Annotated in this window: 60 protein-coding genes (1 of these 60 running past the window's edge); 26 read left to right on the top strand and 34 right to left on the bottom strand. The window is 41.3% G+C overall.

Annotation, left to right across the window (positions count from 1 at the left end):
- The 4 genes from V7L29_RS23040 to dtd form a co-directional block, all read right to left on the bottom strand.
- Positions 1-1,560, bottom strand: the 5' portion of a protein-coding gene (locus V7L29_RS23040) for a diguanylate cyclase (protein WP_334736924.1). 192 nt of this gene lie to the left of the window's left edge; only the first 1,560 of its 1,752 coding nucleotides appear in the window; it begins with the start codon at positions 1,558-1,560; the stop codon falls past the left edge of the window.
- Positions 1,561-1,697: 137 nt separating this feature from the next.
- Entirely contained in the window at positions 1,698-2,210 is a 513-nt protein-coding gene (locus V7L29_RS23035) for a MogA/MoaB family molybdenum cofactor biosynthesis protein (protein ID WP_334736923.1), read from the bottom strand.
- A gap of 228 nt (positions 2,211-2,438) precedes the next feature.
- Complete coding sequence (psb28, locus tag V7L29_RS23030) at positions 2,439-2,780, bottom strand: photosystem II reaction center protein Psb28 (RefSeq protein ID WP_334691131.1); 342 nt, start codon at positions 2,778-2,780, stop codon at positions 2,439-2,441.
- A 104-nt stretch (positions 2,781-2,884) separates the two neighbouring features.
- Positions 2,885-3,337 carry a D-aminoacyl-tRNA deacylase gene (gene dtd, locus V7L29_RS23025; RefSeq protein ID WP_334691130.1) on the bottom strand — a complete coding sequence of 151 codons (453 nt, stop codon included), beginning with the start codon at positions 3,335-3,337 and terminating at the stop codon, positions 2,885-2,887.
- 39 nt (positions 3,338-3,376) lie between these two features.
- On the opposite strand from dtd, the gene V7L29_RS23020 reads away from it, so the two are divergent.
- The gene (locus V7L29_RS23020; RefSeq protein ID WP_334736922.1) at positions 3,377-3,988 is read left to right on the top strand and encodes a hypothetical protein; all 612 of its coding nucleotides are present in this window, start codon (positions 3,377-3,379) and stop codon (positions 3,986-3,988) included.
- 113 nt (positions 3,989-4,101) lie between these two features.
- On the opposite strand, the gene V7L29_RS23015 is transcribed toward V7L29_RS23020, so the two are convergent.
- Positions 4,102-5,214, bottom strand: coding sequence for a CobW family GTP-binding protein (locus V7L29_RS23015; RefSeq protein ID WP_334736921.1), 1,113 nt, complete (start codon positions 5,212-5,214; stop codon positions 4,102-4,104).
- A 134-nt stretch (positions 5,215-5,348) separates the two neighbouring features.
- Between V7L29_RS23015 and cysS the strand changes: the two genes are divergently transcribed.
- The 3 genes from cysS (at position 5,349) to V7L29_RS23000 (ending at position 9,758) form a co-directional block, all read left to right on the top strand.
- Positions 5,349-6,863, top strand: coding sequence for a cysteine--tRNA ligase (cysS, locus tag V7L29_RS23010; protein WP_334736920.1), 1,515 nt, complete (start codon positions 5,349-5,351; stop codon positions 6,861-6,863).
- A gap of 13 nt (positions 6,864-6,876) precedes the next feature.
- Positions 6,877-8,316 carry a TldD/PmbA family protein gene (locus tag V7L29_RS23005; protein ID WP_334736919.1) on the top strand — a complete coding sequence of 480 codons (1,440 nt, stop codon included), beginning with the start codon at positions 6,877-6,879 and terminating at the stop codon, positions 8,314-8,316.
- Positions 8,317-8,411: 95 nt separating this feature from the next.
- Entirely contained in the window at positions 8,412-9,758 is a 1,347-nt protein-coding gene (locus V7L29_RS23000) for a TldD/PmbA family protein (RefSeq protein WP_334736918.1), read from the top strand.
- A 140-nt stretch (positions 9,759-9,898) separates the two neighbouring features.
- On the opposite strand, the gene V7L29_RS22995 is transcribed toward V7L29_RS23000, so the two are convergent.
- From V7L29_RS22995 to coaD, 4 genes are all read right to left on the bottom strand, one after another.
- Positions 9,899-10,519, bottom strand: coding sequence for a hypothetical protein (locus V7L29_RS22995; RefSeq protein WP_334736917.1), 621 nt, complete (start codon positions 10,517-10,519; stop codon positions 9,899-9,901).
- 50 nt (positions 10,520-10,569) lie between these two features.
- Positions 10,570-12,102 carry an AAA family ATPase gene (locus tag V7L29_RS22990; RefSeq protein ID WP_334736916.1) on the bottom strand — a complete coding sequence of 511 codons (1,533 nt, stop codon included), beginning with the start codon at positions 12,100-12,102 and terminating at the stop codon, positions 10,570-10,572.
- A gap of 292 nt (positions 12,103-12,394) precedes the next feature.
- Positions 12,395-13,063, bottom strand: coding sequence for a DivIVA domain-containing protein (locus tag V7L29_RS22985; RefSeq protein WP_334736915.1), 669 nt, complete (start codon positions 13,061-13,063; stop codon positions 12,395-12,397).
- A complete protein-coding gene (gene coaD / locus V7L29_RS22980) occupies positions 12,973-13,524 on the bottom strand; it encodes a pantetheine-phosphate adenylyltransferase (protein WP_334691122.1) in 552 nt (183 codons plus the stop codon). The genes V7L29_RS22985 and coaD overlap by 91 nt, the downstream gene beginning before the upstream one ends.
- Before the next feature lie 291 nt (positions 13,525-13,815).
- On the opposite strand from coaD, the gene lgt reads away from it, so the two are divergent.
- The 5 genes from lgt (at position 13,816) to V7L29_RS22955 (ending at position 18,636) form a co-directional block, all read left to right on the top strand.
- Complete coding sequence (gene lgt / locus V7L29_RS22975) at positions 13,816-14,691, top strand: prolipoprotein diacylglyceryl transferase (RefSeq protein WP_334736914.1); 876 nt, start codon at positions 13,816-13,818, stop codon at positions 14,689-14,691.
- A 192-nt stretch (positions 14,692-14,883) separates the two neighbouring features.
- A complete protein-coding gene (gene cobM / locus V7L29_RS22970; RefSeq protein ID WP_334736913.1) occupies positions 14,884-15,708 on the top strand; it encodes a precorrin-4 C(11)-methyltransferase in 825 nt (274 codons plus the stop codon).
- A gap of 437 nt (positions 15,709-16,145) precedes the next feature.
- A complete protein-coding gene (locus tag V7L29_RS22965) occupies positions 16,146-16,499 on the top strand; it encodes a phenylpyruvate tautomerase MIF-related protein (protein ID WP_094349557.1) in 354 nt (117 codons plus the stop codon).
- 78 nt (positions 16,500-16,577) lie between these two features.
- Positions 16,578-17,672 carry a 23S rRNA (adenine(2503)-C(2))-methyltransferase RlmN gene (gene rlmN, locus V7L29_RS22960; RefSeq protein WP_334691119.1) on the top strand — a complete coding sequence of 365 codons (1,095 nt, stop codon included), beginning with the start codon at positions 16,578-16,580 and terminating at the stop codon, positions 17,670-17,672.
- A gap of 493 nt (positions 17,673-18,165) precedes the next feature.
- Positions 18,166-18,636 carry a hypothetical protein gene (locus tag V7L29_RS22955; RefSeq protein ID WP_334691118.1) on the top strand — a complete coding sequence of 157 codons (471 nt, stop codon included), beginning with the start codon at positions 18,166-18,168 and terminating at the stop codon, positions 18,634-18,636.
- Positions 18,637-18,713: 77 nt separating this feature from the next.
- Here the strand turns inward: V7L29_RS22955 and V7L29_RS22950 are convergent, their stop codons facing one another.
- The 5 genes from V7L29_RS22950 to V7L29_RS22930 form a co-directional block, all read right to left on the bottom strand.
- Complete coding sequence (locus V7L29_RS22950) at positions 18,714-18,893, bottom strand: replication restart DNA helicase PriA (RefSeq protein ID WP_334691117.1); 180 nt, start codon at positions 18,891-18,893, stop codon at positions 18,714-18,716.
- Positions 18,894-19,687: 794 nt separating this feature from the next.
- A complete protein-coding gene (locus V7L29_RS22945) occupies positions 19,688-20,140 on the bottom strand; it encodes a hypothetical protein (RefSeq protein ID WP_334736912.1) in 453 nt (150 codons plus the stop codon).
- 61 nt (positions 20,141-20,201) lie between these two features.
- A complete protein-coding gene (locus tag V7L29_RS22940; protein WP_334736911.1) occupies positions 20,202-20,582 on the bottom strand; it encodes a hypothetical protein in 381 nt (126 codons plus the stop codon).
- A gap of 128 nt (positions 20,583-20,710) precedes the next feature.
- Positions 20,711-21,094 carry a hypothetical protein gene (locus tag V7L29_RS22935; RefSeq protein WP_334736910.1) on the bottom strand — a complete coding sequence of 128 codons (384 nt, stop codon included), beginning with the start codon at positions 21,092-21,094 and terminating at the stop codon, positions 20,711-20,713.
- A 20-nt stretch (positions 21,095-21,114) separates the two neighbouring features.
- Complete coding sequence (locus tag V7L29_RS22930; protein WP_334691113.1) at positions 21,115-21,732, bottom strand: hypothetical protein; 618 nt, start codon at positions 21,730-21,732, stop codon at positions 21,115-21,117.
- A 1,129-nt stretch (positions 21,733-22,861) separates the two neighbouring features.
- On the opposite strand from V7L29_RS22930, the gene V7L29_RS22925 reads away from it, so the two are divergent.
- Positions 22,862-23,260, top strand: a complete 399-nt coding sequence (locus V7L29_RS22925) for a hypothetical protein (RefSeq protein WP_334691112.1) — start codon at positions 22,862-22,864, stop codon at positions 23,258-23,260.
- 73 nt (positions 23,261-23,333) lie between these two features.
- Here the strand turns inward: V7L29_RS22925 and uvrC are convergent, their stop codons facing one another.
- Positions 23,334-25,241 carry an excinuclease ABC subunit UvrC gene (gene uvrC / locus V7L29_RS22920; protein ID WP_334736909.1) on the bottom strand — a complete coding sequence of 636 codons (1,908 nt, stop codon included), beginning with the start codon at positions 25,239-25,241 and terminating at the stop codon, positions 23,334-23,336.
- A gap of 715 nt (positions 25,242-25,956) precedes the next feature.
- Here uvrC and V7L29_RS22915 point away from each other — a divergent pair.
- Positions 25,957-26,136, top strand: coding sequence for a hypothetical protein (locus V7L29_RS22915; RefSeq protein ID WP_334736908.1), 180 nt, complete (start codon positions 25,957-25,959; stop codon positions 26,134-26,136).
- A 21-nt stretch (positions 26,137-26,157) separates the two neighbouring features.
- On the opposite strand, the gene V7L29_RS22910 is transcribed toward V7L29_RS22915, so the two are convergent.
- The 7 genes from V7L29_RS22910 to V7L29_RS22880 all read right to left on the bottom strand — a co-directional run bounded on the left by V7L29_RS22910 (position 26,158) and on the right by V7L29_RS22880 (position 34,026).
- The gene (locus V7L29_RS22910; protein WP_334736907.1) at positions 26,158-26,580 is read right to left on the bottom strand and encodes a response regulator; all 423 of its coding nucleotides are present in this window, start codon (positions 26,578-26,580) and stop codon (positions 26,158-26,160) included.
- Positions 26,581-27,143: 563 nt separating this feature from the next.
- The gene (locus V7L29_RS22905; RefSeq protein ID WP_334736906.1) at positions 27,144-28,181 is read right to left on the bottom strand and encodes an NF038130 family PEP-CTERM protein; all 1,038 of its coding nucleotides are present in this window, start codon (positions 28,179-28,181) and stop codon (positions 27,144-27,146) included.
- Positions 28,182-28,798: 617 nt separating this feature from the next.
- A complete protein-coding gene (locus V7L29_RS22900) occupies positions 28,799-30,028 on the bottom strand; it encodes an LL-diaminopimelate aminotransferase (protein ID WP_334736985.1) in 1,230 nt (409 codons plus the stop codon).
- 211 nt (positions 30,029-30,239) lie between these two features.
- Entirely contained in the window at positions 30,240-30,575 is a 336-nt protein-coding gene (locus tag V7L29_RS22895; RefSeq protein ID WP_334691107.1) for a thioredoxin family protein, read from the bottom strand.
- 174 nt (positions 30,576-30,749) lie between these two features.
- The gene (locus V7L29_RS22890) at positions 30,750-31,526 is read right to left on the bottom strand and encodes a PspA/IM30 family protein (RefSeq protein ID WP_334691106.1); all 777 of its coding nucleotides are present in this window, start codon (positions 31,524-31,526) and stop codon (positions 30,750-30,752) included.
- Between the two features lie 161 nt (positions 31,527-31,687).
- Positions 31,688-32,443 (bottom strand): PspA/IM30 family protein, encoded by a 756-nt coding sequence (locus V7L29_RS22885; protein ID WP_334736984.1) that lies wholly within the window; start codon positions 32,441-32,443, stop codon positions 31,688-31,690.
- 233 nt (positions 32,444-32,676) lie between these two features.
- Positions 32,677-34,026: a hypothetical protein gene (locus V7L29_RS22880; protein WP_334736905.1), complete on the bottom strand. Its 1,350-nt coding sequence runs from the start codon at positions 34,024-34,026 to the stop codon at positions 32,677-32,679.
- Positions 34,027-34,162: 136 nt separating this feature from the next.
- Between V7L29_RS22880 and V7L29_RS22875 the strand changes: the two genes are divergently transcribed.
- The 3 genes from V7L29_RS22875 (at position 34,163) to V7L29_RS22865 (ending at position 35,627) form a co-directional block, all read left to right on the top strand.
- Positions 34,163-34,324, top strand: a complete 162-nt coding sequence (locus tag V7L29_RS22875) for a hypothetical protein (protein WP_334736904.1) — start codon at positions 34,163-34,165, stop codon at positions 34,322-34,324.
- Entirely contained in the window at positions 34,305-34,844 is a 540-nt protein-coding gene (locus tag V7L29_RS22870; protein WP_334736903.1) for a DUF721 domain-containing protein, read from the top strand. The genes V7L29_RS22875 and V7L29_RS22870 overlap by 20 nt, the downstream gene beginning before the upstream one ends.
- Before the next feature lie 468 nt (positions 34,845-35,312).
- Positions 35,313-35,627 (top strand): hypothetical protein, encoded by a 315-nt coding sequence (locus tag V7L29_RS22865; protein WP_334691104.1) that lies wholly within the window; start codon positions 35,313-35,315, stop codon positions 35,625-35,627.
- Between the two features lie 127 nt (positions 35,628-35,754).
- On the opposite strand, the gene menB is transcribed toward V7L29_RS22865, so the two are convergent.
- A complete protein-coding gene (gene menB, locus V7L29_RS22860; RefSeq protein ID WP_334736902.1) occupies positions 35,755-36,588 on the bottom strand; it encodes a 1,4-dihydroxy-2-naphthoyl-CoA synthase in 834 nt (277 codons plus the stop codon).
- A gap of 135 nt (positions 36,589-36,723) precedes the next feature.
- Between menB and V7L29_RS22855 the strand changes: the two genes are divergently transcribed.
- The 4 genes from V7L29_RS22855 to V7L29_RS22840 all read left to right on the top strand — a co-directional run bounded on the left by V7L29_RS22855 (position 36,724) and on the right by V7L29_RS22840 (position 38,416).
- The gene (locus V7L29_RS22855) at positions 36,724-37,572 is read left to right on the top strand and encodes an Rpn family recombination-promoting nuclease/putative transposase (protein ID WP_334736901.1); all 849 of its coding nucleotides are present in this window, start codon (positions 36,724-36,726) and stop codon (positions 37,570-37,572) included.
- An 89-nt stretch (positions 37,573-37,661) separates the two neighbouring features.
- A complete protein-coding gene (locus tag V7L29_RS22850) occupies positions 37,662-37,910 on the top strand; it encodes a DUF4351 domain-containing protein (RefSeq protein WP_334736900.1) in 249 nt (82 codons plus the stop codon).
- A complete protein-coding gene (locus V7L29_RS22845; RefSeq protein WP_334736899.1) occupies positions 37,885-38,187 on the top strand; it encodes a BrnT family toxin in 303 nt (100 codons plus the stop codon). The genes V7L29_RS22850 and V7L29_RS22845 overlap by 26 nt, the downstream gene beginning before the upstream one ends.
- On the top strand, positions 38,168-38,416 hold the full coding sequence (locus V7L29_RS22840) for a CopG family antitoxin (protein ID WP_334691100.1): 249 nt from the start codon (positions 38,168-38,170) through the stop codon (positions 38,414-38,416). Before V7L29_RS22845 ends, V7L29_RS22840 begins: the two co-directional genes overlap by 20 nt.
- Positions 38,417-38,521: 105 nt before the next feature.
- Here the strand turns inward: V7L29_RS22840 and V7L29_RS22835 are convergent, their stop codons facing one another.
- Positions 38,522-38,653, bottom strand: a complete 132-nt coding sequence (locus tag V7L29_RS22835) for a hypothetical protein (RefSeq protein WP_334736898.1) — start codon at positions 38,651-38,653, stop codon at positions 38,522-38,524.
- 18 nt (positions 38,654-38,671) lie between these two features.
- On the opposite strand from V7L29_RS22835, the gene V7L29_RS22830 reads away from it, so the two are divergent.
- Entirely contained in the window at positions 38,672-38,791 is a 120-nt protein-coding gene (locus tag V7L29_RS22830; RefSeq protein ID WP_334736897.1) for a DUF4351 domain-containing protein, read from the top strand.
- A gap of 13 nt (positions 38,792-38,804) precedes the next feature.
- On the opposite strand, the gene V7L29_RS22825 is transcribed toward V7L29_RS22830, so the two are convergent.
- A complete protein-coding gene (locus tag V7L29_RS22825) occupies positions 38,805-39,815 on the bottom strand; it encodes a serine/threonine protein kinase (protein ID WP_334736896.1) in 1,011 nt (336 codons plus the stop codon).
- 279 nt (positions 39,816-40,094) lie between these two features.
- On the bottom strand, positions 40,095-41,855 hold the full coding sequence (menD, locus tag V7L29_RS22820) for a 2-succinyl-5-enolpyruvyl-6-hydroxy-3-cyclohexene-1-carboxylic-acid synthase (RefSeq protein WP_334736895.1): 1,761 nt from the start codon (positions 41,853-41,855) through the stop codon (positions 40,095-40,097).
- Between the two features lie 562 nt (positions 41,856-42,417).
- Here menD and folB point away from each other — a divergent pair.
- Together folB and V7L29_RS22810 are read left to right on the top strand one after the other, a co-directional pair.
- Complete coding sequence (folB, locus tag V7L29_RS22815; protein WP_334691095.1) at positions 42,418-42,786, top strand: dihydroneopterin aldolase; 369 nt, start codon at positions 42,418-42,420, stop codon at positions 42,784-42,786.
- A gap of 488 nt (positions 42,787-43,274) precedes the next feature.
- Complete coding sequence (locus V7L29_RS22810) at positions 43,275-44,558, top strand: GGDEF domain-containing response regulator (RefSeq protein WP_334736894.1); 1,284 nt, start codon at positions 43,275-43,277, stop codon at positions 44,556-44,558.
- A 319-nt stretch (positions 44,559-44,877) separates the two neighbouring features.
- Here V7L29_RS22810 and V7L29_RS22805 read toward each other — a convergent pair whose 3' ends face one another.
- The 3 genes from V7L29_RS22805 to V7L29_RS22795 form a co-directional block, all read right to left on the bottom strand.
- Positions 44,878-45,258, bottom strand: a complete 381-nt coding sequence (locus V7L29_RS22805; protein WP_334691093.1) for a calcium-binding protein — start codon at positions 45,256-45,258, stop codon at positions 44,878-44,880.
- A 639-nt stretch (positions 45,259-45,897) separates the two neighbouring features.
- Positions 45,898-46,881, bottom strand: a complete 984-nt coding sequence (locus V7L29_RS22800; protein ID WP_334691092.1) for a DUF1517 domain-containing protein — start codon at positions 46,879-46,881, stop codon at positions 45,898-45,900.
- Positions 46,882-47,372: 491 nt separating this feature from the next.
- Positions 47,373-47,792, bottom strand: a complete 420-nt coding sequence (locus V7L29_RS22795; protein WP_334736893.1) for a hypothetical protein — start codon at positions 47,790-47,792, stop codon at positions 47,373-47,375.
- Positions 47,793-48,116: 324 nt separating this feature from the next.
- Between V7L29_RS22795 and V7L29_RS22790 the strand changes: the two genes are divergently transcribed.
- Together V7L29_RS22790 and blaOXA are read left to right on the top strand one after the other, a co-directional pair.
- The gene (locus tag V7L29_RS22790; RefSeq protein ID WP_334736892.1) at positions 48,117-49,349 is read left to right on the top strand and encodes a glycosyltransferase family 4 protein; all 1,233 of its coding nucleotides are present in this window, start codon (positions 48,117-48,119) and stop codon (positions 49,347-49,349) included.
- Between the two features lie 300 nt (positions 49,350-49,649).
- Positions 49,650-50,558, top strand: coding sequence for a class D beta-lactamase (gene blaOXA / locus V7L29_RS22785; RefSeq protein ID WP_442944241.1), 909 nt, complete (start codon positions 49,650-49,652; stop codon positions 50,556-50,558).
- On the opposite strand, the gene thiS is transcribed toward blaOXA, so the two are convergent.
- Complete coding sequence (gene thiS, locus V7L29_RS22780; RefSeq protein WP_334736890.1) at positions 50,555-50,767, bottom strand: sulfur carrier protein ThiS; 213 nt, start codon at positions 50,765-50,767, stop codon at positions 50,555-50,557. The two genes, blaOXA and thiS, sit on opposite strands and share 4 nt — an antisense overlap.
- Before the next feature lie 92 nt (positions 50,768-50,859).
- Positions 50,860-51,975, bottom strand: coding sequence for a thiamine phosphate synthase (locus V7L29_RS22775; RefSeq protein ID WP_334736889.1), 1,116 nt, complete (start codon positions 51,973-51,975; stop codon positions 50,860-50,862).
- 115 nt (positions 51,976-52,090) lie between these two features.
- On the opposite strand from V7L29_RS22775, the gene V7L29_RS22770 reads away from it, so the two are divergent.
- The 3 genes from V7L29_RS22770 to V7L29_RS22760 all read left to right on the top strand — a co-directional run bounded on the left by V7L29_RS22770 (position 52,091) and on the right by V7L29_RS22760 (position 55,694).
- Complete coding sequence (locus V7L29_RS22770) at positions 52,091-52,264, top strand: hypothetical protein (protein ID WP_334691086.1); 174 nt, start codon at positions 52,091-52,093, stop codon at positions 52,262-52,264.
- 710 nt (positions 52,265-52,974) lie between these two features.
- Complete coding sequence (locus tag V7L29_RS22765; RefSeq protein ID WP_334736888.1) at positions 52,975-54,903, top strand: DUF1565 domain-containing protein; 1,929 nt, start codon at positions 52,975-52,977, stop codon at positions 54,901-54,903.
- Between the two features lie 449 nt (positions 54,904-55,352).
- The gene (locus tag V7L29_RS22760; RefSeq protein WP_334736887.1) at positions 55,353-55,694 is read left to right on the top strand and encodes a DUF433 domain-containing protein; all 342 of its coding nucleotides are present in this window, start codon (positions 55,353-55,355) and stop codon (positions 55,692-55,694) included.
- Here the strand turns inward: V7L29_RS22760 and V7L29_RS22755 are convergent.
- From V7L29_RS22755 to V7L29_RS22745, 3 genes are all read right to left on the bottom strand, one after another.
- Positions 55,651-55,860 carry a hypothetical protein gene (locus V7L29_RS22755; protein ID WP_334736886.1) on the bottom strand — a complete coding sequence of 70 codons (210 nt, stop codon included), beginning with the start codon at positions 55,858-55,860 and terminating at the stop codon, positions 55,651-55,653. The two genes, V7L29_RS22760 and V7L29_RS22755, sit on opposite strands and share 44 nt — an antisense overlap.
- A 245-nt stretch (positions 55,861-56,105) precedes the next feature.
- Entirely contained in the window at positions 56,106-56,660 is a 555-nt protein-coding gene (locus tag V7L29_RS22750; RefSeq protein ID WP_334691084.1) for a hemerythrin HHE cation-binding protein, read from the bottom strand.
- Positions 56,661-57,130: 470 nt separating this feature from the next.
- Positions 57,131-57,320 (bottom strand): hypothetical protein (locus tag V7L29_RS22745; protein ID WP_334736885.1); only part of this gene is annotated, 190 nt, incomplete at its 5' end.

The raw sequence follows: 57,320 nt of genomic DNA, 5'->3' as shown, positions 1-57,320 counted from the left end.
TCTTAGTTGTTCTACTCGCTTCCTGAGCGTTTCCAGGGTCATATTAGGCATCACAATTACAAATTCTTCACCACCCCATCTGCAAGCAATGTCAAAAGAGCGAATAGATTTTAACAGCAGCTTTGCTAATCCCTGGAGAACAATGTTGGCAGTTAGATGCCCATAGCGCGAGTTGTAAGATTTGAAGTTATCGATATCAAGGAAAATAACACTAAGAGATTGTCTCAACCGTTCAGCTTCCGCTAGCCTCTGTTCCGTTATGGTTTGCAGATAGTTTTGATTGAATAGTTGGGTCATCCCATCCCGCAAGTTATCATAGGTTAGACGTTGTTTTATCGATAGATTATTCAGTGCAATGCCTAAGGTTCTAGCAATAATCTCAGTAATTTGTTGATCTTCTAAACTGATTTCTTCAAGCGCATAAATGTGTAAAATTCCAACTACTTCGCCTTGTCCAAACAATGGAACACACAAATGTGCACCGCTAACAGGATGTATTAAATGATTGCATATTAGTCCTGAATTAGGAGACGATGAAAGGTTTAATTTTCCTCTCCGTAATGCCCAACAATCAGATTGGGAAAATATTTCTTTACTGGTTCTTTCATCTCCCCAAAAACTATTCATCTGAACATAATTTTTAGAATTAGCAATTATATAGATACAACCACTCATATTAGGAAACAGCTTGGAACAGGTTAAAGCGACTACTTTATACACCTCATCTTCAGACTCGCAGCAATAAAGCATATCCGCCATATCGGAGAGATATATCAGTTCCTGTTTTTTTGCATCTAATTTCAGTGTTTTTTCTTCTAGCTGCCGATTTAGGTCAGTGAGCGATCGCTGTGCTTCTATGGATTCTGTAATATCGATACTAATTCCACCGATGCGGCAAGCGCCCGTTGCGTAATCGCTAAACGGAAACTTAAATGATAGCCAGTAGCACGGCTGAGCATTACTAGCTATCTTTACCTCTTCAATCAGCTTCAAGGGGCGTAGAGTCTTCAAAACGACTTGATCGTTTTCCATTACCCGCTGCGCCTCTTGTGGATCTGGCAAGAATTCACTATTCGTTTTCCCCAACCATTCTTGTGGATCTACCGAAAATCTAGACTGTAGCTCCTGGTTGTAGTAGAGCATTCTAGATTCCTCATCTTTAATATAGGCTGCAAACGGCCCTTGATCGAGGAATAGCCGTTGTATCTGCTGGCTACGTTGAAGTTCGCACGTGTCTTCTTGATATCTGGCGATCGCTTCTACAATTTGATAAATGGTTGGCATCAAGTAGAGTAAAACAGACAAGGAAAGAAACGCCATTACATCAAGCACACCTAAGTGCAGCAGGGACACTGCCACATGTGGCTCAAAAATCGCCAGAAGGTGATGAAATCCGCAAAATAGTATGAATCCACCTAATAAGAAAAAGGCTAGCCAAAATTTAGAAGGGATAGTTGCTTTAGTTTTGGCCAAGAAAACCCCTATTACTATAGGGATGCCAAAGTATGAAAATGCAGTGATGCCGTGAGCAATGATGCAATTCCAGTAAATAGGCTCCATTACTGACCTGATATTAACATCTCATTCGTTTCACTATAATTCTAGATAGGCTGAAGATGTATGTATATAAGGGATGAGTTCAGTGCGTGATCTGTTAGTTTTACAAAAGTTATCATGGTAACTTTCTCAAAGGCTGCTCATTTCACCCCCTTATAAACCTGACTTACTAAGTGAGCCAGTTCGGGCAAGATCAGTTTTTCCATCGCTAGCCGCACAGCATTACTGGAACCAGGAAGCGAGAAGATTAATTTATTTTGATAAACACCAGCAATAGCGCGAGAAGCGATCGCCCGCGAACCAATTTCTTGATAACTTAAAAAACGAAATAACTCACCAAATCCCGGTAAGGTTTTCTCCAGTAACTTCTCAATTGCATCGTAAGTGGTATCTCTTGGTGCAATACCTGTACCACCATTAAAAATTACAGCATCCAAATTTGAGCTTTTACCCAGATTTTCTATCTGCTCTTGAATTTGTGTTGGTTCATCTTTGATAATTGTGTAGGCTCCTACAGCATGTTTAGCACCAAGGAGTAACTGCTGAATTAGCTGGCCACTTTTGTCTGTTTCGGGGGTGCGTGTATCGCTAACGGTAACCACAGCACAAATTACCGTAATTCCAGGCGAGTCTGGGTGGGGTTGTGACGTCATAGGTCAGTCATTAACTTTTGATCATTGATAATTAGGCATGGGAAATGGCGCATTGGGCATGACAATAATTACCTATGCCCGATGCCCGATGACGCCAGTGGCTCCCCTTCTCCCAAAGGGCTGTAGGGAGAAGAGAAGGCTTTACGCTGCGCTATGCGCGGCATCGTCTCCCCTTGGCAGAAGACTGGACTGCCTCACCAACGCAGTGGCTTCCCAATGCCCGATGCCCTATGCCTCATTTTTGCTCAGTCCCAGACCGTTTTCATCAGCATACCGCTCCATGAAGCGCATAAAGCGATCCCATTCTTGGGCAGATTTCATTACGTAAACTGCTTCTAATGCTTCCGGTTTTCCATTGACAAACTTACCCTTAACTTCACGGGTAATTATCTCTCCTTCTTCGTCAATCAAGTACATCCCGGTAATGTCTTCGGTGCTGCTTTGATCTAAAATCTTCGGATTCGTAAAAATAAACGTCGCTGTACCACTCTCACCACTGCGCGATCGCGTCAAGCGCACCTCTGGAATTACCTCTTCGTCAAGACCTCTAGAAAACTGGATTTTCGTCATGATCAATGAATTTAAACTTTTGTGATGGTTAATTTAATATTCTCTCATCAATTAGAACACCACGGTCTAGAGGCTACTGTTATTCATCTTTTTAGTGTATATACTTAAATTGCTTCTTTTTCAAGTAACAAAGTAACGGGGCCATCGTTTTCAATTGTAACTTGCATCATTGCACCAAATTGACCTGTTTCCACCTGCAAATCGCTAGCTCTTAACTTGGTAACAAAACGATTATACAAATCTTCTGCTGATTGGGGAGCGGCTGAACGATCAAAAGAAGGACGGCGACCTTTGCGACAGTCACCGTAAAGCGTAAACTGACTGACTACTAACAAATCGCCGCCAATTTCTTGCACAGATTTTTGCCAACGGTTGTCTCCTTTATCGTCAGGAAATAGCCGCAATTCCAAGCACTTACGCACCATCCAGTCGATTTCAGCATCAGTATCGGTATTGGCTATACCCACGAGTAAATTTAGCCCCCGTCCAATTTTGCCGACAATTTCACCATTAACTGTAACTTGAGATGAATTAACTCGTTGGATGATAACGCGCATTTTAATCTAAACGTTCATCAACGTTTCAATTTTAAAGCCATGTCTACGACAGGATACGCCTACGCATTCTTAAACCGCAAACTAAAGCAAACTAATCGCCGCTTTAAGAGTAAGCGAATGCGTCAGGTAGTGATTTATCTGCAACAGACAAATTCAGAACTTGTGCAGCAAACCACATTCACTTTGGAAGAAACCTTTCATCAGTTTGAGGTAATTCGTCTTTGGGAGCAACCAACAAATGTATTTTTGGAGCATTCAGGATTATTACCATTTGCGGTGTTAAGTCAGACAAATAACCGCACTGCTACGTTACAACAAGTTGCTCAGGAAATTTCAGAAATTACTGAGCAACGTATCCAGAACAATATTGCAGCCTCAACGTTCATTTTGGCTGGGCTAGTATTAGAGAAAGAGATAATTCAACAATTGCTGCGGAGGGAACTTATGCAGGAATCAGTAACTTATCAAGCTATCCTTGCTGAAGGTTTAGCCGAAGGTTTAGCCGAAGGTCGCGCACAAGAAGTGCGGCGTGTGGCGGTGAATTTGCTCAAAGAGAGAATGTCAGCAAAAATAGTGGCGAGAGTTACAGGGTTATCTGTGGAACAGGTGCAGCAGTTAGCAAGCGAAGAAGCTGGTAATGCAGGAGAGTGAACAAGCGAACCATTAGAACAAATGGCGGAGCCATTGGGAATACATTCCCAGGTTCCACCTGGGAACGATTACGCAATTTTAACTTTTAACTCCTCACTCCTAACTCCTAACTTTTATTTTCCAAAGCCTTTACCGCGAGAGGTTGAAGGTAAACAAATGCAGTTTTCGAGTTGAGTAATTAAAGCCTCACGATCCAAATTTTGACCAATCAGCACTAGCTGGTTTTTCAATTGACCTTGCCATTCATCATCATCTAAGGTAAAGCGTTTACCACAAAGGTGGAAAATATGACGCTTCGGACTTTCATCAAACCACATAATCCCCTTTGCTCGGAAGATATTTGAGGGTAGCTGATTATCTAAGAAATACTGAAACTTCCTAATAGAAAAAGGCTTGTCACTTTGGAAAGATATGGAAGTAAAACCATCATTTTCTAAATGATCAGAATGATGGTGATGATGGTGGCCATGGTCATGGTCATGATGGTCATGACCGCATGTTGAGTGATCATGATCATCATGATCGTGATGGTCATGGTCGTGATGGTTGTGGTCATCCACCACTGTGTCAAAATATTTATCCGACTCAAACAGACCAACACTCAGAATTAAAGGAAGTGGCACTTGCGATCGCGTAGCGCGGATAATTCTTGCTCCTTCCTTAACTTCGTTAATTTTTCTTTCTAACTCATTCAAAGTGGTTTCATCAACCAAATCAGCCTTGTTCAGCACAATGACATCACCATAAGCTATTTGGCTGTATGCTGCCTCAGAGTTAAATAAATCTAGGCTGTAATTCGCCGCGTCTACTACAGTAATAATCGAATCCAAGCGGGTTAAATCCCGCAATTCTGTGCCCAAAAATGTTAGAGCTACTGGTAGCGGATCTGCCAATCCAGTTGTTTCCACTACTAGATAATCTAGATTTTCTTGGCGTTCTAAAACTTTGTAAACTGCATCTACCAAATCATTATTAATAGTGCAGCAGATACAACCATTATTGAGCTCCACCATGTTTTCACCAGTGGAAACAATTAGCTCGTTGTCGATGCCAATTTCGCCAAATTCATTCACGAGAACAGCGGTTTTCAAACCCTGTTGATTGTTGAGGATATGATTAAGTAAAGTCGTCTTGCCACTACCGAGAAAACCCGTAATAATTGTTACTGGCATTCCTTGTTTGGGCGTATCCATTGCCGATGATTCGGGTGTAACTGCTGATTGCATAGCGCTGTTATCAAGTCAAAAAATAGTAATGTAGCGCAGATAGTCCAGAAAACACTAGCATAGGGATGCTGGACTGTCATCCCAGCTGCTTTACCTTATTATTACGTATCTCCCTATTTCAGCATTACTCTGTTATGACCCTAACCCTTTACAATACCCTCACCCGTCGTCAAGAACCGTTTGAAACAGTCGAACCAGGCAAGGTTAAGATGTATTACTGCGGCGTGACGGTGTACGACTACTGCCATTTGGGTCATGCTAGAGCTTGCATCGTTTGGGACGTAGTGCGCCGATACCTCCAGTTTATCGGCTATCAAGTGCGATATATCCAAAATTTTACTGATATTGATGACAAGATTCTCAATCGAGCCTGTGTTGAGCATTCCTCAATGGAAGCTGTAGCCGATCGCTTTATCAAAGCATATTTTGAGGATATGGCGCGGTTGGGGATAAAAGAAGCCGATGAGTATCCCCGTGCTACTCACACGATGAATGGCATTTTGCGGTTAATTCATCAGTTAGAAAATAAGGGTTTTGCTTACCCTGCTGACGGCGATGTGTATTATCCAGTACGAAAGTTTTCTGAGTATGGCAAGCTTTCGGGACAGAAATTAGAAGATTTGCAAGCGGGGAAAAGCGATCGCGTCAACGTAGAAGATCCAGAGTACCAGAAAAAGAAAGACCCCTTCGATTTTGCCTTGTGGAAAGCAGCAAGACCAGGAGAACCTGCTTGGGAATCACCTTGGGGCGCAGGTCGTCCAGGGTGGCATATAGAATGCTCGGCAATGGTGCGCGATCGCTTGGGTGATACCATAGATATTCATGCTGGTGGTACTGACTTAATTTTTCCCCACCATGAAAACGAAATTGCCCAATCTGAGGCCGTGACAGGAAAACCCTTAGCGCGTTACTGGTTGCATAACGGCATGGTGACAGTAGATGGTCAAAAAATGTCCAAATCTTTGGGCAATTTTACCACTATTCGAGACTTGCTGGCTCGAGGAGTTGACCCGATGGCAGTGCGGTTGTTTGTGCTAACCGCTCAATATCGCACACCCATAGATTTTACCGATGAAGCGATCGCCGCAGCAACCAACGGTTGGCACACCATTAAAGAAGGTTTACTGTTCGGCTACCAATACGGCAAAAAACTAGGCTGGGATTTAGGAACTGGGGACTGGGGACTAGCGGCTGAGGAAGAGTTTTCCCAATCCCCATTACCCCTTATCCCCAGAGGGGGCCCCACCTTCCCCAATCCCTATGTTGAACGTTTCCAAGAAACTGTGAATAACGACTTTAATTTTCCTGGTGGATTAACAGTACTGTTTGAATTAGCCAAAGAACTGCGTCGTCAGGGAAATGTTCTTGTGCATGAAGGGAAAACCGAAACATCGCCAGATGAGTTACAGCGTCAATGGCAAACTCTTGTCACATTAGCTGGAATCTTAGGTTTAGAAGCCGAGATAGAAACACAAACTTACACGAGTAATGGTTTAAGCGATGCGGAAATTGAAGCGAAAATTCAGCAAAGGCAAGAAGCACGTATTGCCAAGAATTTTGCCGAAAGCGATCGCATTCGTGACGAACTTCAAGCAGAAGGTATTACCCTAATTGATAGCCGTGATGGCACACGCTGGCACCGAAATTAAATTTTAAATTGTTATGTGGATTACTCTAAAAAAAGCGATCGCTAGTTTCGATATTCCCGCTGATTGGATTGGTATTAGAGCCGTAAAGGAGACTTCTAATATCCGTTCAGTCCGTGATGCCTTACCCCAACTAAACGGCAAATCCTTCACTGTCGGAGCCATGCTGGAAGTTTTGGTCAATGGCTGTCTGGGTTATGCAGCTACTAACTCTCTAGAACTGTCTTCCCTTCAAACCGCTGCCCAAACAGCCTATAAACAGGCACTAGCAGCCAGTGAATGGTGGATACATCCCTTCGGTAAAAGTGAGCGCCCTAAAGTCGTTGGTGAATATAAATCTCCATTTCTTGAGCCATTGGATGCTTTGAGTCCAGGAGAAATCAACGATTTACTGGTTCGTATTTGCCAAACGCTGAAAGTTGACGACAAGATTGTGCAAACCATAGCCAGTGCCAGCACAACCGAGAGAGAGTCTTGGTTTGTTAGTAGCAACGGCTCAGAAGTCTATCAAAAAATACTATCTATAAGCACTAATTACAAAGCTACTGCCCAAGATGGAGCGATTGTACAGCAGCGCAGCAGCAACGGTTTGCAAGCAAACTGTTACCAAGGCGGACTCGAACTCTTAAAACAAGAAAACTTATGGCATCGGGTGCGGCAAATAGGCGAACAAGCAATAGAACTCTTGACAGCAGAAGAATGCCCAAGCACTCGTACCAATTTAGTTTTAGCCCCAGACCAAATGATGCTGCAAATCCATGAAAGTGTCGGGCATCCCCTAGAAATTGACCGAATTTTGGGAGATGAGCGTAATTATGCTGGAGGCAGCTTCGTTGATAAAAGTGATTTTGGCAACCTAATATATGGTTCGCCACTGATGAACATTACTTTTGATCCTACCGTGCCTGGTGAATTTGCCAGCTATGGCTTTGATGATACGGGTGCTGTAGCAACGCGGGAGTATTTGGTTAAAGAAGGTGTACTGCAACGCGGTGTGGGTAGTTTGGAGAGTCAAGTCAGAGCAGGTGTACCAGGAGTTGCCTGTGCCCGTGCTTGCTCATGGAATCGACCAGCGATTGATCGCATGGCAAACTTGAATTTAGAGCCTTTAAACGGCACTTTTGAAGACATTATTGGCGGGATAGAACATGGCGTTTATATGGAATCTAACCGATCTTGGTCAATCGACGATCGCCGCTATAAATTCCAATTTGGTTGCGAGTACGCCAAATTAATTGAAAATGGTAAACTCACCAAAACTCTTCGCAATCCTAACTATCGCGCCACAACACCAGAGTTTTGGCATAGTTTAATCCAAGTAGGCGATGCCACAAACTGGCAAATTTATGGTACTCCTTATTGTGGTAAAGGAGAACCAAATCAGGCCATTTCGGTAGGACATGGTTCACCTGTTTGTGTATTTGCTAATGTCGAAGTTTTTGGTGGAGGAACTTGAAAAAGTGTTAAGTACAAAGTTAGGAGCGGAGCATCTCCGGCTTTGCTCCTAACTTTCATTCCCTCTCTTTATTTCCCTATTAATATTTAATATCCATGAAAATTGAGGAATTATCTGCATTAGAAGTCAGCTTTAATCAACTGATTGAAAGTCTGCTGATCAAAAAAGCAGAAAATGAACAATTCACTGTGAGGTTAAACAGTGAAAGAAGTCAATTTACTCGTTTCAATCATGCGAAAGTGCGACAAACTGGTTGTGTTGCTGATGGTTGGATCGAACTAACTTTGATGGCAGATCAACGCAGCAGTGTTCGACAGTTTCCCTTTACTGGAAATTGGGACGTAGATTGGCAGTTAGCATATGCTGCTTTGCAAGAACTACGTGACGAACTTATTCTATTACCTATCGATCCATATCTAGTTTTACCATCAGGAACTAATACCAGCCGTGAAGTACATTCTGGGAATTTATTGGTGGCGGAAACAGTAGTACCAACTGTGTTAGAACTAGTTGCTGAATTAGATTTTACAGGAATATATGCAGGGGGAATAGTAATTAAAGCTTATGGTGATTCTAGCGGTCAAAAACACTGGTTTGCTACTGATTCTTTTACCTTAGATTATTCTCTATTCTCCCCATCTGGACAAGCAGTTAAGGGGACATTTGCGGGGAGTGATTGGGATGCATCTGCTTATATAGCCAAAATTAACGAAGCCAAAAAGCAACTAGAATTGCTTGCTCGCCCGGCTAAAGAATTACCACGGGGACAGTACAAAACTTATTTTGCACCTGCTGCTGTTGCAGATTTATTAATGATGCTTTCTTGGAGTTCTGTGAGCGAAGCTGACATTCAGCAAGGAAACAGTTCTTTAGCAGCTCTATGTCGTCAAGAAAAACAACTTTCGACTGCATTTAGTTTGAAAGAAAACTTTCAACGCGGATTAGTACCACGATTTAATGAATTGGGAGAAATAGCAGCACCGGAGTTACCTGTAATAGAAAAAGGACATTTGGTAAATACTCTGGTGAATTCTCGCACTGCTAAAGAATATCAAAAAACTGCTAACGGTGCTAATGGTTCAGAGACTCTACGTGCGCCAGAAGTGAGTCCGGGAAATTTGGTAGTTGAGCAGATTCTTCCTAGGTTAAATACAGGATTATATGTATCGAATTTACATTACTTGAATTGGAGCGATCGCCAAACTGGTAGAATCACAGGTATGACCCGTTATGCTTGTTTTTGGGTAGAAAACGGAGAAATTATTGCCCCCATTGAAAACTTACGTTTTGATGAAAGTCTCTATCGTTTCTGGGGAGAAAATTTAGTAGATTTGACCACTTTTCAAGAATTCATTCCGGAAGTAGGTACATATGAAAGTCGTCAACTTGGGGGTAGTTTAGTTCCCGGTATGCTGGTGGAAGATTTCACTTATACTTTGTAAGTACATCGTGCAAAGATGCAGATAAATTATTAGCTTATTTGCACCTTTGCATTAGATTAACTTAATAAATTTGATTTAATTATTTTAATCTTACTATTTTTGAATATGACGCAAATGTTTGAATAATTTAATATTAATTATTATAAGTAATTATCTTCTAACTCAAAACACCAACCTTGTATTTCTATAACTTCTTTAATTTCAGTTTCCAATATTTGAAAAGCAGACAAAGCCCGTAACGCTGAAAAATCATTGATGATTTCTGCTACTCTGTGAACACATCCGTTAACCTTATCCGACGAGAATTGCTTGAGCCGCCGACCTGTTAACCCACTAGCTTTGCATAGAAGTTCATGAAGAATATCTTTAGGAGCAGATAATTGTTCAAGTTTATGAATATTTGGCAATTCTAATGGCTCACGCCCACGAGGATTACCCGTAGCTTTCCGTAGAGCAGCTTCGTCAAATAAAAGCCACGCTTCCTGCATACGTACAGGAATAACACAAACATGAGGTGGTACTGCCAGTGATTGTTTAACTTCTTCTACTGCTTGTCGAATCTCAGCCACACGATTTTCGCGTGGTTCTTTTTCTGCATCTCGATGAATAAATAAAAGATCACAAGGATAGAGTTCTACGCTCTTGATGATACGTGGCAATAACTTTTTAGGTGGTTTAGGTAAGCGTCGCAGATCAGCCCAATTAGATTGAATAGCACACTCAACCTGATTTACCCGTAATAACCAATTGAGAATAGGCATCAATGCTTTGTCTGAGCTACCGTCAGATAGAAAGGTATAGCAAAGTTCTTTCATGTCAATTGAGTAGGGAAACCAGGAATTAGTGGTTGAAGATCATTTCTATCTATAACTCGGCGTTTTGGGGTTGGTATTAGTTTTGATTTTTGGGAGCTTTTTACCTCTCCATTGCTATCAGGCTCTAATTTCTCAATTACTACCGGATTTAGATAAGCAAGAAGTTTCCCTTTAGGGACAACATTTGTTCCTTCTGGCTCTTGCTCTCGCCAAGTATCAGGAAGACAACCAAAAGAAACACGCTTAAACCGTTTCCCTGAATGTACTGTTTCCTTTAATTCAGCAACTAATAAGCTATCATCAGGTACTTGCATCACTACAGATGGTGAGTGAGTGTTAATAATTACTTGGCGGAGTGGGTTATCTATACCAATAGCTTCATTAACATCAGTGGCGATATCTTGAAGCAATTTCAGTATTTTGGGAATACGCTCAGGATGAATGCCGTTTTCTGGTTCCTCTAAACACAAAAGACCTTGTGCTTGTGAATCTAATTCCAAAACTGCCAAAGCCAAAAATCGTAGGGTTCCATCTGATAACGCCCTCGCTGGATGTGAAGTACCATCTCTACCAATCACCATTAATGTGAGGAGTTCCCTACGTTCATCTCGATCAATTCCTACTTCACCCACATCATCAATTAGTTCTGCTAAAAGATTAGCAACTTGGCTGTAAACTTGTGCTTCGGCCTCATCCTCAGAAACTCCATCTAGAGAATAATTTTTATTTAATCTTGCTAGGTGATAGAGTGTTGCAGCCAAGTGAGAACCATCCATGTCTAATTTTGTAGGCGCTGTAAATTCGTCTGGTTGACGTAGTGCTGAAGGTTCTAATTGAAGTAATCGCCAAGATTGCATTTCTCTTCGCGCTAGTAAAGCTGTTGGACTTTCAGCAGCATTAGCAACAGAAAGTACTGTTCGAGGAAGATTTGCAGCTAATCGAGATAGAGGTTTTCCTTTAATACCATCTTGATGTAGCTTAATGACAGTCTTATCTTTATCAGTCTCAGTTGAAATAAATGGTGAAGTTCTTCGTCCCTTAACTGCCGATTTACGCCACTCAACACTGTGAGGAAACAATAAGTTTTTTCTTGCATCACCAAGGTTGATCTGAGCTAACTCTTCTTTGATAATTTCCAATGACCCTAAAGAGCGTAAACTATCATCTGAACGATAAGCTAGAGTTAGAGAGTAGCGAAGAAAAGTAATACTAGCTTTTGCCTGTTGTCCCAAATCATCTACGCCTTCCTCGGGTACGATCATTTCTGCCTCAAAAGACATTTTATCTGTATATTTATGACCAACTCGGTGAAATAGACTACGCACATCCGCTGTTCGACCTTCTTCATCTCGCACAGATAAGGCAGCGTCAATTAGGGTTCGATCGGCAATCGCACTCAAAAACCTAATAGCATCAAATAAGTTAGATTTACCGACACCATTAGCCCCGGCTACACAGGTAAATGGCCCGAAGCGGACATCAACATCGACGAGGTTCTTAAAACCAGAAACTTTCAACCTAGTTAGCATAATATTCCTCTGTTGGCAGAAAATACTGCAAATGTGCCAAGTAGACGTGGCTCACAAACAGAGTAGACCTTCTTGTTCTAGTTTGACTGTACAACCTGAGAAATTTTCGGTCTGGTTGGATAAAACCTGGTTATATCCTGATACTCACAACTAGCTCAATCAGCTGTCGCGCCTTTAGCAAAGTATCTTTTGTACAGACAGAATGTGTACATTGCGTCTCTATGAGAAAAATGCATCAAACCATATTTCTACAACCCCGTCAGCCCAAATTGGTAAATGCTAAGACTACAGTTCATCTTTTCTTGCCAGGAGGTGAATTGCGCTGGGTGAGGTTATCAATTTGCAATTGTTGCCGTCCGTTAGTAATAACTCGTAACATCTGCTTAAGATCCTGCTCAATATTTTCCAGGACACCATCGGCATATGCATCAGCACCATCTTCAATTTCTTGAGCCTGAGCGATCGCAGTTTGTCGTATTTGCTCTAACTCTTGCTGACAAGCATACCGCTTGCGGTCAATCTCGGCGAGGGTTTCTTGCATTATGGCTTCACACTCTTGTTGCACTTGTCGCCGCAGTTGTTCAGCTTCTTGTTCTGCCTGTTGAATAATATCGCTTTCAGCTAAAATTTGCGCTCTTTTTGCTTGCGCGGCCTCAACAATCTGCTGCCCATACTCTTCCGCTTCCAGCAGAATTCCTTCCTTTTGTTCCAGAATCACTGCTGCTTCTTGAAAAAGTGATGGTAAGGCAAGCCGGATGTAATCAAGCTGATCCAGCAGTTTTTCTTCATCTATGAGTGTGCGTCCGGTCAGCGGAATCCTGAGACTAGAGAGAACCATTTCCTCTAGGCGGTTGAGTTCCTGCTGAATATCTACGCTTCCCTCTCCACCGAGATACTCTTGAGGGGGGGGATTGCTTCCGTTGAGATTGGGTTCAACATTGGAGAGTTGTGATTGTAGCATTGGTATATATCTAGAGCAATGTGTGGGGGAACGAGATGATCGATAGAGCCACCAAACCTTGCAATCTCTTTTACCACACTACTACTTAAAAAACTATACTCATTTGAGGTTGCGAGAAAAACTGTTTCTATTTGGGTAGAAAGAGTTTTATTGGTGTGAGCCATTTGCAGTTCCACTTCAAAATCTGACACAGCCCGTAAACCCCGCAGTAAAACTTGTGCTTGTCGCATTTGAGCATAGTTGACGGTCAGACCATCAAAGCTGTCTACTTCTACATTAGGTAGATGTTGTGTAGAATGACGGATTTGATCTAGCCGTTGCTGCACACTAAAAAGTGGCATTTTGTTAGGGTTCCGCAGTACAGCGACAATTACCCGCTCAAACAGCCGACTACCGCGCCCAATGAGGTCAAGGTGTCCCAAGGTGATGGGGTCGAAGCTACCAGGATAAATAGCAATCACAATTTTAGATATATCAAAGTTGTTTAGGTGATTATATCGAAACCGTTTGGTGTAACTTACTCAAATTTACCATCTTGCGCTCTGAGTAAGGATACTAAACTCAATTGTTTTAATGGCATAAGTTATGCTCAACTAGGCGTTAGGAATTAGACTCCTAAATATGAATACTGGATTTTTACCTACGTCACCACAACATTGTGGAGATTCAAGTGTAGTTCCAGTATTCGAGACGTAAGAAACTCCGTACTTAACAAAGTGCGCGGGTAGTTAACGAATTCTAGGTAATTTTTCATGGCACTGGATTTTTCCACCTTGCCCTTGGCGTTTCAATTTACTTCTCCAGGACCGATTCTGGTGAAAATAGGGCCATTAACTATCCGCTGGTATGGCTTATTGATTGCCACAGCAGTGTTAATTGGCGTCATGCTTTCCCAGCATTTGGCAAAGCGCCGTAATGTGAATCCGGAGTTGCTAGGCGATTTGTTTTTTTGGTTGTTGATTGGGGCAATTCCTGGCGCACGGCTATATTACGTTTTCTTTGAGTGGTCAAAATATGCTCCAACTCCAGAAAAAATCTTTGCTATCTGGGAAGGAGGTATTGCCATTCATGGAGCGATTCTTGGTGGCGTTTTGGCTGCCTTAATCTTTGCCAAAATCAAGCAGGTTTCTTTTTGGCAACTGGCAGATTTAGTCGCGCCTTCGCTGATTTTAGGGCAAGCGATTGGGCGTTGGGGCAATTTCTTTAATTCTGAAGCTTTTGGCGACCCTACTGATTTACCTTGGAAGTTGTATATTCCACCAGACCATCGTCCTCTAGAATATGCTAGTTTCGATTACTTTCATCCCACCTTCCTCTACGAATCTCTGTGGGATTTAATGGTGTTTGCGCTATTAATAACGTTGTTTTTCCGGTCTTTATCTGGTAAGCCACGCCTAAAGGTAGGCACACTGTTTCTAGTTTACTGGCCAGCCTATAGCTTAGGACGCTTGTGGATCGAAGGCTTTCGCACTGATAGCTTAATGCTGGGGCCGTTAAAAATGGCACAAGTAGTCAGTAGTCTAGGAATTTTATTGGGATTAATTGGATTAGCTTGGCTTTACTTACTCAAACGCCCTTTACCCGATGTAGTTCCTACTCCTAAGGGAAATGGGGAAAGGGGGGGATGAGGAAGCTGTTCTTGAGCAGGGGGAGAAAGAATAACTAATCCCCAATGCCCAATGCCCAAAAAATAAAAAATGCCCCAGAGTAATTCTCTAGGGCTTAACCAGGGTGCATCTACCATTACTCTCTACTAGGGAAAGAGAGTAAATCCGGAAAGATACTGAGAAAATACTAAAAAAATTTTTTGAGGGATTGCCGTGTGTTCTTCTAAAAGTGAATATACAGAAAACCTGAGTTATAAAAAAACACTATATGCCATAGAACCATCTGTGTACATTGTCGGAGCAGGCCCTGGAGATCCGGATTTATTAACGGTAAAGGCGCAGAAACTACTAGCTGTTGCTGATGTGATTTTATTTGCTGATTCTTTAGTACCCGAACAGATTTTAGAACTTTGCCGAGAAGATGCAGAGATAATTAGAACTGCGAATCAGACTTTAGAAGAAATTTTGCCGATTATGATAGATAGGGTGCGATCGCAACACAAATCTCTAGTCCGTCTCCATTCTGGCGATCCTAGTCTTTACAGCGCCATCCACGAACAAATGCACCTCCTCGCAGAGGCAAATATTCCTTTTGAAGTCATACCAGGTATCAGCGCCTTTCAAGCCGCTGCTGCCAAACTTAAAATAGAACTGACTGTCCCTGGTTTAGTCCAAACCATCATCCTGACACGCATCAGCGGACGTACAGAAGTCCCTGCCGCCGAAGAATTAGCTTCTCTGGCGGCACATCAGGCTAGCCTCTGCCTATATCTGAGTGCGCGTCACGTCGAAAATGCCCAAGCCAAACTACTCGAACATTACCCAGCCGAAACCCCCATTGCGATTTGCTTTCGCATCGGATGGCCCGATGAAAAAATCAGGGTTGTCCCCCTTAATCAAATGGCAGACTGCACTCATAAAGAAAAACTAATTCGCACTACACTTTATATCATCAGTCCAGCACTCTCGACAGCAACAGGGCGATCGCGTTTATATCATCCCGAACATAGTCATCTATTTCGCTCGTCTCACCACTAAATGCTAGGGCATTGGGCATTGGGTATTGGGCATGGGGAACGAATATTTGAGGTGGATGAATGAGTATTAAAGACTCATTAATGAGTATCAAAGGTGGATGAATGAGTATTAAAGACTCATTAATGAGTATCAAAGGTGGATGAATGAGTATCAAAGACTCATTAATGAGTATCAAAGGCGGATGAACGAGTATCAAAGACTCATTAATGAGTATCAAAGGTGGATGAATGAGTATCAAAGACTCATTAATGAGTATTAAAGGTGGATGAATGAGTCTTTGAGCCAATGCTTCAACTTCTAACTCTCCCTTATCCCCTCAAGACGCGATGAATCGCGTCTCTACCCACTCCCCATCTCCTTAATATTTGTACTCTGTGCCTCTGCATTTCGATAAACTTAACAATGTAAATAAAATCCAAAATTCTAATTTCGATGCTATGCCATTAATTAAAGTGCAAACTTCTGCATCTGCTCCTCAAAAAGCTGAAATTGAGTCAATGCTTTTAAACCTATCAGCCAAGTTAGCAAAACATTTGGGAAAACCAGAATCCTATGTAATGACTGCTTTTGAACCGGGAATACCCATGACTTTTGCAGGCAATACAGACCCGGTTTGCTACATTGAAATTAAGAGCGTTGGCACGATGAAGCCAGACCAAACCGCAGCAATGAGTCAGGACTTTTGCCAGCAGATTAACCAAACTCTAGGTGTGCCTAAAAATCGTATTTACATAGAGTTTGCAGACGCCAAGGGTGCAATGTGGGGCTGGAACGGCACAACCTTTGGATAATTACCCAACTTCTTTGGTCAAAACTAAATTAATCTGGCAGGTGTAGGATAGAGATCCTACATCAACTCTTGATTTTTTATGTCTGCTACGCCTCTTGTATCTCAAGTTGAGTTACACAAACCAGAAAAATTAGAACTAATTCCACCCTTACTAGGTGCGACTGTTACCGAGTTAACTGCTTGGGTGCAGCAGCAGGGACAACCTGCTTATAGAGGAAAGCAGCTGCATGAATGGATCTATGACAAGGGAGTGCGATCGCTATCTGATATTTCTGTCTTCCCCAAGCAATGGCGCAAAGAAGTAGCAGAAGTTCCGATTGGGCGCTCAATTTTACATTACCGCTCTGTGGCACCCGATGGTACAGTCAAATATCTTTTACGATTAACAGACGGGCAAATTATTGAAACTGTTGGCATCCCCACCTTCGGAGAAAGGGGAGAAGGCCCAAAATCCCGTCTGACAGTTTGTGTTTCTACTCAGGTGGGTTGCCCAATGGCCTGTGATTTCTGCGCTACTGGTAAGGGAGGCTACAAACGCAACCTAGCACGCCATGAAATTGTTGATCAGGTGTTAACTGTACAAGAAGATTTTCAGCAACGAGTTAGCAATGTTGTGTTCATGGGATTAGGTGAACCGTTGTTGAATACTGAGAATGTCTTAGCAGCCCTGAAATCTCTGAATCAAGATGTTGGTATCGGACAGCGATCGCTTACTGTTTCAACTGTTGGTATTCGCGATCGCATCCGTCAGTTCGCGCAAAACAATTTGCAAATCACTCTTGCTGTAAGTCTCCACGCGCCCAACCAAGCACTGCGCGAAAAACTCATCCCCAGCGCCCGCGCCTATCCTCTTGAAGATTTGCTAGCTGAATGTCGAGAATATGTAGAAATCACCGGACGCCGCGTTACCTTTGAATATGTTCTCCTCGCGGGTGTTAACGATTTACCAGAACATGCATTAGAACTGGCGAAACGCCTGCGAGGATTCCAAAGTCATGTAAATTTGATTCCCTATAACCCTATTCAAGAAGTAGACTACAAACGCCCCAATCGCGATCGCATTCAAGCATTTGTCAACGTCCTCAAGCAGCAAAATATTGCTGTTAGTGTCCGTTATTCCCGTGGTTTAGAAGCCGATGCTGCTTGTGGACAACTGAGGGCAAGTAAGAATTAAACCTCTTGCAGTCAATTTTATAAATGAATATGGAACCGCAGATAAAACCAGATGTATCCTGAGAAATTATCTCTGTTTATCTATGGTGTAAAACCGCCTGAAATCCTTTTTTAACTTACCTGCCGCAGGTAGATGAATTACGGAAATCCGGCCAACCATGTAAAAAATTTGAATGTATAATTTAATTAAGATGAATATCTAAAAAAGGATATTTTTATGCAAAATCAAGATAAGGCACTGGATATAACCTTGATTTAGAAAGCTATTCTTAATGTAGTGATATTTAGAGAAGCTTATTGACTGGAAAATATAAGTGCGTTGGCGTAGCCCGCCGGAGGTATCGCGCAAGCCCATAACGGTGAGTAAAGCATTAGCTTTAGTTAGCTATTTCAGGCCCCTGCTATTTATGTATAGGGTAATTGTGAATTATGTTGACATTTTAAGGGTTTAGCGATCGCTCAACCTAATCTATAACAATTGAGGAAATAATTGCATGTTGAATCGCTCATTGATGCTTAAAGCATGGCTACTAGTGATTGTTCTTGCAAAAGCTTTGCCGATGAATTCTCCTGCCTATGGACAAATAATTCAGACGAATCCTCAGCAACCTGAGTCCTTTCAAGAAAGAATGAGACAACAACAAGAGGAGCGAACTCAGCAAACACAAGAGCAATTGAAGGAAACATGGCTACGGCTAAACCTTCAACAACCACAACTACAACAACAACTCAGAGTACAACAGCAAGAATTCACACAACAACAGCAAGAACTTAGACGTCAGCAACAACTGAGACTACAACAACAAGAATTTACACGACAACGGCAAGAATTTACAGAACAGCAACAATTTAGAATACAACAGCAACAACTCAGACAAGATCAACAAATTAGACAACAGCAACAATTCAGATTACAACAACAAAGACGACAGCAAGAACTCAGACAACAGAAGGACAACCTGTGAAGTGTTCAAAATTTCTGAGAAATAACTTTATGATTAAAAATTAGAGAAAATATTCTCCAATTTTTAATTTTCATTATTTAGCGGTGTGCGTAAATGCCAGGAGCATAAGCCTCAATGACTTTGCCAGTGCGAGTGCAACTAATCATCAAGTAGTCGCAACTTGGGCATTGTGTCCGAGTTAATTGACTATCAAAAATATAATAACGCTCCGCGTGACTGCCACAATTTGGGCAGTAAATCTTTTGTACTGTCTGCATTTTAAAACCCTTGGTTGTAATTATTTTTATTTAGTAAAGCTACAAGTTAAACCAGGAAAAATTCTGGTTCGACCCAACTTAACAAACTGCTGTAATATTGGGTGATTATTTTAAACAAAATATTAGGTTAGAAAACTTTTCGATATTTTCATCTTAATTATCCAATAATTTAGGTGATTTTACCCTCCTACTTTAGATACATAAATGATTTTTTAATAAAATACTGCTTAGAGATTTACTGATCCCTATGCTTAATGCATTGAGAGAGCCTTATTTATAGTCATTTCAGACGACTACAAAAAACCCGTTCTTGTATTCAAAAATTAAAACTCATAAAATACTGTATCTTTAGTAACAAAATCTTTATCTTAAGATTTTGTTAATATTTGTCAATAAGATTTTTGAGATTAAATCTGGTGAAATAATTTAATCCTAAGTGCGAACTTTTAAAGCGACAGCTTTTTTTGCTTGGCTCAGAACTTCAAGAGCCGCTCAAAATTCTCTTAGCATGTGATTCTGCGCTATTGCTAAAAGAGGTTACAAGCGCAACCTCGTAAAGGATGAAATTGTCGATCGAGTTTGACTGTGCAAGAAGATTTTTAGCAACACGGCAGTCGTTACAACGGGGGGAACCCCCCGAAGTTGGAGCGGAGGAAGCCTCCGCTCCAACTTCTCTTTGCAACGCGCTGCCTCGGGTTAGCAATGTAGTGTTTATAAGTCTAGTGAACCGTTGTTGAGTACCATCAATCAGCGATCGCTAAGTGTTTATACAATTGGTATTGGCGATCATCTCTCTAAGGTTGTAGGTTAAAGGATGCTTTATTGATAAGGATATCGTTTTGAAATCTAAGTATGACACTCCAGTATGGATTGATAATATCTGCTCTTGGAGATTCGTAATCAGTCAAATAAACATCTTCATTGTTCCACTGGTAAAACTTCTCATGTATTTGTCCATCAGCGGAATCGATATTGTTTTCATAAATCAAGATACCATCCCAGCCTATAATAGAACGAACTTCATCATAAGACATACCGGGAGATATAGAGTTATATAAATTTTCCCTGATTTCAGATGACAAATTTATCTGTTGAATCTTTATATTATCGTGGGGATTTTGATTAAAGACTTTGGACATAGAGTTCACAAAGAAGATAGACGTATGATTCATAAATATAACTCTAGAAGAATAGTTAAACACAATCCATGCCAATAAAGCAACAGCTAATAATATTGAATATTTCATAAAAAAAAGGGTGGTTATTCCACCCTACAATTTTTTCTAATTATATCAAGCGGGGTCTTGACTAACGAATACCTGCACTGCTTTCGTGGGAGTTGGTGTATGAATTCATAATAGTATTGATTGTCCCCCATACTCTATTTGTCATCTCTTCGTGAAAACTACCATTCAAGTAAGAACCAGCATGATTAGCAGTAAAATTTTTAAAAGGTTTTCTTACATTACCATTGTTGGATTCGGTTTCAACCGTACCATCAATGTACATCTTGTCAGACGAAGAACTGTAATCTTGAGTGCGATTTGAATTGGTTACATTATCGATGTTTACATTAGTCTCTGTTCTGCTGCCCTGAATTGTCCACTGGTTCAAGACAAAAGTTTCACCTGCTAAGGCAGGGCTAGCAAACAAAGTAGTAAGAATAGCTAAACCGAGAACTTTCTTCATTACTTTGCCTTATAATAAATTAGTTGCCTTTGTCAGATAAACTAATCTAGCCAAAGGAACTAAAAAAAGTCTTAGGGTGGATTAAGCACCCTAGAATCTTTTAAAATTACATCAAACACTATTAATAACTAACGAACACCTGCGCTGGTTTCGTGAGCATCAGTATATGTGTTAGTTGTAGTCTCAATACTACCACCAAGGGTAGTCCAATTAGTTTCACTATATTTACCACGCAGCTCACTATCTGCTGAATAAATGGTAAATTTATCAAAGAAAAGTGTTGAACTACCATCTAATTCATCGCTGATATTAATATCACCATCGACATCAACCTTGTCAGCCCAAGAACTATATTTTTCGTCCCGTTGTGAAAAAGTTTTAGAATCAAGCATTAAATTGCTCTTTGTTACGCTGTTACTCCATGAATCTTGGCTACCCACAAATGTTTCACCAGCAAAAGCAGGGGTAGCTAAGAAGGTAGCAAGAATAGCCAAACTAAGAACTTTTTTCATGAGTTTATCCTCGTTGTGAATTAGTTGTCTTTTCCAGCCTCATTTTTAGGTAATTCTTGAGACTGAAACCTGGGAACTTTATTAGGTTCATTTGTATTAGTTCGGTTTATAGCAACCCCTTTACAGACAGCAGAAATAGTAGGAAAGCTGTCGGGGCTTAGTTGGATACCAGCGCTGATTAGTTCAGCACAGGCACGAGCATTGATAATCTCTACATCATATTGAGTCTTACGACCTATAGTTTCAGCCATTTGCTTGCAAGTACTCCCTAAGCTTCCACCCAAAGGGAAAACTATCGCAGCATTCACAGCATAAGAGGCGTTGTTAGAGAAACTAATCCCATCATAGGAACTCAAAGAACTCCCTAATATTAAAGATGGTCGCGGACACACAACATTTATTCCAGCTACTCCTTGAATCTTATAAGTAGCCGATTCACCAAGGTTATAAACTCCTGTTTGATTAATTGCAGCAGAGTTACGTTGTTGGTTATCAAGAGTCTGCTCTTGATTAGGCTGAGATTGGGAATTAACAGAGTTAGTGACAGATTGTGCTTGGGCTTCGAGATTTATGCTAACTACTCCGAGTAGACACAGTAAGGAATGGTTAGTAAATAGTCGTAGAGCTTTTTTAAACATTTGAAGTTTTTTAGATATTGCAAAAGAAGGATGTTAAGAGTCATGGATTAAGTAAGCTGGCAGAATAAAACCAAACTATGTGAAGAAAGATAAATTAAAGAAAAACTGTCTTTCTTCCTGCCTCCTACCTCCTACCTCCTGCCTTATCCTAACGACAAATTTTTACACCGACTTACTTGATTTATTAATTGGGTGTTTTACCTCATTAGAACAATAACGAGTATCATTGCTATCTGTAATATTTACCACTTGATTTACTCTTGAAAGTGTTGATTTTTATGAGTTTTTGCTGTTCATTCTTGATCACAAATCAATATTCCCAAAGAGCAAAAAAAAACACGAGGGGGGTTTTGTGGGATTAAGTGGGAGATTGGCAAATATTAAAATTCAGAGAACGAGTAATAGTTTGATTTATATTAATCTACTGAGATTCTAATGTTGGTTTAGATAAAGCTTCAACTAATCTAGCTTTTCACCAATCAAATAACATTCTGATATCAAGCTTTTATTCAAGTTATTCAACTTGGTACTATTGGACTTTTAAAGCAACGGTGATAAATCTTTAAAGATAAAATAAATACAAAATAAAATTTTTGATAAATCAGTTAATTTAAACGAATTTTTTAAAGATAAAATAAACTTTCTCATAAATTAGTTAATACTACTAAAGTTTGTTATAGAGTAATAATTACTACATCCAATTAGAATCGATAGAAAAGTTTGTGCTTTAAAAAAATTGTGACAAGCAATAATACTTAGTAAGTAAATTTGGCAAATTGAGTCTTGTAAAGATTGAAAACCAGTATTTAACAATCAAGATTAATGTCCGGAAACAATGATGATGAAATAATGAAAAAGTCCAAATAATAGAATAAACGGATTAACTATAAGTACATTCATGATTATCTACTTAAGTAATCTTAGTGATACTTAAGTAGATAAGACTTGAAATCTTTTCAAGTTAATAAATTTCATAGTAGTCCCATTTGATTTGTAAAAAACGACCTACTCCTCTACCTATCTTCTTTTCTGTTCCCTGTTTTTACGAGTAAGTTGAGAAATCAAATTGGATTGCTATATCAACTAATAATTAATCATCTACATAAAAATTATCAGATTAGTTTGACGTATGAACACTCAAGAGTTATTAATTATTGCGGATAAAGTAGTATCGAAATCATCTGGCAGACACTTGACTGATTTACAAAGTGATTTGTTAAAAGCATCTTCTGAAAATCAGACATACGAACAGTTTGCCAACGATCGCGGTTACTGCCTAGATTATATAAAGAAGGATGTAGGGTCTGCTTTGTGGCAATTGTTATCTCAAGCATTAGGAGAGAAAGTTACAAAAAAGAACTTCCGGCAAGCGTTAGAGCGATCTCAACAGGCTGAAAAATTTGTGACTTATAACGAGAAAGAAAAACAACAATATTTTGGCATTTACCTGATGTTTTGGCTTTCCAGGGAAGCACAGAAGAATTCGACAACCTTTGACAATCGATACTACAGCATAGATGCCGAGTAATACTGCTGCCTTGGAATAAAAACTTTACTCATTGAAAATTTCAAATACTTATGTCATATGCTTTTCACCCATATCAAGATGGATGAAAATAATCGTAAATTTCTTGAGCCAAACGCGGCCCAATTCCTGCTACTTCAGCTAGTTGTATGGTTGTTGCTTGCCGAATATAATCGACTGAGCGAAAATGTCCTAGTAGCTGCTTTTGTCGATGATGTCCTAAGCCAGGAATTTCATCTAAACGCGATCGCTTCAATTTATCACTGCGCTGCTGACGATGGAAACTCACTGCAAACCGATGCGCTTCGTCCCGCAGCCGCCGCAATAACTGTACCCCCGGTTGTTCTGCATCAGTTGTCAAGGGTTTAGATTCTCCCGGTAAAAAAATCTCTTCTCGTTGCTTTGCTAAACTCACTACTCGCAAGTCTTCTAATAAATTCATCTCTTGCAAGACGGCGACAACCGATGATAACTGACCTTTACCACCATCGATCATGATTAAATCAGGCCAGTCGGGATTATCCAAACGTGATAACTGCTGATTTGTAGAGTCGTCTGAGGCTACAGATTCCTCAACGCCATATTTACGGAACCGCCTCTGAATAACTTCAGCAAGACTGGCAAAATCATCTGAGTGTCCCGCTGTCACAGTGGGATTTTTAATTTTGTAGTGGCGATAGTGTTGTTTGGCTGGTAATCCGTCGATAAACACAACTTGCGAAGCTACAGCATTTGACCCTTGAATATGGGAAATGTCATAACCTTCGATGCGGTGGGGTACATCTGGTAAATCGAGAATGGCTGCTAAATCTTGCATTGCTTGGTGATTGCGATCGCCTAATTTCTGCATTCTTTGCAATTCATACTGGGCATTTCGCTCTACCATCTCAATTAATTCTGCCTTAGTTTGCCGCAAAGGAGTCAATATTGTGACTTTTTTTCCTTTACGTTGAGTTAAGACATCCGCCAATATCTCTCCATCTGGTAACTCATGCTGTACCAAAATTTCTGTAGGTATTTCTACTGAGTCCGCCGTTTGATAATGTTCCTCTAAAGCTCGTTGTAAAATAGCGCCCGGTTCTGCCTGAGTATCCGCCACAAAAGCTAAACGTCCTACCAATTGCCCAGCCCGAATCTGGAATAGTTGAATGCAGGCGTGCTGTTCGTCGGCTGCCAGTGCGATCGCATCTCGCGAAACTGTATCATCTGGTAAGGAAACTTTTTGGTCGGCTGTCAGCGACTTTAACCCAGAAATTTGATCGCGAATTCGCGCCGCTGACTCAAAATTCAACTCTTGAGCTGCTGCGTTCATCTGTTGAGTCAAAATATCAATCAGTTCCTGAGTTCTACCTTGGAATACCATCGCTATTTTTTGCACAATTTTGCGATATTCTTCTGGTGAAATCATCTGTTGACACACACCTGGACAGCGCCCTAAATCAAAATTCAAGCAAGGACGGTCTTTAAAAAGTGGTTGAGGTCGTTGTCGCTGTGGGAAGATGCGCTTGCACAGGCGGACAATTTCTCGCAATAGCCCAGCATCAGTATAAGGCCCGTAAAATTTATCTTTTTCTTTGCCGAATTGGCGTTTACGGGTAATAAAAATTCGAGGATAATCTTCTGACCAAGTAATGCAGAGATAGGGATATTTTTTATCATCTTTGAGCAGCACGTTAAAGTATGGCTGGTGCTGCTTGATCAAATTGGCTTCTAGCGCTAGCGCTTCGGCTTCAGTATCTGTGACAATGAATTCAATTTCTGTCACCAACTTGACCATCGTGGCGATGCGTTCACTCTTGTTGTAGCCATCCCGGAAATAGGAACGGACACGCGATCGCAACTTACGTGATTTACCTATATATATAATGCGATCGCTCCTGTCCCGCATGAAATAAACCCCCGGTTCCGGTGGAATTTCGGCTAGACGGTTTTCCAGTCGTTCTAGTTCTTTAACCAGTGGTAATATTTGAGTAGATATTGTCACAACCAAAATTAGCTAATCTTTCTCTATTTTAAGAAAAATTATTTTTTCGTGCCATTTAACAGAGTATTTATCAAGTAAATATAAAGTTGCCCTGATCAACTCCATACACCAGAAGACATGAAAGAGGGACTGGGGACTAATATTTTTTACTCAGCATGTGCTAAACCATAGCTATCCGCTAACAGCACTTTCAAGTCAGGTAGGCTTTTAGTCCACCCAAAGAGAAGTCTCTAGACGCTTCTGCGCCAAAAAGCCCATTCCATAATACTTTTGACTTTTGAATGAGTGACTTCCGCCTTGTGGTACTAGACGTTTGCCAGAAAACTTGCTGCAAGCATCAAAACTTTGGAGTAGACGAGAGTTTGTCTAGCCGCGACCTTAGTCATCGGCTGCTACTGTCAGAATAAAAACTTTGCTTTTTGAATCTATAATTAGGATTTGTAAATCGATAATACTTTATTATTTAAAACTTTATATTTTAAATATAAATATTTTAGTACTTGATTTTGCTAAGTTAAAATCGGAATTTTTAATAATAAATATTCTGTGGAGATATTGCTTGTATAAATGTCAGATAAATAATTGATTAATCAACCCTGTTTCAGCTTTTTGATTGAATTTATAATATTAAGCGAATTAACGGATTGAATAACTTAAATTTATGATTATGATTGTGAGTATAGCTATTATAATGATTTTAGACAAAAGCTAAACTATGAATTTGCAAGACTTTGAAGCCCAGTACCGTGAGGCTATGGCTGAAACTCTCAATGAACTGCAAACAGCAGTTTTGTTGTTAGCGCAAGTCCAACAGAAAATCTCAATAATTGGCAGTTCTGTACAAAATATTAGTGAGTGCGTGGAAGAGTTCATCGCTAACCAAAAAGCGGAATAAATGCACGCCCAGCAGAAAAGTTTATCTGTGGCAAAAACTAAACTCTTCTTCAATTGTAAGGATGAGATCCTTGAGCTTTAAAGGTTTTACAAAATAGCGGCGCGCGCCCAAACTCAGAGCTCGTTCTTGATCTGCTTTAAAAGCAAAGGCTGAAACCACAATGATAGGTATTTTTGAAAAATCAGGTTTTTGCTGGACTTGTTTTAAAAGCGAATAACCGTCAATATCTGGCAATTTCAAGTCTAATAACATTAAATCTGGCTCGAATTTCTCTATAGTTGAGAAAAAAGCAGAGCCTTCTGATAAGCTTTGAACATCGTACCCACAGTAAGTTAGATAGTCACTCATTAATATCCTATTGAGATAATGGTCTTCAACTAGCAAAATTCGTTTAACTTTATGTGACCGCAATGGCTGATCTATATTGAGTAATTGTGCTGTCATTGCTACCTATTATCTGATTATCTAAGTAAAAGCCAACAATTATTACCATAAACTAAAACGGTAGTGCATTTAAATGGTGAAATGAATAGAAACTTGACTTATGTAATTTAGTCAAAAATATTAAGAGATTAAATTTTCCGGCACTACAATACTTAATAATATTATCATTCAGGATATTTTTAATTAAAAATTAAGCTTTTCTTTACGGATTTTTTATAATTTAAAATATTAAATAAAATACTATTTTTAAAAATCGAATTTTCTAAATTTTTTAAGTAAAAATACTTAAGTAATACTGGAACTAACGATAGAGTAATTGCCCTTCCTAAAACAGTTTTCATCTAGATGTGAGCGCAAGTAATACCATTTCACGAAATTCCTATTACAAATACGTCGGTAGGGGTATATAGATGTAAACCCTTACAACCGATTTATTTGTTGCAAATGTTTTTAGAAATAGTATAACTTAGAAGATTCAATCAATCTTATAGTTTAAAGGAAGTATTCATAAAAAAAGGGAGCTAACAGCTCCCTTACTTCTTTTTAGTTTTGAACCCGCAATCTTAAATAGATGCTTTTTTAAATTTGCGTTGGGTAGCAAACACACCAGCAACACCCAGCAAACCAAGTATTATTGATGGTTCTGGCACTGTCTTTAGAGGAGCAGTGTATCCAGATGTGTGCCAAGTGTAATATGCGCTGTAGGATATGCCGTCATCAGAGGCTGTAATTCCAGATGCAGTGGGGTTAAAGCTGTAAGCGTAGGAGGTTTTACCACCAGTAACTACCTTGGCAATTTCACTAGCTCCAATTTCACCTTGGTAGGCGTTTAATGCAGTTTGGAAGTTGAGGAGGTCTTTGAATGATGTCAGTTGAGCTATTTGAGTTGACAGCGTTGCCTTCTTAGAAGCAGGGGTTAGAGGCGAGTTTAGCGTTAGTTGAAGTGTTGAAATCTGAGTTTGAACTTCTAAAGCGCTTGGTAGAGTTGTTTTACCTGGAAATAGTGATTTCACTCCTCCAGTCCACGCTTCGTTAAGCTTAGTAGAAAGTGTGTCTGAGAGTTTGGTCTTTACATCCAAGTGACCAACCAAACTCAGTTCCACACCGCTATTTTGACCGAATTGGAAGCTACCAATGTTAGGGTCTCCCATCCCCAATGAAGGAAAATAACTCGCTACTAATGATTGGGTAGTCGCTGAAAACCCATTCCACACTGACTTGAATGGAGTATAAGCAGTCAATAGATCACCCAGCCATTGCGAACCAAAAGTATTCCAGTCACTAGCAGTGACACTGCTAACGGTAGCACTGTAATTTCCTTCTGTGGCAGTGAAACCAACATTAGAATCTGGGGTTTCGCTACTATACCAAAGCTCGACGTTAGAAGTGGGGTTATTATCTGTCAAAGCTTTGATGGCAGCGTTAGTACCACCTTGTGCATTCCCTCTAATGAAAGTACCATTTGAGCCACCAGTGTAAGTGTTAATTTCTACTGTATTATTGAAGTCAAAGGATGCAGCGTGTGCTGGAGCAGTGGCAAGAGCGCTCACACCAATAGCCATTGAGGCACCAATTACAAGTTTCTGAAAAGTCATCTTCATTTTTTTCAAGTCTCTGTCAGTTTGAAAGTTAAGTTTTAAACTACTGCCGTTTTTAGGCTTGGGCTGTCTTGACTACAGGCGCTTTTTGACAATACGGCTGCTTGAAGACGCGATCTGTATTATTTAGCCATCTTTGGTAGTTGAGCGTACAAACCCAGTTTAAGAAACGGGGAGACCTGATTGGGTAAAGTTCCTGATGATTATCAATAAAAAGATGACGAATGTTTCGATATTTTTATACGTTTAATTACATATTATTTCTAAAACATATAGTATAAAAACAACAAATTAATATTTTTGAAGTTCAGTATAATACGGTGATTTGCAGGTACGCACATTTGTCATGGGTGTCAACTTAAGCCCAAACCCCTTTAAAACCTCGTTTCCAGACTCTGGCTGGAAATGCTCTTCATTGGGCTGCTGTCACAAGTCAAGAGGCGGAGGCTCCCATTATGCATTAAGAGTCGGAGACTTCTTTTGGAGACAATCTCTAAAAGTTTGTTCTAGACTGGCTTTTACCTTAAGTTGACACCAATACACATTTATGCGCCCCTACCACAGGTTTCATTCATAGACTTTGCCGCAAAAAATCCTTGGTGTTCAGCTTGAGAAGAAATTTAATGAAGGAACTGGGCAATTCTTTCCACAGCAGTTTCTAACAAAGGTGGCTCATGCACCAAGGCAAAGCGGACATACCCTTCGCCAGATTTGCCAAAGCCAGCACCTGGGGAAGCGGCTACACCAGTTTGTTTGACTAGCTGGGTACAAAATTCTATGGAGTTTTGACTCCAATGTGAGGGTAATTTTGCCCAGATGTACATTGTCGCTTTGGGAGTAGGAACATTCCAGCCAATGCGGTGTAAAGCACTGATGAAAGCATTACGGCGTCCCTCGAAAGTAGCGACAGCAGATTTTACCCCAGCTTGAGGGCCAGTTAGGGCAGCGATCGCACCATTCAAAATCCCCCGATACTGATTAAAATCAACTGCGGCTTTTACCTGGCGTAAGGCGTTAATTAACTGGGCATTACCGATGGCGTAGCCAATTCGGAAGCCGCCCATATTGTAGGACTTGGAAAGGGTGAAAAATTCAATGGAGACGCTTTTGTCTGGATCAGCTTGCAGAATTGAAGGGACTAGGGATCGGGTATTAGGAATTGGGGATTGGGAAAGATTTTTTCTAGTTCCTAATCCCCACTCCCCAGTTTCCTCAAATACCAAATCTACGTAGGGGAAATCGTGAATGAGGGCGAGATTGTGTTGCTGACAAAAGGCGACAGCTTCTTGGAAGAAAGATAAAGGAGCGATCGCAGCTGTGGGATTGTGAGGATAACTTAATACCATCATCCGCGACTGAGCCAAGACTGGGGCAGGAATATCAGCAAACACTGGTAAAAAACCGTTTTCTGCCCGTAGCGGCATCGGGTAGATTTGACCACTAGCTAGGTAGACACCCCCGGCATGGGAGGGGTAACCTGGATCGAGCAACAGAGCGAAATCTCCTGGATTGAGCAATGCTAGAGGTAAATGAGCTGTGCCTTCTTGAGAACCAATCAGAGGTAGTACCTCAGTTTGGGGATCGACTTTGATGCCAAATTTTTGTTCGTACCAGTTGGCTGCGGCTTGGCGAAACCCAAAGGTACCGTTAAATAACAGATAGCCGTGGGTACTGCGATCATGGAGAGACTGGGCGATCGCCTCAATCACATGTGCCTGGGCTGGTAAATCCGAAGACCCCAACGACAAATCAATTACTTGTTGTCCAGCTGCCAAAGCAACTGCCTTGGCTCTGTCCATATCAGCAAATACATTCGATTGCAGGGGTTGTAAACGCTTTGCAAATTGCATGTTAGTCATTAGTGAGCCAGCGCTTTTACAGGGGGTTTTCACGCCACTTGCTTCGACCTAGGAGTATAACTTTTGGAACCTGGCAACGGAGTCGCTCCCCATGAGTGACTGGCGTTAGCGCAGCGGTAGCGTCCCTTGCGCGTCTCGTAGAGACGCACGAGCGTCACCCGTGAGGCTGATTAGTCATTTGCTATGGACTATGAACTATTGACTAATTATTATTTAAGTGTGTATCTAAGAGTTCGAGTAATTTATCTTTGCCGATAACTCCTTCAGTGGATATCAAAACTTCCTTGCCTTGAAATAGTCTGAGGGCGGGTACACCTTCCACTTGGTACTGTTTAACAGTGAGTGGGTTGGGGTCAATTTCCATTTTAACGACTTTGAGGCGATCGCTATATTTGGTAGCAGCTGAGTTAATCAGGGGCGACATCAATTGACAAGGCCCACACCAGGAAGCCCAAAAGTAAACTAATACAGGCTGCTCGGCTTTTAACACTTCGGTTTCAAACTCAGCATCAGTTATGGTGATTACAGCCTTACTCATTGCAGTCTCCATCACGTGGCGATCAAAGTTGGCACACACAATACTTTATCCCAAAGTCGTCAATAGTCCATAATCAATAATTCATAGTTATTAGGACTCTTAACTATTGACTAATGACGTAAAATCCCACAGCCAATAGGCGTGGGACTGGCTCAAATAAGTTTTCTGGCAATTTTAGAGTTGATCCAATTGCTTGCGTAGGGAATCCAACTCGGCATCAACCACCTCATTAGACTTAGGAGCAGTGGTTTGTTGTTGCGGTGGCAGTTGGGGTTGACTTTGGGGAGTTGCGGGTGGTAACATTTGTGCTTTCAAAGCTGCCAATTCATCATCAACATCACTACTACCTTCCAACTGTGCAAATTGAGTTTCTAAATCTGCACCCGCCAATTCTTGTGCTGACTGGGCACGGGCTTCTTGCATCAAAACTTTTTCTTCCATCCGCTCGAAGGCAGCCATTGCACTGCTGGTATTCATCCCACGTACCATGCCTTGGAGTTGCTCTTGGGCTTTGGCAGTAGTAATCCGAGCTTTGAGCATTTCTTTCTTGGTCTTAGCTTCAGAAATCTTGCTTTCCAGCTGGATTAAGTTGCGCTTGAGGGTTTCAACTTGAGTGCTTTGCGTATCCAAACTAGCTTTGAGGGCTACGCTGGTGTCAGTATAAGTCTTCTTGCGCTCTAGAGCTTGTCGTGCTAAGTTCTCATCACCTTTTTGCAACGCCAGTTGGGCATTGCGTTGCCACTTATTGATTTCATTTTGGGCATCATTGTACTGTTTCTCACTGCGTTTTTGGGCGGCGATCGTCTGGGCTACTCCCTGACGCAGCTGAACCAAGTCTTCCTGCATTTCCAGGATGGCTTGTTCTAGCATTTTTTCGGGGTCTTCGGCTTTGTTAACCAGGTCGTTGAGGTTAGAACTAACTACTCGCTTAATCCGATCAAATAATCCCATAACTTTGTTTTTCCTTGTGTGGTTTACGCTTTTAGTTGGACAGTTAGCTTTTTTACTTTTTAATAGCCACCTATTTCAATGTAATCTTTCCGGTTTGAATCAGTAGCTTCTAACAACTCTTAATTGTTAAGATATCTCCAAACTGGGTAATTAGCCGAACTTCAAGAGTCCTGAGTTTTGGGTAACTGTTGTTGGAGAGGCTGCGCTGTGTTCTGTTTCTCCTCACTGAGGTGATTGTTGTGCTGTGTATTTTCTGCTTGGTTTAAAACCTGCACCTTCATCACTGCTAATTCGGCATCCACATCATTAGTAGATTCCAAAGAAGTAAATTGTGTTTCCAAGTCGTCGCTACTGAGTTGAGCTATGGCTTCTGATTGAGCTTCTATCTGCGAAACTTTTTCTTCCATCCGCTCAAAGGCACTCAGACTGCTGGTGGCAGAAACTGTGCCGAACATTTCCTGGAGGCGATAAGACGCTTCGGCAGAACGGGCGCGAGCAATATACATATCTTTTTTTGTTTTCGCCTCGGCAATTTTTAACTCTAGCGATCGCATATCCTTTTTTAGCCTAGCTACTATATCGTTTTGCTGCTCTATCTGGGAAAAGAGGGCTGTAGTGGTTTCTTTATAGGCTTGGCGCTTAGTTAAAGCTTCGCGTGCTAGAGGTTCGCTGCCTTGTTGCAGGGCCAATTGGGCGCGGCGATACCATTCTTCTGTTTGAGACTGAGCAGCCGCTGCCTGTCGTTGGGTGCGTTTCTGGGTAGCGATGGCTTGTGCTACACCCTGCCGCAACCGCACCAGATTTTCCTGCATCTCCAGGACAGTTTGCTCCAGAATCTTTTCTGGATCTTCTGCACTACCGATCAAACTATTGAGATTAGCGCGAATCACCCGCAAGATACGCTTGATTAATTCCATGTCGGCTCTCCATTCACGAAATTCAGTGCTGAGTAATGAGTTTTGATAATTACTCATCACTGCATATGTGGATGCCACATCCCAACTAACTTAGTGCTGAGTATTAAAACTCCTGACTTTACCAAGAGGACGCCAAAAGCCGACGCTCAGACTTCTGTTTGTGTCCTATTTACGCAGGACTCAGCACTCAAAACTCAGGACTGTTATCTCATGGTATCGTAGATTTTTGCAACTTACGGCTGCTGAACCCGTGCCTTAATTCCCTTTGCCTGTAACAGTTGCATCTGTTGTTTTACTTGCTCTTTAGTCTTAAAAGCACCCAGATAAATCAATTCTTTGTTGGGTGATAAATAAGCATCGGGAACTACTTGCCGTGCTGAGGCAAAAGCCGCGTCTTTATTATCTATGACTACATGATAGAACCCATCTGTTCCTGGTTTGATTTCTGCATTCGGCTTTGGTGAGGTTGCGATTGGCTTGGGCGAAGTTTTTGATGTTGAAGTGGGAGGCAAATTCAGGGGGGGCAAGGGCTGTAGCGTCGGTACTGGTGCTAAGGCGATCGGATTTGTCGGTTTTAGGGCTGTGTTGGGGGCAGGCAATGCCGCTTGAGGATTTATGGGATTTTGGGGAATGACTGCGAGGGTTGGTTGGACTTTGGGTTTTAAGCCAACTACATCATTGGGGTCTCTCACCTCAGGAAACTCTTGGGCAGCTAGATTGGGATACTTGGGTATAGAACTACTTGGTGGCTGGATCTGAGGTTGGACATTACTTCTAACTTCCTCAGTATTTTCTGCTCTAGGGGACGAGTTGCCGTTAAACAACTTGCCTAAATTCCATTGTGACAAGCTTTTGGGATTGAACACTACATAACCCAAAGTAAGACTTGCTATCAATAGCAGTAACATTGAGCCGATACCCAAAGGTGATAGCAGACTGTCGCTAGAATTTCTTGGCTTCTTGGTTTGTGGTTGTTCTTCTGTCAGACTTCGCAGCAGTGCTTCACTAGATTCTAAATAGTCATCTGGGTGCTTAGGGGTATTATCTGGCTGCAAAAGATTTTCGCTCTTAGTATCTTTAACGACTGCTGGCACGATGCTGCTACTAAAGTTGGGCGGGGGTGGTGGAAGTTGGGTTTGGGTTTTAGCAGAATCGGAGGTGGAGGTCACATTAAGATTATTTAGTTCCTCAGTCTTTGCCGTAGGTGGCGCTGGTTTCGTCTCAGGATTCACAGCTACAGAAGATGCTGGTGGTACGTCAATTTTTGCCGTAGCTGGCGCTGGGGTTCCCTGATGATTCACGGGTACAGATGCAGGTGGCACATTAGTTTTAATTTCCGTTATTGATGACTGAGTTGTGTCGGATGTTGTAGGAATAGCAGTCAACGGCTGGGATTGACTGCCTATGTAACTTGCAACACGGGACTGGTTCGATGACACCAAACCAGTTCGCGTGCGTCGATATCGAGCTAACTCTTGATCTAGCGGCACCTCTAAACTTGCTAGTGCTGCTGCTAGTGCTGGTTTCAACCCAGGTGTTTTAGACGATTGAGTACCGGAATCGTTCAGGGGGTTTTGAGTCATTGCCTCTGTGCCTCAAACGTAGACTGCTGGAATTAACTTTAGATATATTTGTGACAATAGTAGCGAAAATTATTTAAATAGATAGACTGGGCATAGGGCATTGTGGACTAGAAAAGAGAGATTTTCAGGCTTTGTTGTGAACAATAGTTCGTGGGAGTCTATTTTGGAAATAGGGTATGGAGCAGGGGGAGAACTCCTCACTCCTCACGGGCTAAACCATAGCTATCCGCTAACAGCACGGGCTAAACGCCCCGCTATCGCTAACAGTACTTTTAACGATGTCGTTGAAATCAATTAATGATATATTAGGCATTCTGGAAAAGCAGGCTAAATGGCAGGAGCAACCATTTCAACGCCTGCTCAAGTTTTGGCCAGAAGTTGTTGGGCCAGTAGTTGCCGCACATACTCGACCGTTGTCGATTCAGCGCGATATTTTGTGGATAGCAACTTCTAGTGCTGCTTGGGCGCAAAACCTGACTTTTGGTCGCTCGTCTCTGCTTTTAAAGTTGAATCAAAAGTTGCCAACGCCTTTGGTTGATATTCGCTTCTCTACTGCTGGCTGGCAGAATCCATCTGTGGAGAGAAAACAGCAACAAACGGTTACACCCGATGAGCATCCCAGTTACCTTGGTAATGAGATTAGCCGCCCTGATGTTACACCCACCAAGGATGTAAATGCTGCATTTGAGCATTGGACTAAGATTATGCGATCGCGATCGCATGGCTTACCCCTTTGTCCCCAGTGCCAATCTCCCACTCCACCCGGCGAACTCCAGCGCTGGACAGTCTGTTCTGTCTGTGCTGCTAAACAGTTTTGAAGGGAATCAGTTCTGACCTAAATTGAAAGCAAAATAGTTTAGCGATTATTTATTAAGCAGAATTTATCCAGAAGTAACTTGCTGCTACCACATAAAATAGTGCTGATTCTTAAGCAAAAAGATATTTTACTGCGAGAATATACCGAATGTCGTATACAAAGCAGACTTTTGATCTGAAATTCTATGCCTTAAACTATCCTTAAGGAGGAAGTTAAAAGGCTGGATAAATCAAAAGCTTTAGTTTTAGTCTTGATCCCTAATAATTTTTAGCCAAAATCCATAGGTAACCACTCTAATAATTATTTAAATATATAACAAGAATATAAAAATATCCTGAAGTTTATTTTTTCATTGGGATCGCTGAAACCTAGATGAAATAATGACTTTTTGGCTGTTATCCGTATTTATATATAGATGCAAAATATAAGAATGAAATTCAGCCTGATACGGCACTAAAGATGAATCCAAATGAAACCTATTAAATTTTTAGCATCTGCCTGTAAATATTGCCGTCATTACCAGCCAGAGGGTCGCCGTGGCGGAATGTGCCAGCAGTTGGGAGCACCAGTTCAAGCGACTTGGAAGGCTTGCTCTTTGGCGCTTCCACCTTTTGCACCTTCTTGGGAAACCTTGGAAGATGCCTGGATTTTGCCAGATGCAGCCCCAGTTTTAACATCTTCTCAATCTCTAGCCTCAGATTTAGACAATGCTGCTCTTGTGCCTGTAGAGGAAATAACTGCCTCTATATCTGAACAAATAAAGACTAAAGCAGTGGTTATTTAGTCATTCATTATTACTGAACTGAGTTTGTCGTTTGCTTAAAATAAGATTTGTTTTTAATATTTTTAGTGTAGTAAAAGTTGACATCTACAAAAATCGCAGCCTTTAATGAGGTGCGATTTTTGCAATTTTAAGGTAACCAAGGAAAAGAGCGGAAATCTGGTGGGCGCTTTTCGAGAAAGGCTTGTTTGCCCTCAGACCCTTCTTCTGTCATGTAATAGAGTAGGGTAGCATTGCCAGCGAGTTCTTGTAAACCAGCTTGTCCGTCACAATCAGCGTTGAACGCGGCTTTGAGACACCGAATTGCGATCGGGCTTTTTTCTAAAATCTCTTGCGCCCATTGAATACCTTCCGCTTCTAGTTGTTCCACTGGGACGACGCAATTAATTAAGCCCATTTCTAAAGCTTGTTGTGCATTATATTGGCGGCAAAGAAACCAAATTTCTCTAGCTTTTTTTTGTCCCACGATGCGGGCGAGATAGCTGGCTCCAAAACCACCGTCGAAACTGCCGACTTTAGGGCCAGTCTGTCCGAAAATAGCGTTATCAGCAGCGATGGTGAGGTCGCAAATCAAGTGTAGGACATGTCCACCACCGATCGCATATCCAGCTACTAGAGCAATCACCACTTTCGGCATGGAACGAATCAGGCGTTGTAAGTCCAGCACATTCAAGCGGGGGATGCCAGTATCGTCCACATAACCCGCATGTCCCCGCACACTTTGATCGCCACCAGCACAGAAGGCATATTTGCCATCAGTGTGTGGCCCATATCCAGTAAATAGGACAACACCTATAGTAGTATCTTCACGAGCATCAGAGAAAGCGTCGTATAGTTCAAAGACAGTTTTAGGACGGAAGGCATTGCGTTTGTGGGGGCGGTTGATGGTGATTTTAGCGATGCCATCGTTTTTTTGATACAGAATATCTTCGTAGGTTTTGGCAGTTTGCCAGTTAATTTGCATTGGTATGGAGTGCGCTGTTGCTTCAAGAATTTTATCGCGGTCTTAGGGACAAGCGATACCTACGGTGGGCTACGCCTACGCTAAAATTGGTGTCTCAAGCCTTTACAATCTGGTTCTGGGTGTTGAGGAATAAAAATGCGACGTGACACCATCTTCTACAAATTATTTAAGCAATTTCCTGGTTTGCTGTTTGAATTAGTAGATGAACCACCCCCAGAAGCAGAAAACTACCAGTTTGAATCAGTTGAAGTGAAAGAAACGGCGTTTCGGATTGATGGAGTATTTTTACCTCCGGCTAATGCAGTTTCCAAAACCGTCTTTTTTGCAGAAGTCCAGTTTCAAAAGGACGAAGACTTATATCACCGCTTCTTTAGTGAATTGTTTTTGTTTCTCTACCGCCACTCTATCCGTTATGATGACTGGTTTGGGGTAATAATTTTTGGTTCTCGCATTCTGGAACCTTCTATCTCAACGATTCACTGCGCTTTGTTAGAAAGTGGTCAAGTCACGCGGGTTTATCTGGATGAGTTGGGGGATTTGCGACAACAACCTTTGGGATTGGGGTTGATGTTGTTGACAAATGTTACTTCAAAAACGGAAACAGTGGAAGGAGCGCGGTTTTTGCTGGAACAAGCACGGCAACAATCGGAGCAAGCGATAATAGATTTGGTGACGACGATTATCGTCTACAAGTTTTCTACCCTGAGTCGAGAGGAGATTACAGCAATGTTGCGACTGAATTTGGAAGAACCACGGGCTATTCTAGAAGCGAAGGAAGAAGGACGAGAGGAAGGAAAGGTTGAAGGAGAAAGAAAGGTCGTTTTACGACTATTAAATCGGCGCGTCGGTAATATTCCTGATGCGCTTCTGTCCCAGATTCAAGGGTTATCGGTGGAACAGTTAGAAGCTTTAGGTGATGCTTTGCTGGATTTCTCTACTCTTGCTGATTTGGAAGGGTGGTTACAAAGTGAAGTGAGGGGGTAAGTTTCACGCAAAGGTGCAGAGGAGGAGAGCGATCGCACTCCGTAAAATAATTATGGCTACAAATAAAGTTTCCCCAAGTCAAGAAGCATTTGCAGACACGCGGGTATATTAAAAGCGGTGGAAGAAACGTGCGATCGCTCGTCCTCCGACTGTTAAAACGACTATTCGGTGAAATTGCTGAGGAACTTTTAGCCAAAATTCAAGTATTATCGCTGGAACAGTTGGAAGCTTTAGGTGAGGCGTTGTTGGAATTGAGATTGCGAGCGCTGACTCAAGTATTGACATTTGTATATACAAACGTTACTATAATATATGACAGAGGCTGTATCAGGCTTTGACTGGGATGATGGAAATATTGAAAAATGCCAGAAGCACGGAGTCTCATTAGAGGAAATAGAGGCTTTGTTTCTTGATAAAAGTCTTAGGATTTCACCTGATATAAAGCACTCTGAAAGTGAGGATAGATTTATTGCAACAGGTGTATCAATTAAAGGTAAATATATTTTCGTAGGATTTACATTCCGGGAAAAGGAAGGAAAAAGGTTAATTAGACCTATCAGCACTCGTTACATGAGAGAGAAAGAGGCGAAAAAATATGAAGAAAGTATTTCCTAAAATCAAAACTGATGAAGAATTAGAAAATTTACTAGATGAAGATTTATCAGATTATCTTCATACTGACAATTTTAAGCCCGTTACTTTTGAATTTCAGCCTAAAGACAAAACTGTAAATCTAAGAGTATCAGAGGAAATGCTAGAAACAGTTAAAACTGTATCTAAAAAAGAAGGTATTTCCTACCAAAAGTATATCCGAAGGGCAATAGAAAGGTCTTTGGGTGAATAAATAATTCAAAAATCGCACAATTTAGTAATTAGAATTAAATTTTGTAGAGTGGGCATTGCTTTGAATACTTTGTAAACCTATTCTACATTTTTTTCACAATGCCCACTATGCTAGCTGCGATCGCGGACTTAGAAGGGTGGTTGCAAGGTCGATTAGAAAGTTAAGAGCGATCGCACTCCGTAAAATAATGATGGCTACAAATAAAGTTTTCCCAAGTGAATCAGCATTTGTAGACACGCGGGTATATCAGAAGCGGTGGAAGAAAGAGTGCGATCTCTTGTCCTCCGACTGTTAAAACGACTATTTGGTGAAATTGCTGAGGAACTTTTAGCCAAAATTCAGGCATTATCGCTGGAACAGTTGCAAGCGTTTTAATGGTTAATGTTACTCAAATATATGGCAGAACCGGTGTTTTAACTTTAAACCACTGTATACTTCCACATAAATTACAAGAGATAGGCTCACAGTTCATATAGAAGTCTTGTGAAGGGTAACTCCTAGATTGACTTTCTTGTATCATCCTAAAAGCTTTCAAGCCTGCATACGGCATTAATTCATAAAACCCTTCGCCACAGAAACGACAGCGTGAACCAACTTTACCAGGATAGAAATGTTCGTAGATTAAGCGCCTAACTGTTTCTGATTCTTCTTTTAGCTTTGCAACACTTAGACGCTTCTCAGGTTGTTCAACAACTGATTCATCTAGAATTCTTTGTGTTATGTAGTCAAGTTGATGATTTTGACATACATGGGACAGACTATTAGAATCATTGTAATTTTCCCTAGCAAATATTTTTCCGGTAAGCAAGAAATATAATATTTTTCCTAATGCGTATGAATCAACAGCCCAGGTTACTTGTTCGCTACGCCCTCCTTCAAGTTCAGGTGCAATATAATATCGGGAGCCTACTTGCTCCATAGTTTCTGTTAAGCGGTTGCCCTCATCTATAAAGTAGCAAATTCCGAAGTCAAGAATTACTGGATTATTATCTTGATCTAAAATTATATTATCTGGCTTCAAGTCACGATGCACTATACTCTTTTCATGTGCATAAGCTACTGTGCCACATATAGCTGTAAAAATTGCCAGAGCTTTGAGTGGTTCTAGTGGTGCTAAGTCAGTTAAAGTAGTTCCTGGATAGTGTTTGGTTACAAAAAAATAAGGTTCGGAATCTAGAGAGTAGTCCAGAATGGGAGCAATCCCTGAATGATTTAACTCTCTTCCAGCCCTGATTTCCTGCTCGAATCTCTCTATCCGCTTAGTATTTTTCAATCTTTTTAGAACGCATTTTTCAGTATATTGACTCTTCAAATCTTTAACTAAAAACACATGAGACTGACCACCTTCACCGATTTGCTCAATTAATTCCCATCTATCACCGAACTTTCTTGGTGGCATTTCAAAAACCTCAAAAGGTCAATTTTATCAATTGCTCATATTTTAATAGAAAAATTACAGTCAATGTTATAAAAATTTAAAATTATACTTGCATTTAATAAAACTTATTGAAGTTGATGTTAGAAAACTTACTTGATTTTTAACTTAAGCTATGATTTTGCAATACTGGTGAACAGCACTTAAAACGCTTGTGGTAAAGCAATTTTAACTTTGATACTACAAGCATTTGACGCAATCCATATATTTCATCCCACTATTTAACAACACCTAACGAGATTACTAAATCGCAATATCTGCCGCAAACTTATTTAAATTATACTGTCGCCACTGGGCATCATATTTGCGATTTGTCCGTAACTCTAAAACCCGAATTCCTATAGCTGGTAGCGGGTTTAATCTTTGCTGTAACTGCTGCCAAGAAGTAATCAATTCATGCTGCACATTATAAGTAGCGCACAACTGAGCGAAATCAATATCCTGCGGAGTGCCAAAAAATTCTTCAAATGGTGGGTCAAAGTTGGCAATGGGTAACATTTCAAAAATTCCACCGCCATTGTTATTGATTAACACAATCGTCAGATGCCCAACAAACTTATTGCGAATTAAAAAACCATTGGTGTCATGCAACAGTGCTAAATCTCCCGTTAACATCACACTACTTTGCTGGCGATGGGCAATTCCTAAAGCTGTGGATAATGTGCCATCAATGCCATTTGCACCCCGGTTAAAATGCGATCGCACTCCTAAATTATTCGGTTTCCAGAAATATTCCACATCCCGCACAGGCATACTATTGGAAATAAATAGAGGCGTTCCGGGCGGTAAAATCTGAGAAATTAACCAAGCTGCTTTACTCTCAATGATTTCATCTATTTTCCCCATCGTCTGGTCAACAGCTAACCTGACCTTAGCTTCCGCATCACACCATTTATGCACATAGTCTGAGGATAAAGATAAATTTCTCTCCTCTACTTTTATGTTTTTTACAGATATCTGTAAATGCGTCGTTCTCCCGTGCAAAGGGTCGAGGTTTTGGTCACTCTTGTCAATTATCCAGCGTCGCGGTTGGGTTGCATCTATCCAGGTACGCAGTTCTTTACTTGTAGGCATTTCACCTACCTGAATCACCATTTCGGGCGCTAGCTGCTTTGCTAGTTGCTGATTTCGCAAAATCAGGTCATAGGTGGAAATCAAATAAGGGTTGAGTTCGGCATAATTTCTCACTGGGGAGAGTCCCTCTGCCAGCACGGGCCATTTGAGAGTTTGGGAAAGTTGCGCGATCGCTTTTGCATATTCCTCTGGTTGCTGTGGCTGGGCAACACCTGCGATAATGATGCCGCGATCGCATTCTTTCCATTCTTTGGGTATGGGGCATGGGGCATGGGGCATAGAGCATGGGGTAGTAGTTCCTATTCCTGCAAAAAAGTCTTCCGGGTGAAACTGTGATTGTAAATAGCTCAAATCAGTTCCATCAGGCAGAGGCGCTAAGGGATCACGAAAAGGAATATTCAAATGTATTGGCCCCTTTGTAGGAGTTTGCGCCCTTTCCCAGCTATGAATTACCATTTGTCGCAGATAAGCTAGCATTCCCAGATCAGCGGAGGGTAAGGCTAATTCTGTTTGCCAATTTGGGTAGTTTCCATATAATCTCAATTGATCTATAGTTTGCCCAGAGTGACAATCTCGCAATTCTGGCGGTCTATCGGTAGTTAATACCAACAATGGTACGCGACTATATGAAGCTTCAATGACTGCTGAATAAAAATTCGCTCCTGCTGTACCAGAGGTGCAAACTAGTACCACAGGGCGTCCGGTTGCTTTAGCTTGTCCCAAAGCAAAAAAGGCGGCGGAACGTTCATCGAGAATGGAAATCGCTTCAATCTCAGGTACTTGTTGAGCAAAGGCGACTGCTAAGGGTGTAGAGCGTGATCCAGGACAAATGATCGCACAACTCAATCCCAACCGCTTTAGCGTCTCTGTTAAGATATAAGCCCAAAGTTGATTAACATTCCTAAAGGCGATCGGCATTAAATCAAACATTTTTAGATTTTGTCTAGGGAAATTCAATTTAAAATCCATCTGGGAAAGTTGAGCAAAGAGAAGACCGAAGCAGGGAAGCCGAACCTCGGAACTTCAAAAGCAGCTTGACCTAAAGGTGGGTTGCAAGCCTGACGATTCAGGTTATCTAGCCTACATTCCGCACCCTCTACTATCACAATCGGTTTTTATTGATTTTTAAAAGAGGGTAGAGCTAGTTTATATACTTACTTTCCTTGTTTTGACGGAGGTCAAAAGTTTTATTAGCATAATTTATAGCTGACAAACTAGAAAAAAATAAGTGATTATGCTGTGTGACACCTTCGGGTGCCGAATGTGGGATCTAGAAAAGCCAATGCCAAACCTAACCCCCCAGCCCCCAACCCTACAAGGGTTGGGAGAGAATTCAAAGCCTCTTTCCTTTTAGGCGAGAGGTTTGGAGAGAGGTTTTCCAGCTCCCGTGAAAAGCTGAGTTGTAAGCCAACTCTCACAAATGCGGTGATGGAACTCTCCAAGCAAGCTTGCTCTACTTTCTATAAAATGCACAATTTGCTCTCAAACTCTTATGGACTGCATTCATTTAACGGGAATCCGCTGCTATGGCTACACTGGGTATCTGCCAGAAGAACAGGTGCTAGGACAATGGTTTGAGGTGGATGTAAAGTTATGGTTGGATATCTCCACAGCGGCCAAGACTGACGCGATCAAAGACACTTTAGATTATCGCAGCGTCATTAGCTTGATACAACATCTGGTCAAAACGTCTAAATTTGCTTTGATAGAGAAATTGGTAACAACGATCGCAGATTCTATTCTCCAAGAATGCGATCGTGTAACACAAGTCCAAGTCACTCTGAGCAAACTAGCCGCACCTATTCCAGACTTTGGTGGCAAAATTAGCATTGAACTGACTAAAAGTAAGTCCAATCTCTAAAAAACAAAACGTGTTTTTCTTCTCAATATCTATATAGGCCAGCAAATAGAGGGGGTTAACATGGAGCGTGGAAGTATCTGACAAAGAGAATCTTTCCTGCCATTGCCCCCAGCAACCGCTCGTTCTCAAAAAGCTAAAAAAATCACATGATCATTAGGCGTTATTGATTAATTTTTACATAAATACTATACTTAGTATTTATAGTTTTTTCAGAAAAAATATTGTGTATTTGTGAAAATCAGTTTTTGATTGTTGGGAATTTTTAGATAATGTTAATAACATGATATTAGCGGCATTTGCTAATCAGAATTAGCTTTGCCAAACAGAGAAAATATGAAGGTTAATAACATGCTATTTGTTCATTAGTCAGTATTTCTATAAAGTAAGAACACAGAGAGTTAGAGATTGTTTATGATAAGATAATGACTTTTAGATCGAGTTGACACTGACAATAAAAGTCGGAACCTTAGCAAACAGCCTATTGTAACATGTTCGCCCGCAAAATCCTAGTTGTTGAGGATGAAAAAATCCTAGCCTCAAATATTAGAAAAAGTTTACAAAAACTAGGTTATTCTGTTTCAGAAATAGCTAAGTCTGGTGAAGAGGCAATAAAAAAGGTAGCAGAAACTCAGCCAAATTTAGTATTAATTGATATCTGCCTAGCTGGGGAAATTGACGGTATGCATGTAGCGGATATTATCCAGAATAACTTGCATGTGCCTGTAGTATATCTAACAGAGCGTTCGGAATATAAAACATTACATAAAAATCAGCTAAGTGAGCCTTTTAGTTACATAGTCAAACCATTTATTGAAAGTGATTTACATTTTGTGATTGAAATGGCTCTGTACAAACATCAGAGCAAAAAGATATTACACGAAGAAAAACAGAGGCTGGCGGCAATTATTAATAGTATGGGCTGTGCAGTGATAGTGACATATGTAAATGGTTGTATTCAAATGATGAATCCCATAGCAGAACTAATCACTGGTTGGAAGCAAAGTGAAGCGTTCGGTAAAGATTTAGTAGAAGTCGTTAACTTAGTTGACAAAGATGTCGGAGAAACAATTGAAAGTTTAGCCACACATGTAATCGAAGCAGGTGAAATTTTCAATTTCCCAGAAAACTGTACACTGATTACCAAAGATGGCAAAGAAATAGCTATTAGGGATAATGTTGCACCCATCCGTGATCAAAATGGCAATATTACTGGCGCAGTTTTAGTTTTTCAAGACATCACTAAACGCAAGCAGACAGAGGCGCAACTGATCCGCAATGCGTTTTATGATGGGCTGACAGGATTACCGAATCGTGTTTTATTTTTAGATCGGCTCAAACAAGCAATTGAACGTAGCAAACGCAGAAGCGATTATCATTTTGCAGTTTTATTTTTGGATTTAGATGGCTTCAAAGAGATTAACGATCGCTTTGGGCATGGAATAGGGGATGATTTTTTAGTAGCGATCGCTAGACGTTTAGAGTCGTGCTTACGCAGTGGCGATACTGTAGCACGATTTGGTGGTGACGAGTTTACTGTTCTTTTAGAGGATATTAAAGACGTTACCGAAGCCACCAATGTTGCCAAACGTATTCAAGACTCCTTAAGATTGCCACTTCACTTTAATGGACATCAATTATCTACTACAGCCAGCATTGGTATTACTTGGAATTTTAGTAATTATCAGGAGCCTGCAACTGTGCTGCGAGATGCTGATATTGCTATGTACCGAGCTAAACGGCAGGGAAAAGCTACTTATGCCATATTTAGTTAATTATTCCTTTGTGTTGCCACTTCAATCAAATTACTCTGATTGTCTTCACAACTATCTGAAATTTTGATTTATGGCGGTTTTCGTTTGTGTGCAATATACTTTGACCTCTCTCCTAAAAGGAGGAGCCACTTTTCCCGACGAGCCTTGTATGTGGCGTCAGCCCCAACTCTAGGAGACGCTACACGTAGCTTGCTTCCCCGGACGGGTACGGGGAAGTCAAAAGTCAATATTGGACTCAACACAGAAGCTCTATATGGATAAAATATGCTACTCTAGCCGCTACGAAGGTGTATTTTATACAACCAAGAAGCCCTAAAATTTAAAACTTATAGCCTCTAGCAATCCAATAGAGCCAGTCTGCGATCGCTTCTTGAGTTTCGCTGTCAACATCAATTGCTGTTATTTCAGATAACTTTGCAGAATATACATCATCATCCTTACCATTAATGTAAGCTACTTCTACAAGCATATCTTTTAAGCACTCATCATCTGGGGCCATTCCCAGCACTTCCACTGGTTTCTCCTCGGTAGAACCTGATTTGCGTCCCTTCTTAGTCCATTTAGCCATAAAGGGAAAATTCAGAGTCTCTTCGAGGTAATAGTACCAACCCATAGCCCGGTCTTCTTTGTCTTCAGCATCTACAATGATCTCTGTTTTAATCCGATGCTCTCGGTTTTCGTCGAGTTCAACACTAGGCATAAGATAACGCTTTGCGTATAATGCATTTTGATAATACTACCAAACTATGGGCGTACAGCTGTCATGCGTGTCAACTTAAGCTAAAACTCCTTTAAAACCTCGTTTCTAGCCAAAGGCTAGAAATGTACCTTATAGCGCCTCTGCCGCAAGTCTTGAGGCAGCAGCCCCCCATTAGGCATTAAGAGTCGGAGACTTCTTTTCTAGGCAATCTCTGAAGGATTTATCTAGACAGGCTTTCACGTTAAGTTGACACCAATGTACAGCTGTACGCCCCTACGAGGAATAATTTTTCTAAAATACAGTTAAGTATATCTAATAGCATTTTACTAAATAGCTGATATAAATATACCAGATTGCAACTTAGTGAGGTACAGATTATTGTAAGGGCACAACAATGTTTTGCCCCTACCTGTGTACCTCATTTACCTGAAAAACGCTGTATATACTAGTGGCATACAGATGTACGCCACTACAGCCAATTCATGTGTTGCATAGATTTTTGAAAATGGTATGATCTCTACAAAAAACCGTTTGTCAATGACAAGCGGTTTTATAGTTATTGCCCTCTAGGGGGAACTTATTTATTGCACCAAAATGCAAAGTTTTTTCTTAGGACTTTAACACGAAATCTTTTAGAGATTAAACAAGTCTCAAATCAGGATAATTTGCCAACACATCATCAGATGTCAGGGTGTCATTTTCAGCTTGCGGAGTCCAAAGAACTTCAATTGCCAAAAGCTTTTCGCTAGGAATACTACCAATTTGCCGCAAAGCTTGACGCAAATCATCAGCGCTGTTAATCGCTGTGGGGATTTCAAACTTACCGAGTGTCGCCGCCAGCAAGGTGATGATAATGTATTCTCCAGCGCCTTCGGTAAATAGACGGGTGGGGTTGTCGAGTTCACCAGCCGGGGGTAAAGCATCTTTAGCAAGGGCTGCTCTTAACTGGTTGTTGACGTTAGAAAGAGTTTCTTCGCTAAACTTGCTGCGTTCTGCCAGTGACAGCCGATTAAACTGACCTTCAGCTGAATTTAAACTGGCTTGTTGAGTCCCACCACCTGCATATACAAAGTATTCAGGATGGCGGAGTAAAGCTAGACTGGCTTCTTGTAGAATTTCTGCTCTCCCCTCTGGGGTGTTAGTATCAGCAGTTTCAGCAATGTGATTGAGTTCATTTTGCAATTCACGGGCTTGAGCTAACAAACCTACTTGCAAACGAGTTACGGAAACAGGAGAGTTACTGCTGTAATCTGCTTCTCCACTTTCACCGCTAGAGACGCGGCGGAAAGTTTGCAATAAGAAATTAGCAAGCGCAAAGAAAATTAAGATGCTAAATAGACCACCAAATCCTCCCCCAATACCCCAGAAGGGAAGTAGGAAGGGAAAGCCAAAACCACCACCAAAACCACCACCAGGATAGTATCCGCCCCCACCAGGAGGTGCGTAGGTGCGTGGTGTATAGGTGCGGCTGGAAGGTACTCTAAAGGAGCCACCACCAATCCGACCCCCACTGCGGGCCGCTAATGCTCCATCGGCGTGACCAAGAGCCAAAGCTAACACTAGGCTTAGGGCTAAGAAGGTTTTTAACAGCGGTTTGATGGTTTGTTGTAGTTTTTTACGCATAATACAATCGCTTGAAAAACGGAATTACTTATGATTTCTCCCAATGCTCTTAGGAGTGTTGCGATATGGCGCTAAGGCCAGCCCGTAACAAGCAAGCTTTGTAGCATTCACTTTTAGACGCTACATATTCAATTTACCGCGTCTTATCTTGGGTAGGCAGCGATCGCAGGGGGGATTTCTCGATTGGGGAACCGTACCTGAAGACAGGTTGATGATCACAGAAATTTGCGATGTCTACGACGGGCTACGCCTACGAGCAATTGTTGCTATATGTTGGACTAGCACTTTCAGACTACAGTCTTGAATTATACAGATGATTTTAATTTTTAATGATTATTTTGACTAATTTTTTTAATACTTCACTGAAACACTGTTAAGTAAAAAAGTAAAATGACTAGGCTTAAGCATCAAATCAGTTCCGAGTAGCTAGTGCCTCGGCTGAGAGTGGGAAGATTCATAAGTACTACTTCTTACTCAGGACTTAGTACACGTCACCGCAAAAAGGGGTCGGAATTTGATTTGTTGTAGTGACCCGTGCTAAAAAGCGGTCTATGATCACCAAGGTTAGGACGGTCTACTACTTCTCTTAAGATACAAGGTTGGGTTTCACTGCGTTCAAACGCCACTTTGCTCAAGTCGGGAAACCCGCCCATGCAAGTGGCTCCCCAACCTACAGTTAAGATTTCCGTACCTATTTTATGATGGGCTGTACTTAGCACTCCTAAACCTACTTGTTTTGTCACAAGGCAGGAGGATATTTTTAAATTATCAATAGTATTTACTACATCTGGCGGCTTTGGATTTACGTATACACAGCAGGCTAATAAGTGTCCTTGATGCCCATCAGTCAACCCAGCCAGACACCAGATAGCTATCCAATACTTGTGCCACTTTTTGGCATTTTGGCACAATAGTCCACAGTATTCAGAATATTCTATTGAACGTAGCTAAATTTCGTAATTTTCGCAACAGTTTTTTACTGGACAATTTGGCTATAAGTGCTAGCTTTTATTTATTGTTCATCAGGCACATAAATTCTCAAGTAGCGAGAAATTTGCAGCAAAAATAAAATCAACACAATAAAAAACAATCTTTCTGCCTAATCTTGTAAAATCGGCTGCAAATTGGTCTACCACATTCGTTTTAAAAGAAATAAAATAATAATTGTGGCTTTGAAAGTAATCCTAATTGTAAATAAATTAAAAATTATTTGAAATATAATCATCAACTTTATTATGGAACATATTTCTCAACTAACAGCCGAAATCAGAGACAAAGCTGCATACCCAGATATCCTAGTCATATCCCGGATCTTCCTGCCGAAAGAAGCTGTAATTGGGGAATATATCTACAATCGCTGTCTCCAAGATCCAGAACGAGTTATTGTGCTAGCGGCTAGTTGCTCAGGAGATAAAGTATTTGATGAAGGTCAACAGTTTCCCGTGTATCGCTGGTCTTATCCTAAATACTGGCGTACTGGATATGTGGGAAATATCCTGAAGCCTTTGGTCAATATCGTCTGCTCATTTTTCTTAGCAATCAAACTCTATTTTCGCTATCACTACCGTTATATAGAGTGGGGTCACGGCTATGACTTTCCTTCACTGTTGTTATTGAGCTATTTCTTACCTATTCGTTTTTTTATCTATCTGCACGGCAATGATCTTCTTTGTACTTTACACAATCCCGTGCTGCGATCGCTATTTAAATTAACACTCAAACGAGCTGAAGGCATTGTTTGTAACAGTTCTTATACAAGAGACTATCTCAGAACTGCTTTGCGATTAGATACTCCTACCCACGTGATTAACCCGGTAGTTAGACCAGAAAAATTTGGTAATAATGTAGCGAGTCCAAGTAGCCTTGATGATTTACGTGTTCGTGTGCGCCAGAGGTATAACATTCCCGAAACAGCAATAGTTATTCTCTCGGTAGGAAGGCTAGTAAAACATAAAGGTTTCGACCAAGTGATTGATAACATCCCACTATTGCTAACCTTTGGGGTGGATGTCTACTATATACTCTGCGGTCAAGGCCCAAGTGAGTCGGAACTGAAATCTTTGGCGCATCGTTTGCGGGTAGATAAGCGCGTACACTTTGCCGAATATGTGCCAGAGCGGGAATTAGCAGGTTATTATGCAGCCTGTGACATATTTGCTATGCTGACTATATTGGATACTAAACCTAATAGTATGGAAGGTTTTGGTATAGTTTATTTAGAAGCAAATTACTTCAGTAAGCCTATAATTGCCCCTCGCTTAGGCGGTGTTCTAGACATAGTTCAGCATGAGGAAAATGGGATATTGGTTAATCCCAATTCTGGTTATGAAGTTTTTCAAGCTTTCAATCGGTTGTGCAAAGACCAGCAACTACGTGAGCAACTCGGCCGCAAAGGTAAAGAATTAGCCAAGCGTAAAACCCTTCATCGATCGCTGTATAAATCAGAGGGGAGAAACGCGATTTTGTGAGATGAATGCACATCGAGCAATAACCAAAAGGTAATACCAGTAAAGCACGGCATAAATCCAGCTACCATCTCAATTAACCTGACAACAAGGGGCAAAATCCCCTTGTTAAAGGTAGGCAAACTGACGCCACAGGATATTAATAATATAGCAATCCTAAATCATGAGATTCAAAAAATACTAACAATGGCAACTTGCTATAAGTCCTATTTATAAATAGACCTCTAACAAATAGCTGCGGAAACGAGCAAGATTGCAGTGTAGGATCTCGCTTGTGATTTGATTAAATATGCAATGAAAAATATCTTGTTTGGCATGTGGCAATCTCTTCGGCGTTACGCAAAGCGCGGAACGCAAACAATTATCTTTACAATCATTGGATGTCTTGCTATATTGAGTGTGATTACTTTTGGGGCAATGTATGTTCTAGCTCAACCTGCTTCAACCTCATCTGAACGTCCAGCAATGCTCGCTGTTAAAGCGCCAAATTTTGGGCGACACTTTCAAGAATTCGGGTGTGAAGGCTCTATTTTGATTTACGACTCAAAAAACAACCGCATCTATGAACACAATTCTCAACGTAATGCAACTGCCATTGCTCCAGCTTCAACATTCAAAATTTTTAACGCGCTGGTAGCGCTACAAACAGGTGTAGTCCCTGATGATGTGGCGGTTCTCACTTGGGATGGGATTCACCGAGAGATAGATACCTGGAATCATGATACGAATTTGCGTCAAGCCTTTAAGGATTCAACTGTTTGGTTTTATCAAGTACTGGCACGTAAGGCTGGATATGAACGGATGCAGCAATTTATTAACAAAGTAGGCTACGGGAACCGTCAGATTGGCACTGCTGCAGACATTGATCGTTTTTGGTTACAGCAGCCCTTACAAATTACACCCAAACAGCAAATTGAGTTTTTGCAACGGTTGTATCAAGGCGATTTGCCTTTCTCGCAACGGACAATAAATCTTGTCAAAGACATTATGGTACGTGAACAAACTCCAGACTACACACTGCGAGGAAAGACAGGATGGTTAACGAGTACCAAACCAGAGGTTGGTTGGTTCGTGGGTTATTTAGAGCAAAACAAAAACGTCTACTTTTTCGCCACAACCCTTGATATGCATAAACCAGAGGATGCACCTGCCCGCATTGAGATTACACGACGCAGCCTCAAGGATTTAGGTTTGCTGGCTCAAATTAACTAACCACCACCGACAATAGTTACCACTTCTAAGCGATCGCCTGGCTGCACTTTTGTTTGCGGCCAAAACTGGCGGTGTAAAATTTCGCCATTATACTCTACAGCCACCAAGCGGGGGTTAAAACCCAACTGTTGAAGTAAGTCGGGTAAAGAAGTTTGAAACGAACAGTTATGGGTTTCTCCATTTACCTGAACCTTAATCTCATTAGACATAATATGTGGGGATTGGGGACTAGGGAATGGGGTATTAGGTATTGGTTATTTACTTTGGACAAATGACAAATGACAAATGACTAATGACTCTTTTAAAGTTCTGGTTTAATGCGATTGAGCTGGGAGAGCAAATATTGCGTTACTAGAGTAGGCTGTTCGGCTTGCATGAGCGATCGCACCACCGCTACACGTTCGGCTCCCGCATCGATCACATCATTGATATTATTGGCATCTATTCCCCCAATTGCAAACCAGGGAATTGAGCAATTTTTGGCAGCATAGCTGACATATTCTAAACCTGTTGCTGCCTTACCTACTTTCGTGGGAGTTTCATAAACTGGTCCCACGCCAATATAATCTACACCTTCAGCAATTGCTCCTTGCATTTCTTCTTTATTTGTGGTAGAAAGACCTATCAGACGCTGCGAACCGAGTAATTGCCGAGCAACAGCAATAGGCATATCTTGTTGTCCCAGATGCACCCCATCTGCATCGACTGCCAAAGCCAGATCCACGCGATCATTAACAATAAACAAAGCACCATAGATATGGCATAACTGCCGGAGTTTTCTAGCTTGTTCCAAACGCAAAGAATCATCGGCAGTTTTGTCGCGGTACTGTAGGAGCGTTAATCCACCTTTAAGTGCAGCTTCGACGTTGTTCAACAAAGTTTCACTAGGGGAAGTAACAAAATACAGACGCGATCGCCACAATAATTGATGGCGCTGATGACCCATTAAACTACTTTCTAGGGTATAAACCTGATAGCGCATTTGCTTACAAGCTTTAGCCATAGTTGGGTGATAAAGCTTGCCGTATTCTTCCAGCACCCGCAATGCTTCTTCTATGCGGCAAAAGTTAGCTTGCAACACTGATTTGATACTAGCTCGTTGTTCTTCTTGAGGATGAGTTAACTCAGTCCCAGGATCGCCTGGTGTATCTCGCGCCGCCCGTAATTCCGAGGTATGCAACTTGGCTACCTCTTGTCGCAGGCGCTTGCATTCAAGAGCTAACTGGGCATTATTCAATCCAAAGCGACACCATTCCTCAATAATTCGCAAGCCCTCACGAGCGCGATCTAAATTAGCATCTAAAATCCGGTAAACAACTTGCTGTATTTGCTCTTTTTGGCTGTATGGCTCGACCATTACAACAACCCCGTTAGTGCTTTCATCGAAGTGTGAATTATCATATGTCCTAGTAACCATAAGTTAATTAATTTGCTTTTTTTTACTCAATTTTTACTTAATCTACGCAAAAAAACCTAGTAGCCAGGGTTACAGTCAATTATCTCATGTTCTTATAGGCAGTGATCAGGGTAGTTTGAGGCTACAGTTTAGCACTAAGGTTAGTCAAGTATTTTCGGGTAAACGACAAGTTTACAAAGGATTGGGAAGAGCGGATACATCAGAAAATCGGCAGTGGGCAGAAGGAATAGGACAGCAATATCAGCTGATCTTGATTGCCCAGATGCAAGATTACTTGACCCTAGCCTAGCTAAGTATTTTAAGATCAAGCAATTAGCTACAATTACTCAACTGGTTCCAGTAAAACTACTCTCAAAGTTAGGGAATTAGGGAAATAGTTTATAGACTGGAAAATCTAAACAAAGTAAATCCAAAAAGCAATTTACAACACAAATTTTTTAGTTTATCGGAATTTAATTAAATATTTTATATAACAATAACTAACAGATAATTTAGTTAAGGAAATCATTTCATAAGTTTGGGCAAAATTAACCAATAAACAACAAGTTAAAAAGTTTGATTTCGTTCCTATGCTTGGTATGGAACAAGATCATCTCACCTTGACAGGGCTACCCCTACTTATTCCTAGTACAGCGGGCGCGTAAATCCACCTACCATCTCAATTAACAGACTTGGGGTAGACAAAGGGATTATGCCCCTCGTTAAAGGTAGGCAAACTGACGCCACTGTGTACTAGTACAGCGGGCGCGTAAATAAACCAACCATACCCTCCGGGAAGCTGCTTTGCGTCTACAAAATGGTGCAAAAGCCCAGAATATAATTCTTTTGAATGAGTGACTTTTGACTTTTAACTTCCGCCTTGCGGTACTAGTCCCCAATCCTTCATTTATTACTATGTATTAAATATCGCCAATCGGTCAATATGTGAGTAATATTATCGACATAATACTCTCTAAGAGTATAAGAATTTATTGTTACTTCTAAGGAGTTGTGTTAAATATGATTCTCCCTGGTGTGTTTGCTGAGTACCGTAGAATAGATGTTTTGTTTGCAAAGCTGAAGTTTCTGAAATCAGCAAGGCTTTTATTTTTTAGTTTTTCAGTATTATCTTTTACCGTAAGCATGGGAGCGGTAAGTATGGCATTCCTGGGTACAAGCTTGGGTAGCGCGATCGCTCAAATTCCATTAACACCAGATTCAGCACCTCTGGGTGAGAAAACAATTTCTCACGTTGACGTGGTGTTTGTCAACCCAAATGTTGGAGATAATAGCACAGGCAATGGCAGCGAATCCGCTCCTGTGAAAACGATTACCCAAGCGTTGCGATTAGCTAAAGCCAATACTATAATTATGCTCTCCACGGGCACTTATAGCGCCGACACAGGAGAGATTTTCCCCTTAATGCTGAAACCGGGTGTTTCAATTCAAGGCAACCCTAGCAATCAAGGTAAGGATATTATCATTCAGGGAGGTGGTGATTACCTGAGCCGGAGCTTTGCTGGTCAAAACGTCACAATTGTGGGAGCAAACCAAGCCTTGCTGACTGGGGTCACGGTAACGAACTCAAACCGCCGTGGTTACGGTTTATGGATTGAATCTAGCAATCCGGTAATCGTAGAAAATACATTTACTGGTAGTACCCAGGATGGGATTTCCGTCAGTGGTAATGCTGCACCTACCATTAGCAAGAATTACTTTGACCGCAATGGAGCCAATGGGATCACAATTGCCGGTAACTCCAGTCCCCAAGTGAAGGAAAATGTCTTTCACCAAACGGGTTTTGGGATCAATATTGCCCAGAATGCCACTCCTATAGTCATAAGCAATCAAATTCAGAACAATAGAACGGGAATTGTGGTGCAAGCAAATGCCCGCCCGATTTTGCGGAATAATTCTATTCAAGATAATAAAGAAGATGGTTTAGTTGCGATCGCTCAAGCAATGCCAGATTTGGGTAGTGCATCAGAACCAGGGGGTAATCAATTTCAAAATAATGCCCGCTACGACATTAACGCCAGCGCTGCCAAACAGGTGATTTCTGCTGCTGGTAACAATCTTGTGAGCGATCGCATCACTGGCAAGGTAGATATTAATGGTACAACAGCGTTAGCAACCCAAAATTCTCAACCCGCCCCTGTGCCCAACAATGTGTTACGAGAAATACCAGCAAACGGTGAAATCACCTTCTCGGCTCCCGAAATCTCTGAAACTACCAATGGGCAAACCAGCAACAGCATTTCAGCAAATAATCCTGTTCCTGGACAATTAAACAGTCAACTGCTGCCATTGTTGCCAGCTAATATGCCACTTTCCGTGCCCATATCCAATCAACAGCAAGCAACCTCTAAAGTTGCCGGATTTCCTACTCCTAGCAGCTTGTCGGCTAGACAAATACCAACTAACACTTCCAGAGTTGCAACTTCCAGTCCAGCAGAGCTACCTAATACGCCACAGTTGAATTATGTACGGATCGATCCCAATACGATTGAGTTTACTGCTCCTCAGTACCCATCCAATTCAGTAGCACAAGCACCAGTTCCAAGCATGAGGCAGCAAACACAGCAGCCATTACCAATACTAGAAACTGCTGCCCCATCTGCTGAAGCACTTTTGCCAGTTCCTGATAGCAATATCCCGATTGGCAATACTCGCAAGATGCGAAAAGTACCAGTACCTGCAAGTTCTGCAAGTATGCCCTATGGCGGGAATGCCACACAGTTCGGTGTACGTTATCGCGTGGTAGTTCCACTCTTCACTGATAGAGATCAAGATTTAGTGCGATTTATTGCTCCTGATGCGTTTCCCACAGTTTGGCAAGGTCAGAAAGTTATGCAAGCAGGAGTATTTAGCAGTGAATATAATGCTAAAAAAATGCTCAAAACACTCTCTAGCAACGGTTTAAGGGCCATTATGGAGCCGTTGAATTGAGTAGGAAATTGGGGAGCGACTGCGGTCTTCTCCTAAAGGGAGAGGCTAGCGCCTGCCATACGATGCCCGAACGCGAACAGCGTCTCGTAGAGAAGGGCTGTAGGGGTCTCCCCAAGTGGAGCAAGCAGCGTCATGGGGCATTGGGGCAAAGGGAAAAGACTTACTAAAACATCTTTCTTGCTCCCCTGCTGCCTTATCTCCCATTCTGCGGCAAGCTAAAGCTACATCTCCTCCAGTCTTTTTCCTCAATTTTGAATTTTGTAGGACTTACGTAAAAAGGCAGTGAAAGCCTTGATTGATGATTAATTGAAAAAAGCGATCTTTTGCAGGCGATCAAAATCGCCGAGGAGCTTATTAAACTTAGCTGACGTAAATGTAAGCAATCGTCAGATTTTTAACGGGTAAAGTAAACTGAAGACAGAAATACCACAAATCCAAGAATTACCCCCATGAGCGTTAAAATCGAATTTCAGGTTACCGCTCCACCGTTTCATTGGGATGAAGCTGGAGGTATTCGCATTGGTCAGAGCCGCGTTACTCTCGATAGCTTGCTAGCAACATACCATAACGGCTCTACACCTGAAGAAATTGCTGTTCAGTATCCCGTTCTCTGTTTAGGGGAGATATACGCAGCGATCGCATATTATCTCACCCATCGCCAAGAAATTGATAATTATCTAGAGCAGCGTCGCAAAAAAACTCATCAACAGCGAAATCAATTTGTCCAGCAGCATAATTTAGTTAATCTTAGGCAGCGCTTGCGCGATCACCCACCCTTATATCTGCGCTGATTTGGCGACTTGCGTCTGGATACAGCAGGCTGAGTTTTTCCGTTTTACCAACTTTCGGTAATTGGCGATTGGCTAAGATATCCAGAGCAGACAAATGACGAAACTCGATGGAACAAGGAGTAGCGTTACCGTCAGGGCTGCCAGATTTTTCTCGTTTTACCAACATTTGGTTATTGGTTGCGATTTAAGTTCCATCTTAATCAGTGAGCATCATTGTAACTACACTGTTACAATGATGCTTACTATGAAACGTAATTATAAAGGTTTCAGTCGGCAAATTTGAGATCCCCTTAATTGGGATAATTGTTTTGAGTTAGAGATGATTCACTCTTGAAAAGTATGCTTCAATGTAGCATAAATCATATGAATCTATTACGCTCCCATGAATGACGCGCCCTCTGCTACTCATTGCTAGCTTACCGCGCTGCTTACAGCACCCTTAAGGGCTGCAATTCCCTGTTCAATGCTAGCCCACAGACCCATGTCAGGTTCTTTACCGGCTATCTCTCGTGTTCCGACGAAGTAAAGAACACCTTTAAGAATCTCTTGGTGAGCGCGATTTTCAAAATTAACTCGGTTGAGCGGTTCCATCAAATTTTGTAGGTCATCATTCAAGGACTGGGCAACCTTGTGTAGAACCAGCCCGGTCATTGTCTGTTGATGCTTTAGCAACTCAAGCTGTAAGTACTTGTCATACAGAGTTAGCTCGGAACCGCTCATCATTTGGCTTACCTTCTGGGCATGTTGTTGAGTAATGTCGCGAGGTTCTGCGGCGTTGCCGTATTTAGAAATAGTTGCTTCGATGATGCCGAGATTTTCGCGATCGCTCTTAATCATTCCTTCGAGCCGCTCGCAAATCGTATTGTCGTCCGTCTGTGCTATTAACTTTTGCTCAGTTTCCAACAGAACATTCTGAAAAAGCTTTAGATCAGCAAGCTTAGTCGCTATATTTGTCACATCGGTCATTATTATTAACTCCAGACTACAGGTTTTATCGGTTATGACAAGCTCTCCTCACTTTTCCATATTCTCGTGAGGTTTAAGTAAGTCCGTCCCTCTTCAGAAAGATTTATATCAAGTTCGTCATAGCAGGCTATCAACGTTGAATGGCATCAATCAAAGCGGAATCCTTACCAGATGAAAATTACAGCTTTTCATGAATGAGTAGTGAATGAATAGTCAATCCGGTTTGATTACTGAACTTACTTATGTGGTGCGCGTTCGCGAAGCGTCTCGCAGAGAAGCGCAGTGCAAGCGCAATAAGCAAGCACTCTTGCAAAAAGATTCTAGAAGATTAAGGTCTACTGAGTTTTTTTCACGCAATCAAATAGAACTCCTATAGTTGAATTATATTTATGATACTTTTCAGCGCGATCGCTTTCGCCGTAAGTCCGGTTGAGCCGAAGAAAACCATCCTCTAATACTCCGACACGATTTCAAAGTACCTCAACATGACTTTGAAGTACTCCAACACGACTTTGAAGTACTCCAACACGACTTTCAAGTACCTCGACATGACTTTGAAGTACTCCAACACGACTTTCAAGTACCTCAACATGACTTTGAAGTACTTCAACACGACTTTCAAGTACCTCAACATGACTTTGAAGTACTTCAACACGACTT

This window comes from Nostoc sp., assembly GCF_036916575.1.
GTDB lineage: Bacteria > Cyanobacteriota > Cyanobacteriia > Cyanobacteriales > Nostocaceae > Nostoc.
This window is presented reverse-complemented; position numbering and strand designations above follow the sequence as displayed.

Excerpts from the sequence above, each read along its gene's own strand:
- V7L29_RS23035 (WP_334736923.1), bottom strand. The coding sequence starts at position 2,210 with ATGACGTCACAACCCCACCCAGACTCGCCTGGAATTACGGTAATTTGT.
- psb28 (WP_334691131.1), bottom strand. The coding sequence starts at position 2,780 with ATGACGAAAATCCAGTTTTCTAGAGGTCTTGACGAAGAGGTAATTCCA.
- dtd (WP_334691130.1), bottom strand. The coding sequence starts at position 3,337 with ATGCGCGTTATCATCCAACGAGTTAATTCATCTCAAGTTACAGTTAAT.
- V7L29_RS23020 (WP_334736922.1), top strand. The coding sequence starts at position 3,377 with ATGTCTACGACAGGATACGCCTACGCATTCTTAAACCGCAAACTAAAG.
- V7L29_RS23015 (WP_334736921.1), bottom strand. The coding sequence starts at position 5,214 with ATGCAATCAGCAGTTACACCCGAATCATCGGCAATGGATACGCCCAAA.
- cysS (WP_334736920.1), top strand. The coding sequence starts at position 5,349 with ATGACCCTAACCCTTTACAATACCCTCACCCGTCGTCAAGAACCGTTT.
- V7L29_RS23005 (WP_334736919.1), top strand. The coding sequence starts at position 6,877 with ATGTGGATTACTCTAAAAAAAGCGATCGCTAGTTTCGATATTCCCGCT.
- V7L29_RS23000 (WP_334736918.1), top strand. The coding sequence starts at position 8,412 with ATGAAAATTGAGGAATTATCTGCATTAGAAGTCAGCTTTAATCAACTG.
- V7L29_RS22995 (WP_334736917.1), bottom strand. The coding sequence starts at position 10,519 with ATGCCTATTCTCAATTGGTTATTACGGGTAAATCAGGTTGAGTGTGCT.
- V7L29_RS22990 (WP_334736916.1), bottom strand. The coding sequence starts at position 12,102 with ATGCTAACTAGGTTGAAAGTTTCTGGTTTTAAGAACCTCGTCGATGTT.
- V7L29_RS22985 (WP_334736915.1), bottom strand. The coding sequence starts at position 13,063 with ATGCTACAATCACAACTCTCCAATGTTGAACCCAATCTCAACGGAAGC.
- lgt (WP_334736914.1), top strand. The coding sequence starts at position 13,816 with ATGGCACTGGATTTTTCCACCTTGCCCTTGGCGTTTCAATTTACTTCT.
- V7L29_RS22965 (WP_094349557.1), top strand. The coding sequence starts at position 16,146 with ATGCCATTAATTAAAGTGCAAACTTCTGCATCTGCTCCTCAAAAAGCT.
- rlmN (WP_334691119.1), top strand. The coding sequence starts at position 16,578 with ATGTCTGCTACGCCTCTTGTATCTCAAGTTGAGTTACACAAACCAGAA.
- V7L29_RS22955 (WP_334691118.1), top strand. The coding sequence starts at position 18,166 with ATGTTGAATCGCTCATTGATGCTTAAAGCATGGCTACTAGTGATTGTT.
- V7L29_RS22950 (WP_334691117.1), bottom strand. The coding sequence starts at position 18,893 with ATGCAGACAGTACAAAAGATTTACTGCCCAAATTGTGGCAGTCACGCG.
- V7L29_RS22945 (WP_334736912.1), bottom strand. The coding sequence starts at position 20,140 with ATGAAATATTCAATATTATTAGCTGTTGCTTTATTGGCATGGATTGTG.
- V7L29_RS22940 (WP_334736911.1), bottom strand. The coding sequence starts at position 20,582 with ATGAAGAAAGTTCTCGGTTTAGCTATTCTTACTACTTTGTTTGCTAGC.
- V7L29_RS22935 (WP_334736910.1), bottom strand. The coding sequence starts at position 21,094 with ATGAAAAAAGTTCTTAGTTTGGCTATTCTTGCTACCTTCTTAGCTACC.
- V7L29_RS22930 (WP_334691113.1), bottom strand. The coding sequence starts at position 21,732 with ATGTTTAAAAAAGCTCTACGACTATTTACTAACCATTCCTTACTGTGT.
- V7L29_RS22925 (WP_334691112.1), top strand. The coding sequence starts at position 22,862 with ATGAACACTCAAGAGTTATTAATTATTGCGGATAAAGTAGTATCGAAA.
- V7L29_RS22915 (WP_334736908.1), top strand. The coding sequence starts at position 25,957 with ATGAATTTGCAAGACTTTGAAGCCCAGTACCGTGAGGCTATGGCTGAA.
- V7L29_RS22910 (WP_334736907.1), bottom strand. The coding sequence starts at position 26,580 with ATGACAGCACAATTACTCAATATAGATCAGCCATTGCGGTCACATAAA.
- V7L29_RS22905 (WP_334736906.1), bottom strand. The coding sequence starts at position 28,181 with ATGAAGATGACTTTTCAGAAACTTGTAATTGGTGCCTCAATGGCTATT.
- V7L29_RS22900 (WP_334736985.1), bottom strand. The coding sequence starts at position 30,028 with ATGCAATTTGCAAAGCGTTTACAACCCCTGCAATCGAATGTATTTGCT.
- V7L29_RS22895 (WP_334691107.1), bottom strand. The coding sequence starts at position 30,575 with ATGAGTAAGGCTGTAATCACCATAACTGATGCTGAGTTTGAAACCGAA.
- V7L29_RS22890 (WP_334691106.1), bottom strand. The coding sequence starts at position 31,526 with ATGGGATTATTTGATCGGATTAAGCGAGTAGTTAGTTCTAACCTCAAC.
- V7L29_RS22885 (WP_334736984.1), bottom strand. The coding sequence starts at position 32,443 with ATGGAATTAATCAAGCGTATCTTGCGGGTGATTCGCGCTAATCTCAAT.
- V7L29_RS22880 (WP_334736905.1), bottom strand. The coding sequence starts at position 34,026 with ATGACTCAAAACCCCCTGAACGATTCCGGTACTCAATCGTCTAAAACA.
- V7L29_RS22870 (WP_334736903.1), top strand. The coding sequence starts at position 34,305 with ATGTCGTTGAAATCAATTAATGATATATTAGGCATTCTGGAAAAGCAG.
- V7L29_RS22865 (WP_334691104.1), top strand. The coding sequence starts at position 35,313 with ATGAAACCTATTAAATTTTTAGCATCTGCCTGTAAATATTGCCGTCAT.
- menB (WP_334736902.1), bottom strand. The coding sequence starts at position 36,588 with ATGCAAATTAACTGGCAAACTGCCAAAACCTACGAAGATATTCTGTAT.
- V7L29_RS22855 (WP_334736901.1), top strand. The coding sequence starts at position 36,724 with ATGCGACGTGACACCATCTTCTACAAATTATTTAAGCAATTTCCTGGT.
- V7L29_RS22845 (WP_334736899.1), top strand. The coding sequence starts at position 37,885 with ATGACAGAGGCTGTATCAGGCTTTGACTGGGATGATGGAAATATTGAA.
- V7L29_RS22840 (WP_334691100.1), top strand. The coding sequence starts at position 38,168 with ATGAAGAAAGTATTTCCTAAAATCAAAACTGATGAAGAATTAGAAAAT.
- V7L29_RS22825 (WP_334736896.1), bottom strand. The coding sequence starts at position 39,815 with ATGCCACCAAGAAAGTTCGGTGATAGATGGGAATTAATTGAGCAAATC.
- menD (WP_334736895.1), bottom strand. The coding sequence starts at position 41,855 with ATGTTTGATTTAATGCCGATCGCCTTTAGGAATGTTAATCAACTTTGG.
- folB (WP_334691095.1), top strand. The coding sequence starts at position 42,418 with ATGGACTGCATTCATTTAACGGGAATCCGCTGCTATGGCTACACTGGG.
- V7L29_RS22810 (WP_334736894.1), top strand. The coding sequence starts at position 43,275 with ATGTTCGCCCGCAAAATCCTAGTTGTTGAGGATGAAAAAATCCTAGCC.
- V7L29_RS22805 (WP_334691093.1), bottom strand. The coding sequence starts at position 45,258 with ATGCCTAGTGTTGAACTCGACGAAAACCGAGAGCATCGGATTAAAACA.
- V7L29_RS22800 (WP_334691092.1), bottom strand. The coding sequence starts at position 46,881 with ATGCGTAAAAAACTACAACAAACCATCAAACCGCTGTTAAAAACCTTC.
- V7L29_RS22790 (WP_334736892.1), top strand. The coding sequence starts at position 48,117 with ATGGAACATATTTCTCAACTAACAGCCGAAATCAGAGACAAAGCTGCA.
- thiS (WP_334736890.1), bottom strand. The coding sequence starts at position 50,767 with ATGTCTAATGAGATTAAGGTTCAGGTAAATGGAGAAACCCATAACTGT.
- V7L29_RS22775 (WP_334736889.1), bottom strand. The coding sequence starts at position 51,975 with ATGGTTACTAGGACATATGATAATTCACACTTCGATGAAAGCACTAAC.
- V7L29_RS22765 (WP_334736888.1), top strand. The coding sequence starts at position 52,975 with ATGATTCTCCCTGGTGTGTTTGCTGAGTACCGTAGAATAGATGTTTTG.
- V7L29_RS22760 (WP_334736887.1), top strand. The coding sequence starts at position 55,353 with ATGAGCGTTAAAATCGAATTTCAGGTTACCGCTCCACCGTTTCATTGG.
- V7L29_RS22755 (WP_334736886.1), bottom strand. The coding sequence starts at position 55,860 with ATGTTGGTAAAACGAGAAAAATCTGGCAGCCCTGACGGTAACGCTACT.
- V7L29_RS22750 (WP_334691084.1), bottom strand. The coding sequence starts at position 56,660 with ATGACCGATGTGACAAATATAGCGACTAAGCTTGCTGATCTAAAGCTT.